Genomic DNA, 57671 nt, shown 5'->3' on the forward strand with positions numbered 1-57671 from the left:
TACATTTTCGACAGCCGCATCCGGGTATTTGCCAGCCCAACGCCGTTACCGCTAATCGCTGAGCCGTTCAATCCCACGCCCGTATCGGCCACCTCGACCGCCAGGTGTCCATTTTGTCGGTCTATTTTTATCAGCACGTCGCCACCATCGATGAGCGGAGCAATGCCGTGCCGAACCGAGTTTTCAATGAGTGGTTGCAACAGCATAGGCGGCATGGGCTGGTTCAGAACGTCGTCGGATACGTCGAAGTAAACGCGCAGCCGGTCGCCGAAGCGGGCTTTTTCGAGGTCTAAGTATTTACGGACGAAGGCTATTTCGTCGGCTACAGTTACCAGATCTGTGCGCGATGCCTGAAGCTGATAGCGGAACAGGTCGGCGAGGTCGGCCAGCAGTTCGCGGGTGTGTTCCTGAGCGGGCGGCACCGTCGCGCTGATCGTGTTGAACACGTTGTACAGGAAGTGCGGATTTAACTGTGCTTTCAGTGCCGAGAGTTCACTTTTTACGGCCAGTTCGCGGAGTTCGACTTCGCGGATACGCTGTTGCTGATAGTCGCGGTAGTAAGCATAGGCATGAAAAACACCAAACTGAACGAGGTAAAACAACGCGCCAATGTAGGTGTCCCAAATTTGGGCACTGTCGCGCAGCCGGCCAAGTTTAAACGCATCGGCAATGGCATAATAGGTACTTTGCCAAACCATTATAAAGAGCGGCAACAAGACAACGTGCAGCAGTACACGGTGGAACAAAGGCCAGTATCGCAACCGCACAAACAGCAAATACCAGACGGGAGCCGTCAGCAAAAGTTTCAGTCCGTATTCAAACGTGTTACGGGGCAAGTACGCCAGAAAATCGGCCCCAAATGATTGTTTCGACCATGTTTGCTGGCTGATCGTCAGTGACACGGTGTACAGCAGTATGGCAGCCGCGTACATACCCAGCACCAGCGCGAGTTGGCGGTACGTAATTCCCCAGAAAGCCGTGCGGTTCCAGTTCATGATCTTCTATAATTGTTACACAGAGATGCACAGAGTTTAAGGAGATGCACAGAGACGTATATGTGGAAAGGGCCTCTGTGAAACTCCATGTCTACTCTGTGCATCTCTGTGTAACAAAGTAAATCTGTGCATCTCTGTGTAACAAAATAAATCTGTGCATCTCTGTGTAACAAAGTAAACTAATTGCGTTCGTCAAACTCCGGCTTTTCCGACGAGTGAACAAATACGTCGCCGAATGAATGCGGCTGTCATTCAACGGCCATTTCGGCCACTCGCCGATTGCGGCTGGCTCCCCACCCGACCCGCCTATAGCTTTGACCCATCAATTCGCCAAAGTCATGAAAAAGCTATTCGCTCTTTTGCTTCTCCTTACCAACGTTGCCTTCGCCCAAACCATCACGCTGAGCGGCACGGTCGTTACGGCTTCAGGGCAACCCGTTCCATTTGCTACGGCTACGCTCCACCATGCCGCCGATTCGTCGCTGGCGAAAGCCGCCGTAGCTGATGCCAACGGCCAGTATTTGTTTGCGGGTGTTCGGCCCGGCAATTACCGGGTCGTTCTGACGGCAGTTGGTTACGCCCCCTGGCGGTCGCAGGTGCTGGCTCTGACCAACGAAGCAGCCACTAAACTGCCACCCGCCATCCTGCGTGAGACCACAAATTCTCTCAGCGAAGTGAGCGTAAAAGCACGAAAACCGCTGGTAGAGGTGCAGTCCGACAAAGTAGTGCTAAATATAGAAAGTAGCATTACAGCCGCAGGTAACTCGGCCATTGAACTGCTACAGAAAGCTCCGGGCGTGCAGATCGACCAGAATGACAACATCATTCTGCAAGGTAAAAATGGCGTTCGGGTGTTTATCGACGGTAAGCCTTCGCCCCTCGGCCCGGCTGACCTGGCGGCCTATCTGCGCACCCTGCAAGCCACCGACATCGACGCTATCGAGATTATCACACAGCCTTCAGCCCGCTTCGACGCGCAGGGAAATGCGGGTATCATCAACATTCGACTCAAACGAAACCGAAACTACGGCACCAACGGCAGCGCAACACTGGGCATGGCGCACGGAGCTTTTTTCCCGAAATACAACGGCTCTGTATCGCTCAACAATCGTACAAAAAAAGTCAATCTATTTGCTACGTACAGCCACCGCAACGCCCGAGACTGGTTATTTATCAACCTGTATCGGGAGCAATCAGGAAGCTTTTTCGATCAGAAAAGCGAGACCCGGTCGCGGTCAGTGAGCCATAATGCCCGGCTCGGTGCCGACTGGTTCGTAGGCCGAAACAGTACATTGGGCGTATTGCTCGACGGCTCTCTGCGCAACGCTGCCAACAATACGCTGGGCAAAACCCCCATTGGCTTGCTGGGCGAAGGCGCAACTACCCTGCTCATAGCCGATAACCGCAACCTGAGCGACCGTGCCAACGGCAACGCGAACCTAAACTATCGGTATGCAGATACGTTGGGCCACGAACTGACGATTGATGCCGACCTGGGGCGGTTTCGGTCGGCGGGTAATAATTACCAGCCCAATCGCTACCTGAACCCTGTTACCAACGAACTCTTGTCGGAGCGCAATTTTCAGATGAATACATTGACCAACATTACGTTACGAACGCTGAAGGCCGATTATGGGCAGCGGCTGTGGGGCGGTAAACTCAGCGCAGGTTTTAAAGTATCGTCGGTGCAGACTGACAACGGGTTCGATTTCTTCGACGTGCTGAACGGTCAGCCCGTGCTGAATCCTGACCGCACCAACCGTTTTATGTATACGGAAAACATCAGCGCAGGTTACGCATCGTTCGAGAAAACGCGGGGCAAATGGCAGTATCAGGCTGGCTTGCGGCTCGAACAAACGTACTCGCTTGGCGAACTGAGCAGTGCCGTTGAGCAGACCGACCGGTACGCCGGAACGAGTCGGGTAGAACGCCGATACCTGAACGCCTTTCCGAGCGCGGGCCTGACCTGGAACCGCACCCAGCACAGCACGCTCTCGCTGACGTTCAGCCGCCGAATCGACCGGCCTACGTATCAGAGCCTCAACCCGTTTGAGTCGAAACTCGATGAGTTGACCTACCAGAAAGGGAACGCCTTTCTGCGCCCGCAGTACACCAACACCGTTCAACTCGCGCACACCTACAAATACAAACTGACCACTTCGCTAAGCTACAGCGACACGCAGGATTTCTTCACTGAAATTACGGACACGACCGAGCGCGACGGCCAACCGCGCAATTACATCACCACGCTCAACCTGGCCCGGCAACGGGTGGTGTCGGTCAATGCCAGTTACCCGTTCAGCCTGGCAACGTGGTGGAATGTGTTCATGAACGTGAGCGCGTACCGCTCAACCAACCGCGCCAACTTCGGCGAAGGCAGACAAATCGGCCTGACAGCCAATGTATTAAGCTTGTACATGCAACATACGATTACACTGCCGCGCCAGTGGAACCTGGAAGTTTCGGCCTTCTATACATCGCCATCTATCTGGGGCGGCACCTTTCGGAACCAGCGTTTCTGGGGCAGCAGCATCGGGCTGCAACGCAAGGTTCTGGCCGAGCGTGGCACGCTGGTGCTTACCGTATCGGACCCGTTCAATAGCCAGCAATGGCGGGGCATCAGCCGGTTCGGCGGGCTGTACATGGACGCCAGCGGGGGCTGGGAAAGCCGGCAGATGCGCGTGAATTTCACCTATACTTTTGGCAGCAAACAAATCAAAGCTGCCCGCCAGCGCAAAACCGGGCTGGAAGACGAGAAAGGGCGACTGTAGGTCAACTTCCGCACTTTCGGCAATGGTGCTACGTTTACCGGATTAACCGATACATTTGCAACGGCACAAACCAGCAAGGCAATGGAAGCGACGATTGATAAAGAACAACTCAGCAGGTCATTAAAGCAATTGGCAGTCAATGAGCCAGACTTTGTGAAAACACTCTTGCGCGAGATTACCGAGGAATTGAAACGCGCAAAACGGCAGCGACTTGAGCAAATTGTGAACGAAGATTTTGCTGAATACGAAGACGTATTCAGAGCGTTGGCATGACATATCTTGACAAAGAAGATATTACGTATATCAATCAGCGAACAGTAGCCGAACACGGCGGTAATTTCATGCCGCCCTATAATTTTCTACACGAGGAAAATTTAGATTATCTGCTTGAAGCCGTTCAGGCCGACATGTTTGATGAACCGCTTTACCCAACCATTACGGACAAAGCGGCTGTGTACTGCTACAACATCATCTGCAATCACATCTTCTCCGATGGCAACAAACGGACCGGACTGGAAGCTGCGCTTGCTTTTCTGAAGCTAAACGGCCACCGGATAAGCCGGGAATTGCCCAAAGACGATCTGTATGATTTCATTTTGATAGTGGCCTCTGGTCAGTCCAGCTTAGACGAGTGCCGCGAGTGGTTTGCGGCCAATGTAGTGCCGTTCGCGTAGAGCTTCTCACAAACAATCGACGTCGGCCACGATGCTAACCTGGCGCAGACCCTTGTCGGTCAGAGAAATAAAATTTGTTCGGGTTCCAGCAAGATTTTTAGTGACGCTATTTTCTTGCCCCTGCTCAACCCCTCGACGCTAATATGGACAATTTTGACAAGTGTCTCAGGAGGGAGTGTAAGCAATGTTGTTAGTTTTGGAATAAACTGTTGTTGGTGTGGCCAAAGCAGCGTTGGCGTATCGAGTAATATGATTGTAAAATTCGTTAGAGTCAGGTTCTGCTGAAAAGGTATGTTCTTGTCGGCGGTTATGAAAAAGCGGAAGCCTTCCTGGTTCAGACGCTCGCGCAGTACGCCGTTTTTGACCCCAAGCCAGCCTTTGTCCTGAACTGTACAGGCCGAAAATTCCTGCAATGCCAACTTCATACGCACGTCGATTTGCTCGTCAAGCAGTACGTTCATGGCGAGCGCGTCGGCGGGTTAACTGATTGGCAGCTACTGTGAGTACTTCGTTAACCATAGCGCGGTCGATATGCGGATAACCAATCAGAAACTCGTCAATTGTACTATATTGAAGGTAATCGAAAAGCACCTGTACCGGAACGCGCGTTCCCCGAAAAACCGGCTCTCCGTTCAAAATATCAGGGTCCCGATGAATGATAGATGAGCGCATACGCTGAAATTTACAGTAAAGATAATTGCTTTTACCCAACCACTCACAAACAATCAACGTCGGCAATGATGCTGACCTGCCGCAGACCCTTGTCGGTTAAAATGTCGTTAATGCGTTCCCGGATATAGGCTTTTACGGCTTTCACATTCACCTTGTCGCGTTCGAGTTTGATGAGAATATCGAACAGAAACTGGTTGCGAATGCGCTCTACCAGCGGTTGTTCGGGGCCAAGTACGCGGGTGGGGCCGAGGGTTTGGGTGAGGTCGGCGGCAAGGCGTTCGGCGGCTCGTTGGCTCGTGTGTTTGTCCATGTGCCGCACAGTCAGCTTGATAAGTCGCGAAAACGGCGGGTAGTTAAAATCCTGCCGTTCCTGAATTTCTTCGTTGTATAGCCCCCGGTAATCGTTCTGGATAACTTTCTGGAGAATACTCTGGTCTGGATTGGCCGTCTGAATCAGCACGGTTCCCTGCCGCCCAGCCCGCCGACCAGCCCGACCGCTCACCTGCGTCAACATCTGAAAAGCTCGCTCAGTCGCCCGAAAATCGGGAAAGCGAATCATCCGGTCGGCATCGAAAATACCGACGAGCGACACGTTATCGAAATCCAGCCCTTTGGTAATCATCTGCGTACCGACGAGAATATCGACGCCCCCACGCTCAAATTCACGAATAATCTGACCATAGGCGTCTTTAGCGCGGGTAGTATCGAGGTCCATGCGTAGCACCCGCGAGCCGGGAAAAAAAATCTGGAGCTGGTCTTCGAGTTTTTCGGTGCCGAAACCAATGGTTTTCACTTTCGTAGAGCCGCAGGTGGGGCAGGTGCGCGGCACTTCTTCTTTATGACCGCAGTAGTGGCAGCGCAGTTCGGCGTCGCGCTGATGGTACGTCAGACTAACGGCGCAGTTCAGACACTCTGCCGTCCAGTCGCAGTCTTCGCATTGCATGTAGGGCGAATAGCCGCGCCGGTTCTGAAACAGAATGCTTTGCTCTTTCCGCTCTATGTTCTCGGCCAACGCGTCGTGCAGAGCCGATGAAAATTCGCTTTTCATCGTCTTCTGTCGTTTTTCACGTTTTACGTCTACTAATAAAATTGTAGGTAACGTGGCATCACCAAAGCGGTGGTGTAGTTCAACTAACCCGTATCGGCGTTGTTTTGCCAGAAAATAGCTCTCAAGTGAAGGCGTGGCCGAACCCAGTAACACTTTGGCCTGTTGCCAGTGTCCAATCATCAGGGCCACGTCGCGGGCATGGTAGCGGGGAGCCGGGTCGTGTTGTTTGTAACTCGTTTCGTGCTCCTCATCAACAATGATTAACCCCAGATTATCGAACGGCAGAAACACCGCCGACCGCACACCCACCACAAATTGATACTGCCCCGACACCACCCCTTTCCAGACTTCTACCCGCTCGTTGTCGGAGAATTTGGAGTGGTAGATCCCCATCTTATCGCCGAATACACGCTGTAATCGCACTACAATTTGGGTTGTCAGGGCGATTTCGGGGAGCAGATACAGCACCTGCGAACCACTCGCCAGAGCCTGTTGAATCAGATGGATGTACACTTCCGTTTTGCCGCTGCCCGTCACGCCGTGCAATAACACCGTATTTTGCTCGGCAAACTGTGCCATGATCTCATCGGCAGCCCGTTGTTGATGTTCGGTGAGTTTTATCTCCGGCTGTGCGCCTGAATTGCTATCCGAAAAACGCGGCTGAATTACCTCGAACGACTCAAAGACAGCATTCTTTACCAGCGTTTGCAGCGACGATTGCGACAACGCGTCGTCCTGATTTAAAATGCTCTTATCCAGCCCTTTTTGATTAAGCGCAGGGTTCACCTGCACCGGTACGTGACGCAAATACCGCATCACGACCTCCTGCTGTTTCGGTAGCTTTTCGAGCCGTTTCAACAGCATCAGCAGTTGTTCGCGCTCTTCGTAGGTGCGATGCAGCCGAAGTTTACGAATCATCTTTGGTACGTACTTTTCGCGCACCTCCTCAAAGACAATAATTGCTTTCTTGCCCACCAGCGACTTAATGAGGGCGGCTATGTTTGTGGTCTCACCAGCCAGCCGGGCCAGTTCGTCATACGTTAGGGCAGATTGTTTTTTTAGTTCTGCCAGCAGCAAAACTTCCTGTTCGGTAAGCAATTCAGGATAATCGAAATCGGGGTTGTATTGTACTTTCGACTGACTCGAAATTTTCAGACCGGAGGGTAGCGCAACGTTCATCACGTCGCCGATGCAACACATGTAATAGTCGGCCATCCAACGGAAAAGCTCCAGTTGGCTATTATTAACTAATGGATACTCATCAAGCAATTCAGTAACGTACCTCGCCTGATAATTTACGGGTGGCGAGTTGTGTAAATTCGCTACAATAGCCGTCATAACCCGGCTATTTCGCTTCCCAAACGGAACAATCACTCTGGCACCAATTTTGACAATTTCGGCCATGCCACGCGGTATCCGGTAAGTAAACATTCTTGGCACCGGAATAGGCAAAATTAGGTCGGCAAATAATGTAACCTCTTCTTTGTCAAAAGAATGAAAAATAGGATCAGATGAGGGTTCTTTTATTTGAAAATTGTCCATCCAGTAAATATACAGAGAAATAGTCGCTTCGATGGCAAGGATTTTGTCAAGTAGGCTGGTGCATTTTCAACGCAAGCAGCCGCGCTCAACAGGATTTATCTACTTATTTAATCGACTACCGAGCCAACCATGAAAAATAAGTTAACGGCCCTTTTGAGCGTTTCTGAACCATTTTGTACCAAAAACAGCCTCTCTCATGCAACAATTTTATCCACTTCGAGCCTTCATTGGACGCTGGCTCGCGATTGTCCTGCTTATTGCTGCGGGTTCAATTACCACACGCGCTCAGGTTAGCGGAGTCGTTTTCCGAGACTTCGACAATAACGGCATTCGCTCCGATACATTACCTATTGAGATGGGCGTAAGCGGTGTGCTGGTCAGAGCTTTCGTCGATTTGAACACAACGCCCCTGTCGGCCACAACCGATGCCGAGGGGAAATATGCGTTCAGCAGTGCCGACATTCCGAGCGGCAAACCCGTGCGCGTTGAGTTCACCAGTTTTTTACCCGGCGACTACAACGGTCCCAACGGCATAAACAACGGAACGACGGTGCAGTTTGTTACGGCAGGCACATCGACCACCAACGTAAGTGCGGGCATCAATTACCCATCTGACTATTGCCAAAAGACAAATATATTGCTGGCTACGCCATGCTACGTAAACGGTAATGCGCTGATTACTACCGATAAAGACGGGAATCCAGTTCCGGAAAGCAAACAGGCTGCCAAAGGCGACGCATTAGTTGCATTTCCTTACAATGCAACGGGAGTAGCTGGTTCATCAGGCCCAATGCCTCAGCACTATGCCTATGCAGGTGAGGTTGGTGCGATATGGGGGTTGGCTTTCCAGCGACGGTCGAAAACGCTGTTTAGCTTCGCCACTGTCAAGCGACACGCGTCGTTTGGGCCGGGGGGCGTTGGCGGTATTTATGCCACCAACGTAGAATCTGGCGCAACAACGACCTTTATGACGACTGCCGATTTAGCCAGTATTGGCGTCAATGTGGGCGACGTTTCGCGCACCAACCCACTGGCGAATCTGTTTGGCGACAAAACCCAGGCCAGCACCGACCCTGATAGTTTCACAGCAGTAGGAAAAGTCAGTTACGGAGGAGTCGATATGGCGGAGGACGACAAAACGATGTACTTCGTCAACCTTTTCGACCGCAAGTTATACGCGCTCGCTGTTGGTTCACCGGCGCAGGTGCCGACCTTAGCCAGTGCCGTTACGACGTGGGACATTCCCAATCCGGGCTGCTCGAACGGTGATTTCCGGCCCTGGGCACTCAAAACGTACCGGGGCAAACTCTACATCGGCGTAGTGTGTTCGGCAGAAACCTCGCAGCAGCAGAGCGACCTGAGCGTTACCATCTATCGGCTTGATCCGAAAGCCGTTTCGCCCACGTTTGAAACGGTTTTGTCGTTCCCGCTCGATTTCCGGCGCGGCCCTGCCGATCTTACCGGCACCTGTATTCAGTATGACCGCTGGCTACCCTGGACCGACGCGTGGCCTGCTGCCTGCGGTGAGGGCAATGAACCCCGGTTTGTGATGTATCCACAGCCCATTGTTACCGATATTGAATTTGACGACGACGGTTCCATGCTCATCGGCTTTTTGGATCGCTTCGGAGCCATGTCGGGCAACGAGAACCACGACCCCAGCGGCAACGGCCTGTACGACGGCTTTACGGGGGGCGATCTGCTTCGGGCCAACAACAACAACGGCACCTTTGAACTGGAGAAAAACGGAACAGCAGGCAATCGTACCGGCAGTGGCGTAGACAACAACGAAGGACCGGTAAACGCCAACGGGCAGGGTGGCGAATTCTACGGCCAGGATAACTGGCTGTTTTTCAGCCGGGTGGCTCACGCCGAAGTCACTAACGGTGCTTTAACCCTTATTCCAGGGTATAACGAAGTTATTACATCTGCGTTTGATCCGATCACCGATATTTTTAAATCGGGTGGCGTTAAAGTGTTCGACAATCGTACCGGCAAAACAAACCGGAACTTCGTCCTGTACACCTACGAGAACCCTGGCACCTTCGGCAAGGCTGCGGGTCTGGGCGATAACAAAGCCCTCTGCGACCTGCCCACCATTGAGATCGGCAACCGTATCTGGTTCGACGACAACCGCGATGGCATTCAGGATGCCTACGAACCCGGTGTCGATGGTATTGTGCTGACGCTCCACGACATGGCAAATGGTGGCGTTCAGATTGCTACTACAACTACGCAAAACGGCGGGCTATACTACTTCAACAGCAGTAACGTGCCAGATGGATTGAAGTTTAACCACACCTATCAGGTGCGCATGCCGCTCGATCAGTTGCCCCTGTTAGACATCACACTGAATGGCACCCGGCCCCTCAATCAGGGCGGTGGCGGTGGCAACGCCCGATCAACTGCCAATGGGCGGGTGGCAGCAGCTTCGCAGGTGCAGCGGTCGTACTCGATTTCGCCCGCTTTCCGAACAGGCACTCTCGACACGCCCGAACTGCGTAACTCCAAAGGTATCATCGAAGGCTCATCGGCGGTAATCAATGTAGTGACGGGCGATGCCGGGCAGAACGAGTTTATTTTCGATTTATCGATGTATTCCTGCCCCATGCTGGCTCCGCAAAAAGAAGTTATCGATGTTTGCTCGGGAGCTGAAATTGATTCGATTGTAGTAGAAGGGTTGCACCTGAGCCGCACCGATCAGGTGCAGTTTGTGCTGTTCAGCAGCCCACAGTCGGGTACGGCGATGTACAGCGGGGGCACCGTTCTCGGCACAGTATCGGCCACCGCCATCTCCAGTTCAGCCGTTTCAACAACCGTGCTGTCTACGTCGGCCACTGCCGATTCTGTTAAACGGGCCGTACTGCGCAATCCGGTAATCAATACGCTCAACGCTACGGCCAATCCGCTAAAACAGTATGTATACGCCATTGTACTGCCCATTCCCGAAGACCCAAATTGCCGACAGTCGGCAGAAACCGAAATTGTGATTCAACCCGGCATCTCGGCCACGGCTACGGGCGGCACACTCACCTGCGCTCTTACATCTGTAACGATGACAGGCAAGGCTACTTACAAAGACGGCTCCGACGTGCCCGACCCTTCGGTTTATAGCTACGTCTGGACCGGTCCTGGCAATTTCAGTGCAACAGGCCAAACCGCAATAACCGACCAACCCGGTACCTACACCCTAACCGTAGACGATGTCAACTGTCCATCTTCGACCACAACGGCCACCGCGCTGGTTGAATCGCAAACGTCGGTCGCATCACTAACGCTGACAGCCACGCCGAGCGGCACGGTTGAGGTAGGCACGAGCGTGACATTGACGGCGGTCGGTTGTGAATCGGGCACGCTGGTACTATCGGAAGGCCCTATTGTTCAGCCCATTGTTGGCGAAAACGTGTATTCGGCCACCTGTACCAGCGGTCTGGGCTGTACGGCCACTACCACCGTAAGCGTAACGGCAACGCCGGTTCGAAGCCTTCGGGTTGATGTTCAGTCGATTTGCGTAAAAGACGTTCCCTACATTACCTACAGCGTTACACCGGTTAATTTCACCGCCACCACCACAAGTATTACGCTGAAAAAAGTAATTGATGACTCAGTCATTGAAACGCTGACCGATCAGCCACTGTCGGGAACGTTGCTCTATCCGGGTGCAGCCATCGACGCGCAGGGCAACCCAACCGACTGGCCGGGCTGGAAGTTTGAGAATGGCGAGTGGGTGAAAGAAGAGGATAACCTGCGCCCACGCGTGGCGTTCAGCGTAACGGTTAACCCCACCTCGGAGACAGCCGTCTTCTACCCCGATCCTACGCCTGCCTGCTTTACCGAACCTCGGCTGGGTCTGGGCGACCGCGTCTGGAAAGACCTCAACGGCAACGGTGTGCAGGACAGTGACGAACCCGGCGTACCGGATTTTACGGTCGAACTCTATACAGTTATCGGCGGTATTCGCTCCACTACCGTTGCCAGTACGACCACCACCGACGGAGCCGGATTCTACCTGTTCAGCGATCTGCCGCCGGGTACGTATCAGGTGCGTTTCCTGCCGAGTTCCGTACCAGCAAGTTGCTCGATTAGCCAGCCTTTTGCCACAAGCAGTACGACAGCCGACAGTAACGCTGACGTAACAACGGGCTATTCTGACGAAATTACGCTGGCCCTGACCGACGCCGTCCGGCCTAACCGAACGGTCGATTGTGGTCTTGTGCCACTACCGGGGCAGATCACTGTGGTTAGTACGGCGGTTTGCGACGGGCAAACGGCAAGTCTGTCGGCGGTAGGCTGCTCTGGCTCAGTAAGTTGGAACACGGGCGACACCGGGCCGGTGCTTACTGTAAGTGCCACAGCCTTGAGCGGTATCATCAGTTCGTCGGCACTCACTTATACGGCTACCTGCACCATTAGCGGAGTGGGCGGCACAACCATGAGCGAATCGGGGCAGGTGGCCGTACTACCAACGCCTACATCCGTCGGTATTTCGCTGACTGCCGTGGCACCCACCTGTTCGGGTATGGTCTCGCTAACCAACGGGCAGCTTAGTCTGCTGGCAAAACCAGGAGTCGATCTATCGCAGTTCAGCTATCAGTATGTAGTTGGCAGCGATTTCTCGTCGGGTCAGCCTACACCGGCTGAACCGGCTTTTGTACCGGCAGGTGGCATTCTGACTACCGAAGTGCCGCAGGGAACTTACGTGGTTCGGGTAAGCAATTCGCTGGGCTGTTCGGAAGACTATGTGGTGTCGTTAGAAACCGACTGCCAGTGTCCGAAGCCCGTTTGCCTGCCAACCACTGTTGCGCGAATTCGATAACGGCCTAACCCGTAGTTTAAAAACATAAATGGCCCCCACTGGCGCAACCTTTGGGGGCTTTTTCTGTGTTATTCCATCATGCAGATCTACGACGTTATTATTGTGGGTGGTGGCCCCTGCGGACTGGCAGCCGGTATTGAAGCCACCAAAGCCGGACTGAGTCATTTGATTCTGGAAATGGGGAGCCTGACCGAATCGATTCGGCAGTATCCGCGCCGGATGCGCTTTTTCAGCACCGCCGAAAACATCGAGATTGGTGGCCTGCCCTTTCCAATTTCGGGCGTGAAAGCCGGACGCGACGAAGCTCTGCAATACTACCGAAAAGCAGCCGCGTATTATCATCTGAATTTCAAGTTGTTTCAGCAGGTCCGGGACGTTACCAAAAACGACGACCTGTTTACGGTATCGACCACTGCGGGCGAACAGTATCAGGCCCGTAAAGTAATTATGGCAACGGGTTATTTTACCCTGCCGCGCTGGCTTGGCATTCCCGGCGAAGACCTGCCGCACGTGTCGCATTATTATGATGAACCGTTCAAGTATTCGTTCACCAATGTGGTCATCATCGGTGGCTCGAACTCAACAGTCGAAGCTGCGCTGGAACTCTACCGCCACGACGTCAACATCACAATTGTTCATCGGGGCGACGATTTCCGCAAAACCGTGAAATACTGGCTGGTTCCCGACGTAAAAAATCGCGTCAAAGAAGGCAAAATACACACTCGCTTCGACTCGGTAGTAACGCAGATTAGCGAGAAATCGGTAACGATCAATAACCTGAAAACGGGCGAAGAAGAGCAACTCCCAGCCGATTTTGTGCTGGTACTGACGGGATATATTCCCGATGCCGACCTGTTGCGCCGGTGCGGCATTGACCTCGACCCCAATACGCAGGTACCGGTGTATGACAAAGAAACGTTTGAAACGAACGTACCGGGCCTCTACGTCTGCGGCACTGTTATGGCGGGTATTTTCACGGAAAAGGTATTCATCGAAAACGGTCGCGAACATGCGCAGGCCATCCTCGACCATATTATGGGCCGTGAAGTGCATAAAGTGGCGGAATTGATCGAGCGTATTTGATTTCTATCTTCATTCCACAGTCCCGGTCTTCGTTAGGTTTGTTTCCACGCATTCAGGCTTATCTTCGCGGCAGATGCAGTTCTTTATGAACTGAAAATATATTTGTTCGCAAAATGCTACAGAACCCTACCATTAAACGACTCATAAACCAGCTTTGGGATAAGTTCTGGTCAGGCGGTATCTCAAACCCGCTCACCGCCATCGAGCAAATTACGTACCTGCTGTTTATGCGAATGCTCGACGCGCAAGACGCCAAGAAAGTGGCCGACGCCGAGTTTACTGGCGATACGTACCTATCCATCTTCGCTGGTTCGTATCTGCCCGCCGGTCAGAAAGACGAGCCTGAAAACTATGTCAGCAAACAAATGCTACGCTGGAGCTACTTCAAAAACCTGCCTGCCGCCGAAATGCTTAGTCAGGTTCAACTTAACGTCTTCCCATTTCTGAAAACGTTGAATGCCAGCGGTACGCCCTTTGCCCGGCATATGGATAATGCGGTGTTCATTATCCCGAAGCCCTCGCTGATGGTAGAAGCCGTGAAGCTCATTGACGATATTTTCAAGGAGGTTGAGCGCGACGCCACCGAGGGCGGTCATACGTTGCAGGACATACAGGGCGACGTGTACGAACACCTGCTCTCAGAAATAGCCACGGCGGGTAAAAACGGGCAGTTCCGCACTCCGCGCCACATCATTAACCTGATTGTCGAACTGCTGCGGCCCGAACTGGGCAAGCGCATCGCCGATCCGGCCTGCGGATCGGCAGGCTTCCTGCTGGCGGCTTACGTGTATATCCTGACGCAACACACCTCGGAAGCGCACAAGAAAACCGACGAAGACGGCTTTGTGCGGGGTACGATGGGCGATCTGCTCACCAATCGCGAACTTCGCGCCGACTGGGAACGCGACTGTTTCCACGGCTACGACATCGACCAGACGATGGTCCGTATGGGCCTGATGAACCTGATGATGCACGGGTTTCAGAACCCACAACTCGATTACCAGGACACGCTCTCGAAGGGCTACGACGAAGCCGGGCTGTACGACTACGTACTGGCAAACCCACCCTTCACGGGCAACATCGACAAGGGCGACGTGAACACGAGCCTGAAACTGCCCACCACCAAAACCGAACTGCTGTTTCTGGAGCGCATTTACCAAATGCTACGTATCGGCGGCACAGCCGCTGTGATTGTACCGCAGGGCGTGCTGTTTGGGGCTGGGCGGGCTTTTGTCGAAATCCGTAAGCAGTTAGTGGAGCAGGCCGAACTGAAGGCTGTGATTACGATGCCCTCCGGCGTATTTAAGCCCTACGCGGGCGTAAGCACGGCTATCTTGATTTTCACGAAAGGCGAACCTGCTGAGCAGATCTGGTTCTATGAAATGAAAAACGATGGCCGTACATTAGACGACAAACGCACCAAACTCAGCGGCTACGGCGATTTGCAGAACATTGTAACGCGCTACCACAGCCGCGACCCTAAACAGCCCAACGACCGCAAGAGTCAATGCTTTTTTGTCGAGAAACAGGAACTGGCCGACAACAACTACGACCTCAGCCTGAGCAAATACAAAGAAGAAGACTACGAAGCGACCACCTATGACGCACCCGCCGACATCCTGAAAAAACTGCGGACGCTCGAAGCTGATATTTTACAGGGTATTGACGAATTGGAGGGGTATTTGGTATGAAGAAAGTAGCATTTGGAACGTTGGTCAAGCTGTTAAAAGGGAAAAAGCACAACCCTTCTATTCAGCGTTCTACCACCTCAAAGCGATTTATCCAAATTGATGATTTACGTAATGACAAACTGGTAAAATTTACTGATGACAAATCGGGGGTTGAAGCGCATCAAAATGACCTGCTTATTGCCTGGGATGGGGCAAATGCCGGAACTGTTGGTTGGGGCTTGAATGGGTATGTGGGCAGTACTATTGTACTCATCCGTTTGAAGGAACCCGATCAGTGGCATACTCCCTTTTTAGGATTCTTTCTGCGTAGTCAGTTTAACACATTGCGTGCCAATACCACAGGGGCCACTATTCCTCATTTGAGCCGAATTTCGCTTGATAATCTACAAGTACCAGACATCAGTCTCGACGCCCAACGCCAGATTGCCCATATCCTCAGCCGAGCGGAGGAGTTGATTGCGGCCCGGCAACAGACCCTCGCCCTCTTGGACGACTTCTTAAAAAGCACCTTTTTCGATATGTTTGGCGACCCGGTGAATAATAAAAAGGGGTGGAAAGTGGAGAAGTTGGAGAAGTGTTTGACACGTATAGATAGTGGGTGGAGTCCGGTATGCCTGGATGAGGTCAAACAGAGTGATGAAGAATGGGCAATTCTGAAGTTAGGTGCTGTTACAAGTCGTTATTTTAAATCGAATGAGAATAAAAAACTTCCTGATAGTCTACGGCCACGTCCGAATATTGAAGTAAGAAAGAACGACCTTCTATTCTCACGGAAGAACACAAGAGAGTTAGTTGGGGCGTGTGCATACGTCTTTGATACTCCCCCTGGACTCATGCTATCTGATACTATTTTCCGGTTAGTACATGATCAAAATGTACGCGGACAATATTTATGGTATCTGCTAAACGGTTCTAAATTTAGGAAGAGTGTTCAAGCATTAGCTTCTGGGAGTGCTGGATCAATGCCCAATATATCGAAAGAAAGATTAGCAAATTTAAAAATCCCCCTCCCCTCCCTCGACCTGCAAAGCCAATTCGCTGAGATTGTCAACCGTGTGGAAGCGTTGAAAGCGCAGCAGCGCGAATCGCTCACGGAGTTGAAGCACCTGTATCAGAGCCTGATGCAGCGGGCGTTTGCGGGGCAGTTGGATGTCAGCCGCGTGGTGCTGCCGGCATTACCAACGGCAGAATCTCCCAAACCGAAGCGGACAGAACGCCCCAACACATCGCTGAAACCTGATTCCGACAACCTACCCGCTCAGTTACCGCTGGGCTGGGATTTCCCCAACGCCTGGCAACAACCGCCCATGCAACGGGAGCAAAGCCCGGCCTCTACCCTGGACAACCTAATTCTCAAACACGGGCAGGGACTGAGAATTCTGTACAGCCCCGTACCCGCCACCGACGGCATACGTGACTTAGTACTAATACCAGCACATGAACCGGAGCGGCCCGTACCAACGCTGGATACCCTGACAACAGTACTAAGCCAGGCTGGTCCGGTGCCGTTCGAGATGCTACGTCGGGAGCTTGGCACTGTAGCTTATACAAACCTGAAACGACTAATTTTCGAGGGACTCGAACAGGGCGAAATCTATCAGGAATTCGACGACGAAACGAATACCGCGGCCGACTCGCTGACGCAGGGCCGTATTCTGTTAACGGTAACGCCAACTCCCATCACCTGATGCGTCTGCTCAACCTGCATCTGCACACACCATTTCGGGGGTTGCCCGCCGATTTTCACATTGGCTTTCGGTCCGGCACTGTTCCTACTTACGAGCAATTGGAGCCCATCTGCTTCGTAGGGCTGAACGGCTCCGGCAAGTCGAACGTATTACAGGTGCTGGCCGAGATTTTCTATTGCGTAGAGTATCAGTGGCTGGTTGGCAAAAGCGGAGTTCGTCATAAGGATATCTGGATCGACAACGAGTTCATCAGGCATCTGGCGTTCAGCCTCCACTACGTACCCGATAAGCTATCGTGGCAGTTGGCTCAGCAAGACACCAAGCTGTCTGCGTTGCCGGGTTTTGTACCGCCGGACGTCGATTTTGTCCGGTTGTTTCCTGTTATACGCATCACCAAAGAGACTGGCAAACAAGCCGACTGGCAACTGCTCCAAACCGAAGATTTCAGGCAGCTAACCCCCGTTGCTGATTACCTGATAACCCCGCCCCTGCCCCGGCACGTAGTGGGCTACTCATCGGGCATGAACGAGTTGATATCCAACCCGTTTATTCGGTTAGACGTGTTCTATGCCGAGCGATTGTTTCAGCAGACAAGCCACGACGATACTTTTTCGGGCGACGACGCCGAATGGCAATCGCAGGGTTACCCCGAAGATGATTTCGACACCGAATCACTACCCGCCGACTGGACTCCCGATCAGGCAAGCCGCAACCGGTTGCTATATCTTGACTACGAGTCGAACAAGCTCATTACGCTGGCCAACTTCCTGATCCCAGACCGCAAACAACTGCCTTTGCTCTACGACATGGCCCGTATCGAAGACGTTCGGTCGTTCACCATCACCATCAACTACCCGTACACGCTCGACAGCGAAGGCGAACCTCTGCGGTCCATCCCGCTGCCCACGCTGCTCAACCAGACTATCGACAAACTGACTCGCTGCGCCACCACCTGGACCGGCGGTGCCCCCGAAGCCGAACAGCCGGTACGTTTACAACTCGACTTCTGGGTCAATCAGGCCACCAAAAAGGCTTTCAATCACCACTTTCGCACCGCCGATAACCTCCTGAACGAACTCTACGGCCTGCGACTACTGAACGTACTGAATTATTCTGAAACCCTCCGTCAACGCATTAAAACAGCCGACGCCGACGACAACCTGTCCATGCTACTGCCCCGTCCGGAGCCGCAAGACGCGTCATTTCATGTAGGCAATCTAAAGCTATTGAAAGCTGGCTCGGCGCAGTCTATTCCATACCGGAGCCTGTCGGACGGCGAGCATCAACTGCTGCATGTATTTGGGGCTATGATGCTCATGGAACAGCCCGGTACGCTGTTTCTGTTCGACGAACCCGAAACTCACTTCAATCCTGAATGGCGCAGCCGGTTCGTGAGCCTGCTGAACCAGATTGTCGCCGACCCCGAACCAGACCCGAACAGTCCGAAAAAAATACGCGAACAGGAGGTATTGCTGACCTCGCACTCGCCCTTTATTGTATCGGACTGCAAACCCGAAAACGTGTTTGTGTTTGAACGCCAGTCGGGCGGTACGGTAACGTATCGGCGGGCGGCTGATGAACACTTTAGCGAAACCGGGCCGTTCAACACCTTCGGTGCATCGGAGAGTTTAATTCTGGAGACTGTCTTTCGAAAACAGGACAGCGTATCGCACCTGGTGCTGGAGACTATCGAGCGAATCAAACGGGAGGCCGATACGCTTGATGCAGTTCGCACCGGCAAACGTGAACTGCTGCAACTGGGCGAATCCATCGAAAAATTCGACGCGCTCAATTTTCTGAACAAACGGGAGAAACAACTACTAAACTCAACGCTCTGATGCCGTGATCTATACATACCGCTATCTAAACCACTCCATCAATCAATTTCACGACAACATAGCCTATTTTTTTGAGCAGCTATTTGCCCTGAACCTGTTGGCGTTTGATGCTACCGTGCTGTTTCGTGACGACTTTCTGCTCCTAATCCAGTCATCGAAAGTACTGTTACGGCGCTTCGAGACAATTGTACCCACCTACCATCAGCTTACGAATGCGGAACAGGCTTTGGTGCAGGAAGCATTCCGGAATAACAATGACATTGAGACGATCTGCCAGTGCGGTTGCCACCCCTACAAATACAATGATCTGCCATCTGGCATTCGTGAGCCGCTGAAAGACCTCTTCATGTCGTTGTGGGAGGATTATTCTCAATTCAAGAAAGTGAATAGTGCCTACGGAACGGTCAAAAATCATTTTGATATGTTTGTCAGTCATAACCATCAGGACGCGCTGCTTTGTCCATTCTGCGGCATTAATATCCTGCAACCGTCAGAGGGGTTGTATCGTGATGCCTACGACCATTTTATACCCAAAGCGGTCTATCCATTCAACTCCGTCAATTTCAAAAACCTACTTCCCATCTGCTACGTCTGCAACAGCAACGCCAAGAGGGCCAAAGACGTACCGTTCGATGATACCGGTGCCCAACGAGCCATAACCTATCCCTACAAAAATCAACCGGATCGGTATGTAGAAGCGCACATACAGTACGAATCAGCCTATGACCAATCAGACCAAACTTTACTGAGTGATACAAAAACGCTTTGGCACGTAACGCTAACCGAGTCGGGTAGCTACACCCCCGAAATGGATAGCTGGAATGCTATTTATTGCATACGAAAGCGGTATCAGGATCACATTGGGCAGTTCGAGCGTCAATGGTGGAAAGAAATGACCAAACGATACAAACGTCGGCGTCATACTACGTTCGACGACTTCAAAGCCGATATCCTCGACGACTATAATGAGCTTTCTGCTATACCGATGGCAATACTCCGTAAGGCATACTATAGCCACCTGTTTCAAACCCCCGACATCGATAAACTAATCGAAGCCACTGTTGCCTGACAGGCAGTAGTAGGTCTTTAAAAGAATGGTCTTTTCGACTTGAAAGTCGCTGATTTTTACGTAATATCGCTAGTCATCCACATCTACAACAGCTCTACCTTTCCCTGAATGATTATAACCACTACCATTGCACCAATTGGCGATATAATCCCGAAGGTGCAGGCCCACGCCCGTAAAATCTTCCAATACGGTAGCATTCCGGTCAATCAGGTTGATGAGGCTGTAAAGGATGCACTTGCGTTATTCCAATATGGGCTTCGTGACGACTTGTTTGTCTGCATTGAATCACCTTATATGGATGAAGTGTACCGCGACAGTTATTCGCAGTACTACGCTGGTAAGCTGGAGAGTTACCCGAAAGATTGTATTCGCCTGTCGTTTTTTGAGGCTCCCATCAAAGTCAGTGATTTTCGTGACAGTAAACGACGTTCATATTTGCAGCAAAGCTTTATGGGCTTCTTGGTCTTACGTCCAACCCTACGAAACGTAATCGGCCGTAACGTCATGAGTCCTAAAGCCTACTGGGAACCCATCGGTGAAATTTGCCAGACTACCTTTACCACTACGGTAAACTGCGTTAAGCTTACCATAGATGGCTTTCCGCATTCGGCGCAGGACACCGAAACCATGACCTGTGCCCAAACCACGCTTTGGGCTATTATGGAGTATTTCAGTCGACGTTATCCGCATTATCAGCTTGCCTTTCCGTCGGGCATCACCCGCCTGCTCGAACCGATCATGTATGAGCGAATGATGCCGGCAGTGGGATTACACATTAGTCATGTTTCCTACGTGTTGCGAAGCTTTGGGTTTGGCCCACGCATCTACAGCAAAGTCGATTATCAGGAAGATTTCACCCGTTTATTTAGTTGCTACGTAGAGAGTGGCATTCCAATTGTGGTGTCTATTCTCAACAAAGACGAAAAAACCAGCCATGCTGTCATCTGTGTAGGAAGAAAAGCCGTTGATACAAAACAACTTGTCCAGTATTTACAGGAAAGCGATATTGAGCCTGAACAGCAGCAACCACCTGTCTATGATCTCGACCGGGCCGTTAAAGAATATGTATTCATCGATGACAATCTACCGCCTTACAGCCGGGCTGCATTCGGTAACGGAAATGCTACGCTTACCCGTAGCGATGGCAAAAAATTTGAGGTCACCGCCTTTGTGGTTCCGCTACACCGCAATGTGTATCTGGAAGCTTCCACTGCGAAGCGATACGTAGAAAACTTACTGGCGCAGGGCGTTATAGAATTGAGTGGCTATCACGACGTGATCCTGAAATTCTTTCTGACATCCAGTCGCTCTTATAAAGATCGGGTTGCCACTGATCCGTACATGCAGTCTGAGCTGAAGCAAGTGATCGTATCTGCCGTGCTGCCCCAGTTCATTTGGGTAGGCGAATTGTCAACGCCTAAGTTTTTCCAACAGAAACGAGCTTTGGGAGTTGTGCTACTGGATGCAACGGAGGCCTATACCGCAAAAGATAAACCGCTGATACTCGTAGCTTTCCACGACAAAATCCGTAACTTTGCGGCTGCTTTTCGCGATGAGGCTACACTACTCGTGCCAGTAAAGCCGTTTAGCCAGTACCAAAGCAATTTGACTTAGCTGCCTGAACCCCGTCTAACCGATATCATAAGCATTCTAACACCATGGCAGACATCATTAGCGATTACCAAAAAATGATTGACCGCTTGAAGAAACAAGGTAAAGTCGAGTCAATCGAACCGTTACTCAACTCAGACAAAATGCGCCGAGTCGATCAACAAATGGAAGAAGAACGTAAAAAGTTCTTACGTCGCGATGCAGAATCGCGGCAAACGGCGAATCAGATTTTACTGGGTCCATAAGCACCATGTTTATGCATTGAAAAAACGACCTTCACAAGTCGGTTCTTTCCTGCTTGTTTCTGGTAAACACCAACAATCCAATGAATAAGAAATTCTCTTACGAAGAACTGGTGAAACGAATCACGGGCGGGCAACGTACGTATTCGCTGGAAGAAGCTATGCCCTATGAAAAAATGCAGGAGTTTAACAAAGACATGGCTGCCGACCGACTGGAAGCCCGGCGGAAAGCCGCTTCATCACAACGCAACGCATCAAAAATCATTCTGAATGCGTAGACAAGTAAGCTGAACGCAGAGAGCCGCTCCATCTGGGCGGCTTTCTGCATTTATTACCTTTTATAAAAAACAAACCCACCATGCACGCGGGTAAACGCTACACCTTCACCGAATTTGTGTTCTGGACACGCCGGGACATTTATAAACTGCTGCTTTTGTCTGTTGTTCCTACGGCCCTGTACCACTTTTTCGGCTATACGTTTCTGGCTCTTACGTGGGTACCCATCGCGCTGATTGGGACGGCAGTAGCCTTTATCGTTGGCTTTAAAAACAACGCGACCTATTCGCGATTGTGGGAAGCCCGGCAGATTTATGGCAGCATTATCAATACCAGCCGGGCCTTCGGCGTAATGGTGCGCGACTATCTGCGCGGACAGGCCGACGCCGAGACGAAAGTGATTCTGTACCGGCACATAGCCTGGCTAACGGCCCTCCGCTACCAGCTCCGCGAACCACGCATCTGGGAAAGTACGCAGGAAGCAAACAACATTGAATACAGCCATTTGTATAAAATTCCCGAACGGGAAACAAAGCTCGACGACGAACTTCAGCCGTATTTGTCGGATGAGGAGCGCGTGTATGTGCTGACCAAGAAAAACCGGGCTACGCAGATAATGGCACTACAATCCAAGCACATCAACGAACTGCGGGGCCTGCTCAACGAGTTTCAGTTGATGCAGTTGCAAACGGGCATCACATCTTTCTACGACCATCAGGGCCGGGCCGAACGCATCAAAAACTTCCCGTATCCGCGCAATTTTTCGTCCATTGCTACCATCCTGCTGTATTTATTTGTCGTTCTGGTTCCGTTCGGGCTGCTCAAGGAATTTAACTCGATGGGGAAAGATACGTTTCTCGAAGGCTATAGCGTCTGGTTCAACGTGCCGTTTGCTACGCTGCTGACATGGGTATTCGTAGCCCTCGACCGCGTAGGCGAAAGCAGTGCCAATCCGTTTGAAGGAGGAGCCAACGACGTACCGATCAGCAACATATCGCGCACCATCGAAATCGACCTGCGCGATATGCTTGATGAAACTGACCTCCCCGCTCCTATTGCGCCCGTCAATAATATTCTAATGTGATTGAATAGCCTCTTAACCGATTTCACGAAAATGCCCCAAGCCCATCAATGTTAGAGCCGGTTTTGAGCGTCAGTTTTCTGACGTTACCCAGTGTTTTCATCGTTGGCGTTTTATACGCCTTCTTCGGAGTAGAAGTAGTTAGTAAAGCTTGTTTCGTTGATTTCATGCTTGTAGAAGGATTACAAAAAAGGTGCTATTGGTTTCAAACCTATTGAACGAGTACTTTTAACGCTATCGGCTGACTACCGCCCGCTTTACTAACTTTCAATAGGTAGATGCCTTTTGCTATTGACCCAACTGCCGAAACCGACACACTGTTCGGGTCGCCGGTTTTGGTAACCGTTACCGGAATTTCCAGGCCTGCCTCGCTATACAACTGTAGCGTAGCCGATTGAGCGTCGAGCATCGACAGCATAAAAGTACCACCTGCGTTGGCGTTTGGAAACACTTTGGCAGGCATCTCCTGACCCAACGCGTGCCGAACCGCAATAATACGCGAATAGGCAAACGCCCCGCCAACGTCTTTTTGCTTGAGCCGGTAGTAGTACGTCTCCCCATCCCGAACGGTAGCGTCCAGAAATTCGTAGGTAGATAGCTGAGTCGTGGTTTGCTGGCCTTTCACAAAGCCAACACGCTCGAACGAGTTGGCATTCAGACTTTTTTCTATGTCGAAGCCTTCGTTTTTGGTCTCCCACTGGGTTGCCCAATTCAGCAGAATGCCTTCGGGTTTTGAGATGCCATAAAACGAAAGCAACTCAACGGGCAGCGGGCCGTTAAAAAGCTGCGTGGGACCAGTGCAGGTACTATTTCCCGATGTGGCCGTGCTACCCCTGAGTGAAAGCGAACCACTACTACAAGGCAAGGTGATAGTAACCGCCGGAAAAAGCAGGTTGGCTCCGCTGGGCAAATCCTGATAACTACCCGAACAAGGCACCGAAGCCGCAGGAGTACCCGAGTAACATACCTGAACAACAGTAGCACCTATCGTGAAGGTGTACTCCGCGAGTTTAACCGAGCCACCTCTTTGATCTATGGTTACGGTTGGCTGAAACCGGAACGAGCAGTTGGTTCCCGTACCCGACAGATAACTCAGCGAATAGCTGTTTGTAACAACGCAGGGAGTCTGACTGGGCTGAGCAATCGCCTGATATAAACAACCCAGCCAGAAGAAAGTAAGTAATAATGTCTTCATGCGAAAATGATCATAAGTAAAAATACTCATTGCTTGAAATTTACATGTGAAAATGAATAGGCTTATTACCCATTTGGTAGCCCATCAATACAAATGCCAAATCAGTTTCTATTGACGTGTAGACCCTACCCAGAATTTTCATATGCACTAATAGACTACTTCAGAACACAAAACAAAGAAATAATTGGTATGTAAGATAAAGTTTTGATTAAAAAAATTTCACTTCTGTTAATTCATCCCTGTATTCTAACGTTTACGTACAAACACTCAAAGTGTCTCGATCATGTTTAGTAAGAATGAACATATACTAAAAGCTATAGGGCTGTAGTTGCCATGTAGCGTTAATAATGTCGCGTGTAAGCAAAAAATAGTTTACCGAAGCGGTATCACCAGCACCGGCATTGGCGCATGATTGACCACGTCTTCGGCCACGCTGCCATTAATCAGGTGCCACACGCCTTTGCGTTGGTGCGAAAACAAGACGATCAGGTCGGCTCGCCGGCTTTCGGCGTAGGCGATGATGCCATCGGGTACGTTGCCCGCCGTTACAATCGTGAAGTGGTAATCGATCAGATTCCGGGCTGCGGCCAGTTCAGCCATCCAGTCGCGAATACCTTCGTCTACTTTCGGGTCAGATGGCGTTTTCACGTAGATGTACTCCCGAATCGTTTCGCCCAACTGAAACGGAATTGGGTGCGGAGTTAGCAGGTGGTCATCGACATCGATGCCACAAACGGGGTGTTGGGGGTTGAAATTCTCCTGCTCGGTTTTTATGACCAGCACCGGGCAATGCACGCGTTTCATAATCTGCTCGGCATTGGACCCAAACAGCCACTCGGCCCAGCCCGACGACCCGTGCGAAGCAACGACAACCAGATCAGCAGCCAAATCGGCCAGCGTTTCGTATAAGCCCTGATTGCCACGGGCAATGGTGGGCCGTATCGTTACGTCCTGATAGCGCGGCTGCTGGCATAGTTGCTGAATAGACTTCTCGGCCTCCTGAGCCTGCTCGTCAAGGTATTGAGCAACAGATATGGGGGCTTCCGAAAAACTGGGTTCGATTAGGCTAAACGGCACAAAATGAACCAGATCGATAACAGCCCCGTGCTGCCGGGCCAGGCTGACAGCTACGGCTAATGCCCGATTCGCGAAATCACTCAGGTCAGTTGGAACAACAATAGTTTTCATAAAGAGGAAGGATTCAGTTTGATGCGTTAAATTAAGTTCAGGCCAACTAATCGGGTCAGCAGGGCGTAGCAGTTATCGCGCAGCCGCCCAAACTCAGCCGCCATTGCCGACACAGGCGCGTCAGTAGCAGCGATAGACACGAAGCGGGTGTCGGTACAGGTCAGCACGGGCGTTGGTACACTACAGCCGGTTCCATCGCAGACCATATCGGTTCGGAGTTGGCCGATACTGTTTTTGAGCCGGTTCAGAGCCTGAGCGTAGTCGGGTAGCGAACGCGTCAGGGTTCGATAGTCGGCCTCGGGCAGGGTCGTGAGCAAATCGAGCAGTTGGTCGATTTCCTGTTCGTTCCGGCTGAGTGTATCGGCCCAGGCCCGGTGCTGAGCGCGGCAGGTCAGCACCGGCAGTTCGGCTGAATGGGTAGCAGATGAGGTAGTCATACAAAATTATTTCTTCGGTAAAGTTGGGGCCTGGCAAACTGCCCCGCGCTGACGATTGTTAGGGTGCAGGCTGAGCTTTATCAGGTTGATTCGCGGGCTTTTACCTAATTTTCGTGCAGAAATACCCCCGCCCTGAAGGGTGCTTTGCTTATGAAAACGATTCTGTTGATTGAAGACAACGATGCCATCCGCGAAAACACCGCCGAAATCCTGGAACTGACCGGCTATGTCGTTCTAACTGCCGAAAATGGGAAGGTAGGCGTCGAAAAAGCCCTTGCCACCCGGCCCGATCTGGTCATCTGCGATATTATGATGCCCGTTCTCGATGGTTACGGCGTCCTGCATATTTTCAACAAAAATCCGCAGCTATCGGGCATTCCGTTTATTTTTCTGACTGCCAAAACCGAACGCAGCGATTTCCGGAAAGGCATGGAACTCGGTGCCGACGATTACCTGACCAAACCGTTTGAGGAATCGGAACTGCTGAGTGCCATTGAAGGGCGGCTGAACCGTTTTCAGCACGTGGCACCGGCCCAGCTAAAACCCGACTACGACCTGCATCAAAACGGTCTCGACCAGTTTCTGACCGATGCCCGCACAGTGGGCAACCTCGCCAGCCTATCGAACGACCGGAAGGTTCATGCCGTTCGCAAAAAGCAGTATATATATACGGAAGGCGACGAGCCGACACGGCTGTATTTTCTGAAATCGGGTAAGATAAAAACCGTGCGTACCAACGTCGATGGAAAAGAGTTGATTACAGGCTTGTATCAATCGGGTGAGTTCTTCGGCTACCTTGCCCTGCTCGAACAAACCGACTATACCGACTCGGCAATTACACTCGAAGACTGTGAACTGATTTATATTCCACAGGATGATTTCCGGCAATTGCTGCTGGCAAACGCGGAAGTGGGGCAACAGTTTATTAAACTCCTGGCGGGGCGCGTATCGGACCGCGAACAGCAACTGCTGGGCATGGCCTACGGCTCGCTGCGTCGGCGCGTAGCCGATACGCTACTACGGCTGTCGGAACAGCACAGCGGTCTCATTCAACTTTCGCGCGATGACCTGGCGGCTATGGTTGGTACGGCCACCGAGTCGCTCATCCGCACCCTCAGCGAATTCAAACAGGACGGCCTGATTGACATGGCCGGCACCAGCATCCGCATCGTACAGCCCGACAAACTGCGCCGGGCCAATTGGTGAATTTCTTTGGCTTACGCTCAGATTAACCACTTCCTCTCATGAAAAAAATCCTTGTCACTACTGACTTTTCGAGCCAATCGAAGGCAGCCATGCGTTTCGCCATGCAGGTAGCCTCGCAGTCTGGTGCTGCTCTCACCTTTTTGACTGTATGCCATGTTCCGCGACCAACCGTCTGGACCGACGCAACCTACACGGCTCACGAAAAAACCGAATTGAATAAAACACGAAAGACGGTCGGCAATTTTGTTGAATCGGTATACAAAAGCCGACAGATGTTTCCCACAAACTACACCTGCGTGGCTGTAAACTCGCCCTTTACCGACAGCACTATTATGGGATACGCGGCTGACCATGCTTTCGACTACATCTGTATCAGTACGCATGGAGCGGGCATGGTCGAAAAACTGTTTGGCAACACCACCTCGAACCTAATCAACCAGTCGCCGGTGCCGGTGATTGCCGTGCCCGCCACATACCGGGTATCAGAACTGACTACCGTGCTATATGCCAGCGATTTGAGCCAGCTCAACGAAATAAAACGAGTGGTCGATTTTGCCAGGCCGCTTTCCACTTCGGTCGAGTTGCTGCACTTCAGCGAACCCAACGAGCCAGTTGTTGACTCGGACATTATTGCTACGGCGGTGAAAAAACACACCGACTACCCCGTAACCGTACAGGTAAAACCCCGCCACATGGCGCATGCCCTGACCGCTAACATTGAAGCCTTCATCCAGGCCAAAAAGCCTTCGGTTCTGGTCATGTTTACCACCCAAAAAGACGGTTTTTTCAAGCGTTTGTTCCTGTCGGGCAATTCGGTCGACTACTCGTTTCTGACTACTACTCCCCTGCTTGTGTTTCGTAAAGCCTGAGCCACGTCTGTGTTCTGCAAGCTCCCGAATTAAGTTAGGGGCTTGCAGAACACATTCACGAAAACGTTGTAGTTCGCCATTTCAAACGTTGTAGCTGGTTCATAAGAAGGTTCTGTTTGGTACAGGATTGTTATTTTTTAATAAAATTCCAAGTTTTAAGGTAGAAATAGTGGTCAGCCGACTGCTTCCTATACCTAATATCCTGTTATGAACCTCCTCAACAATTCGGTTTCGCGCCGGTCGTTTCTCGATTTATCGGCTCGCACGGTGCTGGCATCGGGCGCGGTGGCGAGCGGTTTCCCAGCTATCGTTCCGTCGTCGGTTTTTGGAAAAAACGCACCAAGCAACCGTATCAACGTAGCGGCTATCGGTACGGGCCGCATCTCGCGCGATCATGATATGCCCGGCGTCTGGAAACACGACACGGCCCGAATCGTGGCCGTTTGCGACCTCGACGATCACCGGGCGCAGGAAGCTAAAACGCTGGTCAACAACTACTACACTAAGCAAACTGGCAAACCCTACGATGGGGTGCGGGTCTATAACGACTACCGCGAAGTACTGCTCAACAAAGACATCGACGCCGTAATCATCAGCACCCCCGACCACTGGCACGCACCCATTGCGGTTGCCGCCGTAGAAGCCGGAAAAGATGTGTACATGCAGAAACCGGCTTCGCTCACTATTTCGGAAGGGCGGGCAATGGCCGACGCCGTGAAACGCACGGGCCGCATTTTGCAGATTGGCAGTCAGCAGCGGTCGTCGGCCCAGTTTCGGTATGCTGCCGAACTCGTTCGCAACGGGCGTATCGGGCAACTCAAAAAGATTTACGTGGGCCTCCCCGGCGATCCATCGGGCAACGAGGAGCCTGAAATGCCGATTCCAAAAGGGTTCAATTATGACATGTGGCTCGGCACCACGCCGGAGGTGTATTATACTGAAAAGCGGGTGCATCCGCAGGTGGGCTACGACCGCCCCGGCTGGCTCCGCTGCGAACAGTTTGGCGCGGGTATGATTACCGGCTGGGGGTCGCACCACATCGACTGTTCGCACTGGGCCATGAACACCGAATATACCGGCCCGGTCGAGATTTGGGGTACAGCAGATTTTCCAAAATCGGGACTGTGGGACGTTCACGGCATTTTCCGCACCGAAGCCCGCTACGAAAACGGCGTTCACATGGTTGTGAGCAACGAACTGCCCAACGGTATCAAGTTTGAAGGCACCGACGGCTGGCTGTTCGTGACGCGGGGCAACTACTCCGTAACGGCCAGTGACCCGGTCAACAAAGCCGGCAATACGAAAGCCTTGGACGCCAGTAACCCCAAAATTCTGGAGTCGGTCATTGGCCCCAGCGAGGTGCATCTGCCCGTCAGTACCGACCATCATGGCAACTGGTTAGAGAGCGTAGCCAGCCGCAGGCAACCCATCGCACCTGCCGAAGTGGGTCATCGCTCGTGTTCGGCCTGCCTGCTGCATCACGCCACCATGAAGCTGAAACGTAAGCTGTACTGGGACCCAAAAACCGAGCAGTTCAAAAACGACGACGAAGCCAACCGGCTGCTTTCGCGCCCGCAGCGAGCCGCGTATGCCATCAAGCCCGTAGCCACGGCAAAGGCGCGGTAGTACACAACCATCATGCTAAAAACACTACTCATAGCCTGTAGCGTTATGATTCTCACCTCGCCCGCGCTGGCACAGGTGCGGTTGGTTACGCTCGACCCCGGCCATTTTCATGCGGCATTAGTGCAGAAAAACATGTATGCGGGCGTGAGTCCCGACGTGTATGTTTATGCCCCCGAAGGCCCTGATTTGCAGATGCATCTCGACCGCATCAAGGGCTACAACACCCGCGCCGACAACCCCACTCGCTGGCAGGAAATTGTATATAAAGGCCCTGATTATCTTACGAATATGCTGGCCGGCAAAAAAGGCAATGTGGTGGTGATGGCGGGTAACAACCGCATCAAAACCGACTATGTCCGACAGGCCGTTGGCGCGGGTTTCAATGTGCTGGCCGACAAACCGATGGTCATCAACGCGGCTGAATTCGGTAAGCTGAAAGAGTCGTTCGAGGTAGCGCGGCAGAAAAACGTATTGCTCTACGACATCATGACCGAACGCTACGAAATCACGTCGATGCTGCAACGGGCGTTCTCGATGCAGCCCGCCCTGTTCGGCACCCTCGAACGCGGCACACCCGACAACCCCGCCGTGACGAAAGAAAGCGTTCACCATTTCTACAAAAACGTGTCGGGCAGTATTCTGACACGCCCGGCCTGGTTTATGGACGTAGCCCAGCAGGGCGAAGGTATCGTTGACGTGACTACGCACTTGGTCGATCTGGTGCAGTGGGCCTGTTTCCCTGACCAATCGCTCGATTATCAGAAAGACATCCGGCTCACCTCAGCCCGCCGATGGACTACCGACATGACGCTGAGTCAGTTCAGGGCCGTGACCAAACTGCCTGCTTTTCCTGATTATCTGAAAAAAGACGTCGTGCGCGACAGCATGTTGCAGGTCTACAGCAACGGCGAAATCAATTACCAGTTGAAGGGCGTTCATGCGAAAGTTTCGGTTATCTGGGCTTACAAAGCACCCGAAGGCGGGGGCGACACGCACTACTCGATTATGCGCGGCACCAACGCCAATCTGGTGATTCGGCAGGGAGCCGACCAGAAATTCGTACCGACGCTTTACATTGAACCGAGCGACGCTTCGCCTGCTGGCAAAACTGACCTCAGTGTGGCCGTTACCAACGCTGTTCGGGCTTTGCAGACCGAGTTTCCCGGCATCAGCGTTCGGAAGAATGCCACTGGCTGGGAGGTTGTTACGCCCGAGTCGTACCGCGAAGGCCACGAAGCCCACTTTGGCCGGGTCATGCAGAAATACCTCGACTTCCTGAAAGCCGGAGCCATGCCCGCCTGGGAAGTACCGAACATGCTGGCGAAATATTACACCACTACGCAGGCCCTCGAACTGGCAAAAAAACATGACTAACCTACACGCAAACCGTCGCCGGTTTTTACAGCAGACCGTAGCAGCCGCAACGGGCGTAGCCGTGGGCACTACCTCGCTTAGCGATGCGTTCGGCGCACCAGCTATTATCAGCCGTTCAACAACCCAGCCGGGTGCCTCGCGAATCCGGTTTGCGGCCATTGGGCTGAACCACGGGCATATTTACGGGCAGGTAGAAGCCGTAATTCGGGGCGGGGGCGAACTGGTATCGTTCTACGCCAAAGAAGATGACCTGGCCGCTACCTTCGCCAAACGCTACCCGCAGGTCAAACGCGCCCGCACCGAAGAAGAAATTTTAGCCGATAAAAGCATTCAACTCGTGGTCAGCGCGGGAATTCCCGACGAGCGCGGGCCGCTGGGCGTTCGGGTGATGCGGGCGGGCAAAGATTATATGGCCGACAAACCCGGCCTGACAACCCTCGCTCAACTTGCCGAAGCGCGGAAAGTGCAGAAGGAAACCGGGCGCATTTACTCGATTATGTACAGCGAACGGTTAGAGAACAAAGCCACCGTGAAAGCGGGCGAATTGGTTAAAGCCGGGGCTATTGGGCAGGTGGTGCAGACCATTGGGCTGGGGCCGCACCGCATGAGCATCAAATCGAGACCTGAGTGGTTTTTCGACAAGAAACGCTACGGCGGTATCCTGTGCGACATCGGCTCGCACCAGTTCGACCAGTTTCTACATTTCACCGGTTCCACGCAGGCCGACGTGCTGGCCGCGCAGGTCCGCAATGTGCATTACCCGCAATATCCCAATTTTGAGGATTTCGGCGATGTGATGCTGCGTGGCAACGGCGGGTCGGGCTACGTGCGCGTGGACTGGTTCACGCCCGACGGCCTGAATACCTGGGGCGACGGTCGGCTAACGATTCTGGGTACAGATGGCTACATCGAACTCCGCAAATACACCGACATTGGCGGGCGCACGGGCGGCAATCACCTGTTTTTGGTCAATCAGAAAGAAACCCGCTATGTCGATTGCAGCGACGTGGCCCTCCCCTACGGCACCCAACTCATCGACGACATTCTGAACCGAACCGAAACGGCCATGACGCAGGCGCACTGCTTTCTGGCTACCGAACTGGCTCTGAAAGCCCAGCAATGGGCGGAGCGAAAGGCGTAGTGACGCTGGCCCCTCCCCTAAAACAAGGGGAGGGCATACAGCGGGGCTAATAGTGTCCTTTGTGGCTAACCCATTACGTTAAAAGACCCCCTCACCCCCGGCCCCTCTCCCAAAACGGGAGAGGGGTGAGCCATCCGGGAGCACTGCTCCCCTCTCCTGTTTTGGGAGAGGGGCCGGGGTGAGGGAAATTAAGTCTATGAAACATATCTACGCATTCCTACTCATCGCATTGTATGCTTCCGCCCACGCACAAGACCCCAACTGGAAACGGGTGCGCGTGCTGGTCTACACCAAAAACGGTAAAGGCTACGTGCATGATAATATTCCGTTTGCCGTACAGGCCGTTCTCAAACTGGGCCGCGAGCACGGTTTCAGCGTCGATACGTCGTCGCGGGCAGAGGTGTTCAGCGAGAGCAATCTGAAAAAATACAATACGCTGATCTTTACCAGCACCAACAACGACGTATTCGATAGTGATGCACAACGGCTGGCCTTTCGGCGGTACATCGAAGCAGGCGGTGGCTTTGTAGGCGTTCACTCGGTAACGGGCACCGAGCGCAACTGGGTCTGGTTCAAGCGGATGCTGGGCGGTACGTTTCTGTGGCACGCCAAATTTCAGCCGTTTAACGTACGTGTCATCGACAGCAACCACTCCTCCATGAAGGGCATACCGGCGGTCTGGACGCGCAACGATGAGTGTTATTTCGCCAAAGAACTGTCGCCGGGACCAACGGCGGTACTGGCCCACGACATCACCTCGCTCGACCGGAGCGACCCGCGTGAGGAGCAGAAAATCAAAGACGCTGCCGGACATTACAACACCCTTTACCCGGCAGCCTGGTATTACGACTTCGACGGGGGCCATACGTGGTGTACGGCTCTGGGCCATTCCAAGGAAGATTACAGCGAACCGACCTTCGTGAACCACCTTTTTCAGGGCATCCGCTACGTGGTAACACGAGTCAAACAGATTGATTTTTCGAGAGCTTACGCTACGAATCGCGACGAGCCGATTCGATGAAACAAGTTTTTACCCCTTTCTTACCAACCATAATTCCTAAACACTATGAATGCTTATTACCAGAAAATCAGGCTCCGGGGCCGTCCGTTGCAGCTACTGAGCCTGCTGCTGTTTCTTCTGCTGCCGGGGCTGCTGTTCGCTCAGGAACGCACCATTACCGGGCAGGTTCTCTCTACCGACGACAACACGCCCCAGCCGGGTATCAACGTGGCGGTGAAAGGCACCACACGCGGCACCACTACCGATGCGTCGGGAAATTACCGTATTGCCGTTCCAGACGGTAATGTTACGCTGGTATTCTCCTCGGTGGGATTTACTACGCAGGAAGTGGCCGTGGGCAATCAATCGAGTGTCAACTTAAGCTTAGTTAGCGACAACCGCGCCCTGAGCGAAGTGGTCGTTGTGGGTTACGGTACGCAGAAAAAGAGTCAGACTACGGGAGCCATTTCATCGGTAGGAGCCAAAGAAATTGCCGAACTGCCCCTCACCAATGCCCGGCAGGCATTGCAGGGCCGGGCGGCTGGCGTCGACGTAATTCAGACGGGGAGCCGTCCGGGTGGGGGCGTTACGGTGCGGGTTCGCGCCCGACGCTCGATCAACGCCAGCAACGACCCACTTTTTGTGCTTGACGGAATCCCGCTGGCCGGTAATATCGACGACCTCAACCCCAACGATATTGCCGGAATGGAAATTCTGAAAGATGCTTCAGCAACGGCTATTTATGGTTCTCGCGGTGCCAACGGCGTTATTATCGTGACCACCAAACGCGGCAAAACCGGCAAATCGCAGGTCAACGTCGACAGCTACTACGGCGTATCGTCTGAATTAGGCCGGATCGATGTGATGGACGGCCCGCAGTTTGCCGAATACAAACGCGAGTCGCGCCGGGCAGTGGGTATCTACAAAGATGCGAACGGTAATAATGTGCCATCGGGTGTGGCCGATCCGTTTGCCGACTCGAAGCTGTTTGAACCCATTGAATTAGACGGTATCGCCAAGGGCCGTACTACCGATTATCAGTCATTTCTGTTGCAGCAGGGCACCATCCAGAGCCACAACGTATCGGTGCTGGGCGGTAGCGAGAAAACGCAGTTTGCCGTATCGGGCGGTTATTTCCGGGAGGTGGGTATCGTTAAAAATCAGGACTTTACCCGCTACAACTTCCGCCTTGCCATCGACCACCAGTTAAACAATCGTATCCGCATCGGCATGACAACGCTGGGCGCGTACAGCCTACAAAATGGTAACGATTTCAATCCCTACGGCGGTGCCTTGCAGGAGAACCCGCTGGGCCGACCCTTCGACGACAACGGCAATCTGATCTTTCTGCCTACGTCCGACGGCCTGCGTACCAACCCCATTGCCGAGGTCATTCCGGGCGCACAGGTTGACCTGACCAAGCGGATGCGGATGTTTACGAGCCTCTACGGCGAGTGGACCATTCTCGATGGCTTGAAATACCGCGTTAACTTCGGCCCGGATTTTACCAATCGGCGCGTAGGGCGGTTTACGGGCAGCCAGACCAACGCCCGGCGCGGGGGCGATCCAACTGGTTTTACTACCTACGAATACCAGTTCAATTATACGCTCGAAAACATCCTGACGTATCAGAAAACAATTGGTAATCACAATTTTAACCTTACGGCCCTGCACTCGCTTCAGCGCGACGATTTCGAGACGGGTACGATGAACGTAACGGGTATTCCGGCTGAAACACAGCAATACTTCAACCTCGGTCAGGCAACGATCATCAACAGCATCGGCACGAATCTGGAGCAGTGGACCCTCAACTCGTACATGGGCAGATTAAACTACGACTACAACGACAAATACCTGCTTACGCTGACGGCCCGTGCCGACGGTAGCAGCCGATTCGGGGTAAACAACAAATACGGCTTTTTCCCCTCGGCGGCTGTGGGCTGGAATATCAGCAACGAACCATTCCTGAAAGGGTCATCATGGATCGACATGCTCAAATTCCGTGTCAGCTACGGGTCAACGGGTAACACGGCTATCAACCCATATCAGACGCAAACGCTGCTGACCCGCACCACCTACGCTTTTGGCACCCTGCCCGGCTACGGCTACCGGCCAAACACCATCGGCAACCCCGACCTGAAATGGGAAACCACCACCACAGGCAACGTTGGGCTTGATTTCAGCCTGTACCGGGGCCGTATCTCGGGTTCGCTCGAAGTGTACCGCGCCAACACCCGCGACCTGCTTCTGGCCGACCAATTGCCGTTTACCAGTGGCTACGGCAGTGTACTGCGGAACGTGGGCCGCACCCGCACCGAAGGCGTTGAGGTTACGGTATCGACCGTTAACGTGAATACGCCGTCGGGCTTCAAATGGAGCACTGATTTGCAGTGGGCGCGCAACCGCGAAGCCATTGTCGAGCTCTTTAATGGTAAGGTCGATGACATCGGCAACTCGCGCTTCATCGGTCAACCCATTACGGCCTATTTCGACTACAAGAAAATTGGTATCTGGCAGGCGAGTGAAGAAGCCGAAGCCGCCAAGTTTGGCCGCAGAGTGGGCGAAATAAAGATTCAGGACAACAACGGGCGTAGCCCCGACGGGCAGTTGACGGGCCAGCCCGATGGCCGTATCAACGCCGACGACCGCGTAATCATTGGTTCGCAGGTGCCGGAATTTACCGCCGGGATGACCAACCGGTTCAGCTACAAAGGCTTCGATCTGTCGTTCTTCCTGTTTGCGCGGGTAGGCAGCACCATCCGCAGCGGGTTCCATACGGCGTTTAGTTCGCTGGCAGGCCGCTACAATAACTTAGACGTAGATTACTGGACTCCCAACAACCCAACCAACGAGTTTCCTCGTCCCAACCAGAGTCAGGAGGCACCGGTATTTCAATCGACCCTGCAATATTTCAGCGGCACATTCCTGAAAGTGCGGAACATCAATATCGGATACAACCTGCCCGCTACTTTGACAAATCGGCTGCGCATGAGCGGTCTGCGCGTGTTTGCATCGGCACAGAACCCGTTCAACTTCTCGGAGTACCGCTCAAAATACAAGGGTATCGACAACGAATCGTTCGATATTGTCAACCAGAACCAGTCACCTGCTGTAAAGCAGTTCACCGTTGGCCTCAATGCCAAATTCTAACCACGATTTTTCGGATTAACCTGATTTCGTTGCTTATTCATTTCACTGATCATTCCGATGAAAACCATATATTCAATAAAATACATGCTGGTGGCTGCTCTGTTGTTGGGGAGTCAGTCGTGCAAAGACGTACTCGAAGAAGTACCCGTCTCGCAGGTAGGGGCGCAGTACATCAACACCCCGGCAGGCTTTGAAGCCGCTGGCCGGGCTGCTTACTCTACCCTGCGCGATTTCTACGGACGCGAGATTGGCATGAACCTCACCGTGTTTGGCACCGATACGTACACCATGGGGGCCGATGGCAGCTACAAATTCATGAACCAGTATTTGTCGCAGTTCGATGGGCGGGTCGATCTTATGCGCGACCTCTGGAACAACTTCTACGTGGGTATCAACACGATGAATATCGTGATCGATAACTCGACCTCGGTAACGGGTCTGGACCCCAATCTGGTGAAACGACGTGTGGCCGAAATGAAGTTTCTGCGGGCGCATCACTATTTTGTGTTAACCCAGACCTTTGGTGGCGTGGCCCTCGTAACAAAAGGCAACCTGCTGCCCACCAAGGAGTTTAAGCGGGCCACGGTGAAAGAGGTATACGCCCAGATTGTCGGTGATCTGGAAGCGGCCATTCCTGACCTCGGCACCCCTACGTCTGATTATGGCCGGGCTACCAAAGGAGCCGCCGAACACCTGCTGGCGCGGGTTTACCTGACCAAAGCTACTTCCGATGCCGCTGCCGCCGACGATTACGCCAAAGCCGCTACGCTGGCTACCAACGTCATCAAAAACTACAGCTACGCCCTCCTGCCCGACTTTGCCAGCGTGTTTGCACAGGGCGGGGGCGAAATCAACAGCGAAGTGATTTTTGCGACGCAATACACCTCCGACGCGCTGACCAATATTGGAGCCGCTGGCGGAAGCCCAATTCAGGGCAACGGCAATCCGAATCAGGTACAAGGCAACCAGACCCACCTCTATTTCGGGATGGAATATGACACGCAGGCGGGTATGCAGCGCGACGTACTCAATGGCCGCCCATTCAAACGGTATATGCCTACGAAGTACATGCTCGAAACGGTGTTTGCTATAAATAACCGGGTCAACGATTCGCGCTACAAGAAGACGTTTAAGGATACCTGGCTCAGCAACCGCCCCGGCACCTACACCAATATGTTCGACGACTCGAAAACGCGCCTGACCTTTGCCAGTGGCGACACCACCATTTTTATTCCCGGATTCGAGATGTCGAAGGCCGAGCGCGCCAGACGACCGTATCAGGTGCTGGTGCCGAGCAACTACCGGCCCAACCTCTTTCCGACGCTCCAGAAGTTTCTGGACCCTCTCCGCCCCGACCGGACCTACGAGGCCGGTAGCCGCGACTTTATCATGTTCCGGCTGGCCGAAACATACCTGATTCTGGGCGAAGCGCAGTTCCGGCTCGGCAAACTAACCGAAGCCGCCGATGCCATCAACATGGTACGTCGGCGGGCGGCATGGCCGGGCCGGGCCGCACAGATGGAAGTGACGCCCGCCCAGATCAACATCGACTTTATTCTGGACGAGCGCGACCGCGAACTGGCAGGCGAGATGTTCCGCTGGTTCGACCTGAAGCGGACGGGCAAGCTCATCGAACGGGTAAAAGCGCACAACCCTGACGGTGGCCCGAACATCAAGGATTTCCATGTACTACGCCCCATTCCGCAGGATCAGATCGACCGTACTACCAACGGTGCTACTGCCTTCCCGCAAAATCCGGGCTATTAAGCACGAATAAGGTTCCTTCTCGACCATGACCAAGCCCGTTACGCTTAAAGAACTGTCGCAGGAGTTGGGGGTGTCGGTGGCGACGGTGTCAAAAGCCCTCAACCACGACCCCACCATCGGGCATTACACGCGCGAACGGGTGTTGAAACTGGCGCAGGACAGAAACTACATCCCAAACGAAAATGCCCGCAACTTTCAGCAGCAGAAGAGTTTAACGATTGGTTTGCTGATTCCGAACGTGCTCGATCAGTTTTTTGTGCAGGCCATCAACGGTGTCGATGCCGTGGCTGTGGATACGCACTACAGTTTGGTGGTAGCGCAAACCCGCGACGACCCCAACCGGGCGGCTGCGGTGCTGAACATGATGCTGCGCGACCGGGTCGATGGGCTGATTGCAACAATTACGCCCAACACCACCGACCTCGCGCCCTACCAACGGCTCGAAGCGGCTGGGATTCCGGTTGTGTACATGGCCCGCAGTCCCAACGATCCGGCCTGCCACCGGGTAGTGTGTCAGAACGTGCAGGGTGCTACACAGGCCACGCGCTTTCTGCTCGAACGCGGCCACCGGCGGCTGGCGCATTTGAAAGGTCCCGACGCTATCTCGGCCAGCCATCAGCGACAAACGGGGTTTGCCAATGCCATAGCCGACTGGCCCGAACGGCCCAGATCTGTGCAGGTTGAAACGGTCGATTTATTGGCCGAGTCGGTTTATAAGGCCATGCAGCGGCTTATGGAACGACCCGACTACCCAACGGGCATTTTGACCTTTAAAACGTATATCACCCTCGATGCCATTGATTTTCTGCGCCAACATTATCCTGAACGGCTGGCCCGGATCGACTTTGTGGGTTTCGGCAACCTGCCGCTCATCCGCTACCTCGACCCCAAGCCAGCCGCATCGGTGGAAGAAAACGCCCACCTGATGGGTCAGGAAACCATGCGGCTGCTGTTGCGGCTAATGCAAAACGCCGAAACGGGCGTCGTGACCAACCCGCAGCACATAGAAGTACCCTGTAAGCTGATACCCCACGAACCCCAATCCTAATACACTGTCAGCAGGCAGGGCACCCTCACGTTTCGGTCGGTGAGGTCAAGGTCGGTATTGTGGGTGAGTTGATGGAGCAGCAGCCGGAACGCTTCGGCCCCCACCGTAAACGGGTCGGCTTCAACGGAAGCTAACGGGCGGTAATTAATGTATTTAAGCAATGGCAGCGTACCGAAACCAACGAACGAAATGGTGTTTACGCGCTCCGGGTAATGGGTTTTCAAAAACTCGATGGCGTCTAAGGTTACGTAACTTTTGAATGTCAGCATCGCCGTGGGCGGGTCGGGTAGCCGCATCAACGCCTGCATACAGTCGAAAGTCGACTCGGTGGTCAGGTCGGAGGTTTGTACTAAATAGGGGTCATACGGAATCTGATGATCGTGTAGTGCCTGCTGATAGCCATCATGGCGTATCTGACTGGTTGCCAGACTATACGGCCCGCGCAGATGCGCTACCCGCCGATGCCCCTGCGCAATCAGATAAGCAACGGCCTGCCGACTACCGGTAAATGAGTCGTTGGTCACGCTGTAGTGCGAACGGTCGCGGGCATTCCGCATCAGAAACACAACCGGAATACCGAAGGCATTGAGCCGACGAACGAAATCAGTTTTGTAGGTATGCGACGTGCTGGCAATGATAATACCATCGACCCGGTTGCGGAGCATTGTTTCGATGAGTTGCTGCTCTTTGTTGAGGTCTTCGTGGGTTTGCGTGATGAGTACGTTGTAGCGGTGCTGCACGGCTGATTCTTCGATACCGGGCAACGCCAGTGCATAAAACTGATCGAACAGGTCGGGAATGATGACACCGATGGTAAACGTTCGGCTCTGTTTAAGTCGGCGGGCGGCTTCGTTCGGTACGTAGTTCCAGGTTTGGGCCAGTTCCGTCACGCGTTGACTGGTAGCCGGGCTGATTTCGGGGTCGTTGCGCAATGCTTTAGACACTGCCGACACCGAGAGTCGCAGTTCGCGAGCCAGGTCTTTCAACGTAACGCCTTTTTTCATACTGTCGGGAAATGGGCGAAGTTACGAAAACGATACAGGGATTTGGAAAGGAATGTTTTGGCCTGATGCGAACGGAAAGCTGTTCGACACTTAAGTACCGAACGCGTTAACAACGGACATTCGCGCAGACTATCAATTGATTGCTAATGCGGACAAACGTCCGCACTTATCCGGTTCGGGATTCAAATCCCGAACAGCAACCAGGACTTAAATTCCGAACCGCAACCAACGAACAGAAATGACGATAGACAAACCACTAACTGAAACCGCTTCGCTGTTCGACCTGAGCCAGAAAGTTATTGTGGTCACAGGCGCAACGGGCATACTGGGCGAGTCATTTTGCCGGTCTATTGGCGAAGCCGGTGGCACGGTCGTGGCCGTAGGTCGCAACGAGGCCGTAGGCAGCAACCGTGTGGCTGAATTACGTCAGTCGGGTATCGAAGCCCTCTTTGCCCCCGCCGACGTGCTCCAGCAGGCCGACCTCGACCGCGTCTGCGAACAAACCCTCGATACCTACGGGCGCATCGACGGGCTGGTAAACGCGGCTGGCGGCAACGTCGCTGAAGCTGTAATTGGCCCCGACGCCGACCTGTTTTCGGTCAGTTTAGATGCCCTACGCCGGGCCTTCGACCTCAACCTGTACGGCACGATTTTGCCCACGCTAACCTTTGGCAGGCACTTGGTTAAACAGGGCGGCAGTGTCGTCAATATATCCTCCATGGCGGCTCAGTCGGCCATTACGCGGGTGTTGGGCTACTCGATGGCAAAAGCTGCGGTCGATAATTTTACGCGCTGGATGGCCGTGGAAAGTGCCCACCGGTACGGCGACAAACTACGCGTGAACGCCATTGCGCCCGGCTTTTTCGTTACTAACCAGAACCGCCACCTGCTCACCAACCCCGATGGTTCGTATACGGCGCGGGGCGAAGCCGTGATTCGTAGTACACCCTACCGCCGATTCGGCCAACCCGACGAACTGGCCGGTGCGCTCGTCTGGCTGCTATCTGATGCGTCGCGCTTCGTCAATGGCGAAGTTATCTGCGTGGATGGCGGTTTTCATGTCTTTTCAGGAGTTTAACTTTTAGTGAAAAGTGAAAAATGCACAGTGAAAAGTCAATCTGAACACACGCTACATTTTTCACTTTTCACTTTTCACTAAGCACTATGCGCTTACTTCAATCCTGGCGGTGGTTTGGGCCGAACGACCCCGTTACACTGACCGACATTCGGCAAACCGGGGCTACGGGCATCGTAACGGCCCTGCACCATATGCCATACGGCGAAATCTGGCCCGTTGAGCAGATTCGGGCGCGGCAAGACGAAATCCGGGCGGCTGGCCGAAACGGGTCAACGCTCGACTGGGCCGTAATCGAGAGTCTGACGGTTCACGAAAGCATCAAAACCCGCACGGGACCGTATCAGCAATATATCGACAAGTACAAGCAAAGCCTGCGCAACATTGCCGAATGCGGCCTGAAAATCGTGACGTACAATTTTATGCCCGTCAACGACTGGACTCGCACGAATCTTGATTATACGATGCCCGACGGCTCGAAAGCTCTGTATTTCAACTGGTTCGACTTAGCCGTTTTCGATATTCACATGCTCCGTCGGCCCAACGCGGCTGACAACTATCCGGCGTATGTAGTGGCTGAGGCCGAGCAGCGATATGCCCGCTATACCGAGGCCGAACGCGAACACCTTGCGGGGGTAGTGATGTTCGGCATTCCGGGCGAAGAACGGCAGACAATTCCAAAAATGCGCGACAAACTGGCCCTCTACAACGACATCGACCACGCGGCCCTCCGCAGTAATCTGATCGATTTCCTGCGCGAGATTACGCCCGTAGCCGACGAACTGGGCATTCGCATGGCGATTCATCCCGACGATCCGCCGTTCGATATTCTGGGGCTGCCGCGCATTGCCTGCCGTGCTGACGACTTCGCCCAACTGCTTTCGGCGGTGCCGAACGAGAGTAATGGCGTGTGTTTCTGTACCGGCTCGCTGGGGGCCAATCCGACCAATGATCTGGTTGAGATGGCAAAGCAGATTGGCACGAAGATTCATTTTGTACACCTGCGTAACGTAAAGAAAGACGAACACGGCAACTTTTTCGAGGACGATCACCTCGGTGGCGACGTAGACATGTACGGCGTGATGCGCGAGATTCTGCGGATTCAGCAGCAGGTGGCCGAGCCGATTCCGTTCCGGCCCGACCACGGCCATCAAATGCTCGACGATCTGCACAAAACTACCAACCCTGGCTACTCGTGCATTGGCCGGATGCGCGGCCTTGCCGAACTGCGTGGCCTGGAGTTAGGCATCTGCCGCGCCGAAGGATGGTAATTTAGTGATGAGTGATGAACGATGAGTGTTTGCGTCAGCCTACTCATCACTCATCGTTCATCACTCATCACTAAAAAATACTCATCACTAAAAAAGATTATGACAACGACGACGCAACCTTTTATTAGCGAAGATTTTGTGCTGGAGAACGACTATGCCCGGTCGCTGTATTTCGACTATGTACAGCACCTGCCAATTGTTGATTACCATAATCACCTCCCGCCCGACGAAGTAGCGAACAACAGACGATACGCCAACCTGACCGAAATCTGGCTAAAGGGCGACCACTATAAATGGCGGGCCATGCGCACCAACGGCGTACCCGAATCGCACATTACGGGCGAACAGGACGACTGGACCAAGTTCCGGGCGTGGGCGCAGACGGTGCCGTACACCATGCGTAATCCACTTTACCACTGGACGCACATGGAGTTGGCTAAACCATTTGGTATCAGCAAGTTGCTGAACGCAGACACGGCACGGTCCATTTACGATTCCTGCAATGAGCAGTTGCAGAACCGCTGGTCGGCGCGGGCGTTGCTCGCTACCTACGACGTGCGCATCGTTTGCACTACCGACGACCCTACCGACGACCTGCGTTACCACCAGCAGATGCGGGCTGAATCGGGGCCAACCGAAGGCGAGGCACTGACCATGCTGCCCACCTTCCGGCCCGATGCCCTGCTACCTACCGCCGACGTTACCGGCTGGCGCAAACGCATCGACGCGCTGACTGCGGCATCGGGCGTGGCTGTTACTGACCTCAACTCGTACCTGGAAGCGATGGCCCGGCGCATTGCCACCTTCGACGCGCTGGGATGCCGGGCTTCAGACCACGGCCTGGAGCAGATGCCGCCCGTTGCCGAACGCAGCACGGCACTCGAAACCGCCTTTAAGCAATTGGTGGCCGGGCAAACGCCCACCGATGCGGGGGTATTTGAGCAGTTACAGGGGTATTTATTGCTCGAACTTTGTCGCGAATACCACAGGCGCGGCTGGGTGCAGCAGTTTCACCTCGGTGCATTGCGCAATGCCAATACACGGCTATTCAGGCGCATGGGACCGAACGTGGGGGGCGACTCCATCAGCGACCTGCCACAAGTACACCGGCTCGCGCTTTTCTTAGATGCCCTCGACCAAACCGACCAGCTTACCAAAACGGTGCTGTATAACCTGAACCCGGCTGATAACGAAGCCTTTGCTACCATGATCGGTAATTTTCAGGGTGGCATGACGATGGCAGGCAGCATTCCGGGCAAACTGCAATGGGGTAGCGGCTGGTGGTTCCTCGATCAGAAAGACGGCATGGAAGCACAGATCAACGCCCTCTCGAACATGGGCCTGCTCAGTCAGTTCATCGGCATGGTGACCGATTCGCGCAGTTTCCTGTCGTTCTCCCGGCACGACTACTTCCGGCGAATTTTGTGTAATTTGCTGGGAAAAGACATCCACAAAGGACTGTTACCCAACGACCTACCCTGGCTGGGACAAATAGCCGCCAACATCTCATACCACAATACGATTCGTTATTTTAGCTGGGAGAAGTAGCGCAGACTGGCGAGAGCCGGTCATCACAACAATATACAACGATGAATCGCAACATACGGGCAACCTCCAATCATACCGCACCGGCGGATCGTTACGACGCTATTGTTGTTGGCTCCGGCATTAGCGGGGGTTGGGCGGCTAAAGAGCTGACACAAAAAGGATTGCGGGTGTTGCTGCTCGAACGCGGTCGGCCTGTAGAACACGTCACCGATTATTCAACGGCTATGCAGGCTCCGTGGGAGTTTCCGCACCGGGGCCGCAAAACCTTCGACGACACCGAAGCCTACCGCATTCAGTCGAAAAACTACGGCGTCGATGAAACGAATAAGCACTTCTACGTCAACGAGATCGAGAACCCCTACGTGCAAACCCAGCCCAACGAGTTTGTGTGGGCGCGGGGACATCAGGTGGGCGGGCGGTCGCTGACGTGGGGGCGGCAGTGTTATCGCTGGAGCGATCTGGATTTTGAAGCAAATCTGAAAGAGACTATTGGCGTCGACTGGCCCATTCGCTACGCCGACATCGCACCCTGGTACACCTACGTCGAAAAATTCGTTGGTATCAGCGGGAGTCGCGAAGGCATGGCGCATTTGCCCGACAGCGAATTTCTGCCGCCAATGCCCATGAACTGCGCCGAAAAACACCTCTCGGCAACGGTAGCCAAAACCTACGCCGACCGGCGCGTCATCATCGGGCGCGTAGCCAATCTGACGCAGCCCAAAATAGCCCGGGGCGTGTGCCAGTTCCGCAATCTCTGCGACCGGGGTTGCCCTTTCGGTGGTTATTTTAGTTCTAATGCAGCTACGTTACCCGTAGCCGCAGCAACAGGGCGGCTTACCCTGCGCCCGCACAGCATCGTAACGGAGGTATTGTATGACGACCGCACCAAACGGGCCAAAGGCGTGGCGGTGCTGGATGCCGAAACAGGCAAAACCTACGAGTACTTCTCACGAATTCTGTTCCTCAATGCCAGCACCATCAGTACGGCATTTCTGATGCTGCGTTCTACCTCAGCCCGCTTTCCAAACGGATTAGGCAACGACTCCGGGGAGTTGGGGCGCAACCTGATGACGCACTCAAAAATCAACGTGCGGGGCCATTATGAGGGGTTTTTAGATCAGTATACGTTTGGTCGGCGGGCCAATGGCATTTACGTACCGCGTTTCCGCAATGTCGCCAAAGCGCACCCCGATTTCCGGCGGGGTTATAACTACCAGGGCGGAGCCAGCCGACCGCGTACCTCGCCAGCCGATGTGCAGGCCGGTTTTGGAGCCGATCTGAAAGAGGCACTGACCAAGCCCGCACCTTACTGGAATGTGGGGCTAACCGGCTTCGGCGAACAACTCCCCGACCCGGCCAACGTAGTGCGCGTAAGTCAGACGGTGAAAGACAAGTGGGGTCTGCCCGTGCCTGAACTGACGTGGCGGTGGTTGCCCAACGACATTGCCATGATGACCGACGCGGCCCGCGAAGCCACGGCCATGCTCGACGCTGCCGGTTGCCGCAACATAGTGGCCGAACCCATCAGCCAACTACGCTCTACGGTCCACGAAATGGGTACTGCCCGCATGGGCCGCGATCCAAAAACGAGCGTACTGAATGCCCATAATCAGATTCATGCCTGCAAAAACGTGTTCGTTACCGATGGTGCCTGCATGACCTCCGCATCCTGCGTAAACCCTTCGCTGACCTACATGGCCCTGACCGCCCGCGCGGCTGACTTTGCCGTAAAAGAGCTGAAGCGACAGAATTTGTAAACTATCTCAAAGCAAACCCAAGTGTTCTATTAAGAATTCCAGTAGACGATGTTTCGTCATGCGCAATGAACGTTAAAAGTGAACGGTTGGGAAAATTTATTGGACGATCTGGGGTCAAATACCAGTATACACCAATCTCTTTACAGTTAATTTATTACCGCCCCACAAATAAGGCGGCTCGCCTGTTTTACCATTAAATATTTCTGTTGTCACCAAGTCATTTTTATCAAACTCGTAGGAATACCGCCCTACGTAGACATTGGGATATGTTCTAAATGGCCCATTTTGTTGGATGGTATAGCCTACAAGAAGGTTGCGTGATATTTTGCCAAAGAAAGTCTTGATTGGGACAAGTCCTGATTTAGTTAAATCGAACTCATTTTTAATTGTATGACTCGGACCTCCATCATGATCCTCCATGAGTATTTCTGTTTCATTTCCGTTGTTCACACTATATGTCAAATACTCACCTTTCCGACTAATCACATAGCCTTCGTCGTTGTAAGTGACCTTAGTATAGCCTTGCTCCTCTGCAAACCCCCGACTATCAAGGGCCAACCGTTGCGTCGTTACCCGCTTGGGTACTGTGTTCAGGGCCACCCGACGGATGTTCACCGCACTACCAACATACTCGTAGTAGATCGAATCAGTCCGCTCGGTCATGCTGGATGCCCCGAAATACTGGTTGTACTCGCTTAGAATCCGGCCCTGTTTGTCGTAGCTGTAGCTGCTCTGCTGCACCATACCCACCCGATACGACTGCCCCTCGACTACCACCGTTTCTTCCTCCAGCCGGGAAGGTTGGCTGGGGCTGATAAGTTCTTTGATGGTCTGGCGGGCCACCCGCACACTATCCGAGACTGCCGGGCCAGCCACCGGGTCGGTGGTTTTTTGGCAGCCCCCGCAGCCCATCAGCAGGGCCACCACAAACAGATTATACACACAAACAGATTTCATAGTCGTAAGGCAAGTTTTTCACTGTGGAAAAACGTAAGTGGAAAAATTATGAAGCGCGTGAAAATGCATGAAGCCGGCGTGTTTCCGGCTTCATGCATGAGGGAAAAATATGGCTTCGCTAAGGCTTTATCAGAATCAACTTACTGGCCCGTTTGCCATTGCTGTGTACCGTTACAACGGCTGAACCGACAAATTTGCCCTGTAAATCAACAGCTTTCGTTTCTTTGTAGCCCGTTCCAATACCATCGGACTGCCAGAGCACGTGTCCTAACAGATTAGTAATCTGCACGGCATACGCTGCATTCAGGGACGTTACAAACTCCAGTTCAAACTGCCCACTACTCGGATTAGGCCGCACCAATAGGTCGACTTCGCCAACTGTTGGCTCGACCGTTACGGTACTGGCTTTCCGACCGCCCGACATATTGCAACCGTTAGTGAACTGGATGTTAATCTGATTACCACCTTGCGAGGCTGTACCAGTCACAGTACGGCCCTGTCGGGCATCGCCAGGAAAAGTATGGGTTGCCGTTGTGTTCGGGTTCATTGTACCACCGAAGATGCCGGGCAGGGTCACGCTGACCGCTGAGTTGTTACTACTGTTGAAACGGTATTGCAACACACCCGAACCACAATCGTAGCTAACTACCTGAAAGGTCAGCGAACCACTGCCCGAAGGCGGAGTTTGGGGCGGCTCTGTAGTACCCCCCGACAAGTTGCAGCCATTCGTGAATTGAATATTGACTTGACTCCCGTCCTGCGAAGCAGTACCCGTTACGGTGCGGCCCTGCCGGGCATCAGCCGGGAAAGTGTGCGTTGCCACCGTATTCGGGTTCATCGTGCCACCGAAGATGCCGGGCAAAGTCACGTTGACGGGCGAGTTATTGCTACTGTTAAAACGGTATTGTAATACGCCCGTGTTGCAGTTATAGCTAACAATCTGAAAGGTTAGCGGGCCGCTGCCCGAAGGTGGGTTGGTGGTAGGTGGCGGGGTTTGCGTTTGTGAGCCACCTGTACAACCGCTCACCGTTTTAGGCGAACCGTTCATATCTCCGTTTACCCCGCAGATACGTACCGAGATGGTATGATTCTGCCCATTCTTCCAGGACGCATTGGCCGGAAACTGATACTGAAAACCATGATACCGGGCCGCCGGGTTGTTGCCAAAGTGGGGTACTAAATCCTGCCGGTCGCCAGTAGCGGTTAAGCCCGAATACGTTTTCACGCCGTCTACGTAAATATCGTAAGTAACGGGCTGACTCAAGTTGTTCTGATCCAACGCCCAACCACTTACACCATTGCAATCGGCAAAATCCAGTGCCGAATTGGGGTTACTTACCGAACAGGAACCTGAGCCTGTAGGCGGGTTAGGGGTGCCGGGGTCGGTTGTTCCGCCCTGCATGTTGCAACCGTTGGTGAACTGGATGTTGATTTGGCTACCGCCCTGCGATGCGGTGCCGGTTATGGTACGCCCCTGCCGCGCATCGCCCGGAAAGGTGTGAGTTGCTACGGTATTCGGGTTCATCGTGCCCCCAAAAATACCCGGCAAGGTCACGCTGACGGGCGAGTTGTCGTTGCTGTTGAAACGGTATTGCAATACGCCCGTGTTGCAGTCGTAGCTCACGATTTGGAAAGCCAAAGGCCCGCTGCCCGTGGGCGGGTTGGTGATAGGTGGTTCAGTAGTTGTATTGGCATCGGGCAGTACCAAACCGCCCAGCGCACAAGTGCCATTGCCGTAATCGATGCAAACCAGCGGGTCGGTAATGCCATCGGGCATGGTAGTGCCAAAACCTGCCGGGCTGTTTAAATCGACCCGCCCGCCATTGCCACTGAACCAGACATACTGTGCGCCCGGCGGCAGGGGTGTTGTAATATTACCGTTGGCATCGAGGTAAACGTCCTGCGGTTCTGTACCCAGCCGGGCAGGCCGAATCGGGTCGGTCAGCAACAGATTAGAAGTCTGAATGGCACTGAACCACGCATCGGCGGCTTTCACTAAGCCCTGCCCGGCTAAGTGGGTTGGTTCGCCCCCGCCCGATGCCCGTTCGGGGATGACATCAATATCAGGTCCCCGATAAATCCGCGACAGACCCGACGCGGTAATAACCTGCTCCTGCCCGGCCCGCACAAGTATAGTCGATTGGGTTTCCGCTTCTGTCTGCCGAGGGCTTACTCTATGATAAAAGAAAGATACACCTTCCAGCGTGGAGGTTTTGCCCACCATCCAGGCCAGTGGATCATCACCAACGCGGGGCGGCAAATGTTCACGGGATTTGCTAATCACTGCGACAAGTTTGTCTTTATACTCATTGGCAGAATTGATTCGTTGCTCTTCCCACGCACTCTCACGCAACGCTTTAGCATCAGTTTCTCCTTGCAGCCACAACACCGCTCTGACCCCGTAAGTAGAGCCATAAAACTGAAGTGTATTTTTAAAGACACCATAAGGGGCACCGGGGTCATAATTGTTAGTAGTACCGATAGGAGCCCCCAGTGGACCAATTGCTGGGTTGGTTGATTCTTGCCAGGCTTTTATAGTAATGCCACCCCAGGCCGCATTAAACAAAGCGACAGGAATCTTATACTGGTTTGCTATCTTTTCGCCAAAAGCCACCCAATACCACAAGGAATTGCCTAATGGAGCTATACCCGAATTTTGATTGCCGTAAGCCTCTTTGCCGGATGTTAAAGGAGAGAATACTGGTTTTCTAACATTAAACTGTGTTGCCAACTGGATAGAGTTAGGGTCAGTCGCTGTTAGGAAATCGGCACCTATGAATTTATCAGGCTGTACCCTGACCGCATCTAAAAGCGGCAGGTTAACCACATTTTCATTCGAAATTTTGTTGGGTAATCCCTGTGCATTTGATTGCCCTGCAATAATAAACACTTCTCCTACACCAACTTTCATCGTTTTAGTTGATACGAACGTCACAATCGCAGAAACAGATTTCAGGGTAAGTTGATACCAACCGGCACTGATTGTTTTTTCACCCGAAAAGCTTTTTGTTCCTCCCTGACCCGTCAGCATAGTTAATGGTATGGTCTGAGCGGGCAAACCCATATCATTTCCGTTTAAGTCTAATCTCTTGAGTTCTGCGGAAATCGTGGGGTTAACATAGAATATACCTCCAATAAAGGAGCCTCTGATTGACAGTTTTGCCGATCCATCTGTTCCTCTCTGATAAACCGCACCTACTACAGGTGACGTTATGTTCCAGGAGGACCTGAATAGATCTTGGAGGTTTCGAACAACCTGACCATGACCCGCTGTGTTCATGAAAATACAGCAAAGGAGTACCAGTAGACGATGTTTCGTCATGCGTAATGAACGTTAAAGTGACAATTAGAAAAAACGATTAACGGGGCGAGGAGACGTAGGAAAAATCAGTAGCTCTTATTGTATTATCACCAAATTCATACAGAGCAACACCTTCTATACTTCGTGCTATCTGGCGGACAATACGATTGTATTGATCATATTTATACCAATAAGTTGTTTTATATACATTCTTGTCAATACTATAGAAATTATCTCGGTCTATTGCAGTTTCTATAACCAGATTACGAGAAGGTTTTCCATAGATAGGCTGAATGCTTGGCAAACCTGCTTTCGTCAGGTCATAGGTGTTGCGAAAAATATAAGTCGGTGTCGATGGACTGGTCGATACTGACAACTCCAGCACATTCCCATTCTCAATCCTGGCAACAGTACGCCCGTACTCGTCCCGCAGAGCCAACAGATAGCCCTTCGCATCATAGGTCGCCACAAAGATCGTCGGCTGTTTTTCCGCAAACCCCCGACTATCAAGAGCCAACCGTTGCGTCGTTACCCGCTTGGGTACCGTGTTCAGGGCCACCCGACGGATGTTCACCGCACTACCAACATACTCGTAGTAGATCGAATCAGTCCGCTCGGTCATGCTGGATGCCCCAAAATACTGGTTGTACTCGGTTAGAATCCGGCCCTGTTTGTCGTAGCTGTAGCTGCTCTGCTGTACCGTACCCACCCGATACGACTGCCCCTCCACCACCACCGTTTCTTCCTCCAGCCGGGAGGGTTGGCTGGGGCTGATGAGTTCTTTGATGGTCTGGCGGGCCACCCGCACGCTATCCGAGACTGCCGGGCCAACCACCGGGTCGGTGGTTTTTTGGCAGCCCCCGCAGCCCATCAGCAGGGCCACCACAAACAGATTATACACACAAACAGATTTCATAGTCGTAAGGCAAGGTGCCTTTATCATGGCAAACGAATATAACATAAACCTGAACCGAATTGGCGTAGACGAAACAAAAGGAGGGGAATTGACACGAGCGGTCAATTATATCTTGAGAGGAAGAATCATTACATACATTAATGTATGTATTCAGTAAAGGTATATGAATGGTATCTTAGAATACAATTGTTTTGCCTAAAAAATTTATAAATTATTAGGACTTTCGCTTGTGGGTCAAAAATGAGAGTTTAGCTCCATGATTTCAAAACGGGATTACATTGAGTACTTGCTCAGCACACCCTTCAACTACACCTGCACCAACATGGCGGACCACAAACCTAACTTAAGCCATGATGTAGTCACGGATTTCCTGTCTCAGGAACGATTTACACCGGCTGACTTGTGGGCTATCGTTCAAGCACACATTGACGATTCAGACAGCGCAGCCGTGATCGTCGATGATAGTGTGCAGGACAAGCGATACTCCCGGTTTATTGACTTGGTTAAGAAGCAATATTCTGGTAATGAGCAGGGTACGGTGAAAGGGATTGGGCTGGTCAACCTGGTTCATACGGCGGGTAACGATGCTCCATGTTGGCCGATTGACTACCGCATTTTTCACCCAGAAACGGACGGCAAGACCAAGAACGATCTTTTTCAAGAGATGTTTACGCGGCTCATCACCCACAAACACCTCAAAGCCAGCCGTATACTCTTCGATTCATGGTACGCTTCGGTTGATAACCTCAAGCTAATTCATCGGGCTGGTTGGACCTTCTTCACCACACTGAAGAGCAACCGGCTGGTGAGTCTGCACCGAGATACGGGCTATCAACACCTGGACACCTTGCTATTTACAGAGCAAACGTTGGCTACCGGGCTGATTATCAAACTCAAAGAGGTTCCTTTTCAGGTAAAGTTGTTCAAGATGGTTGCCCCAAACGGCGACATTGACTGGGTCATTACCAATGACTTAGCTGCATCTGTAAATCGGTTTGTCGCTGAGTTAGCCAACGACACCCGCTGGCAGATCGAAACTTTCCATCGGAGCTTTAAGCAGTTGACAGGTTCAGAACGGTGTCAATGCCGCAAAGCCCGTTCTCAACGCAACCACTTAGCCTGTTGTTATCAGGCTTGGGTGGCACTACAAGTCAAGGCCAAACAAACTGGAAAGACCCTCTACCGCCTACGGACAGAATTGTTCTCTGACTATCTCCGAAATGAGTTAGCCAACCCCAGAATCAAAGCAATCACCATCTAAGCGAAAGTCCTAATTATATTTAACTCATTGACTTTCACTTATTATTTTCGCCACTTTATACTGCCATACCCCACAGTCCACTACGATCTGCATAAGAAGGATTTGCGCCTAACGGTTAAGTTGCCCATCAAAAATGCTTTCTACGGGTAGTCAACGTTTATCCCATTTTATGAAATCGATTTTACTCCTGCTTATCGGTTTGTCGATGGCGCAAGCTGCTCTGGCTCAGACAAAACCGCCTGTTCGCGTTGCTACGTACAACATCCGTTTCAATAACCCCACCGACGGCGTCAATGCCTGGCCCAACCGAAAAGAACGAGTAAAAGCCCTGATTCGCTACCACCGCTTCGACCTGTTTGGCGTGCAGGAGGCCCTGCGCGGTCAACTCAACGACCTGGCCGAAATGTCGGAATTTGCGTTTGTCGGTAAAGGCCGTGACGATGGCAAAGAAGCGGGCGAACACTCGGCCATTTTCTACCGGAAAGACCGCTTCAACCTGCTACAGACCGGCGATTTCTGGTTGAGCGAAACGCCCGATAAACCCGGCAAAGGCTGGGATGCCACCTGCTGCAACCGCATCTGCTCATGGGCCAAATTGCTGGATAAGCGCACCCGAAAATCAGTATATTTTTTTAGCGTACACTTTGATCATCAGGGTGTTGAAGCCCGTCGACAGTCGGGAAAACTGATGGTGCAGAAAATGCGCGAGATTGCTAAAAACGACCCTGTTATCTGCGTGGGCGATCTGAACTCAACGCCCGACACCGAGCAGGTGCAGACAATACAAACGCTGCTCAACGATGCGTACCGCGTTACCAAAATGCCACCCTACGGACCCGTTGGCACCTTCAACGGATTTAAGTTCGACGCCCCGCTTAAAGACCGCATCGACTACATATTCGTCAGCAAAAACGCGCAGGTACTCGACTATGCCGTGCTGACCGACGCGCAGGACCAACGCTACCCATCTGACCATCAGCCCGTTGCGAGTCAGGTAGTGTTACCTTGATAACCGTAAAGTAAAAGGGTTGGGCATTAAGCTTATATATATCAAATCCTTTCTCCCGATGAAAACACGTTTGTTTATCTTCTGCCTGTCTCTTTCGCTGCTTTTATCGTTTACCGACTCGCTGGCGCAAAAAGGAAAACCGCTCTACACCTTTCCACTTGGCGTTCAGGCGTATACGTACCGAAATAGCTTTCCCAAAGACGTGATTGCCACGCTCGATACCATCAAAGCATTAGGCATTACCGAAATGGAAGGCGGGGCACCCAAAGGTATGTCGCCCGACGAATTTCGTAAGCTCTGCAACGAACGCGGCATCCGTATTCCTTCTACGGGCGACGGCTACGAGTCGATTACCAAAGACCCGACAAAAGCAATTGCCAATGCCAAAGCTTTAGGCGCGTCGTATGTGATGGTAGCCTGGATTCCGCATCAGCGCGGCAATTTTACGCTGGCAAACGCCCAAAAAGCGGTTGACGACTTCAACCGGGTGGGTAAAATCCTGAAAGAAAATGGCCTGACGTTCTGCTACCACAACCACGGCTACGAGTTTCAGAAGCATGAAAACGGCACGTTGTTCGACTACATGGTGCAGAACACGAACCCCGACTATGTATCGTTTGAGATGGACATTCTCTGGACGCAGCACGGCGGAGCCGACCCGGTGGCGTTACTTAAGAAGTACGGCAACCGCTTCAAACTCATGCACCTGAAAGACCTTAAAAAGGGCGTAAAAGGCGACCTGACCGGTGGCACCCCCGCCGAAAACGACGTGCCACTGGGGCAGGGGCAGGTAAACATACCCGAGATTCTGCGGCTGGCAAAGCAGCTTGGCATTCAGCACTATTTTATTGAGGATGAGAGCAATAAAGAGTATGAGCAGATGCCCGTCAGCATTGCCTACCTGAAAAGTTTGCGGCAGTAAACCTACCCTGCGTATTCACGGCTATGCAACGCATCCGGGTTTCTGACAATCATCGCTTTCTGGTTCACAACGATGGTACGCCGTTTTTCTGGTTGGGCGATACGGCCTGGGAATTGTTCCATCGCCTGACCCGCGACGAAACCGACCTCTACCTGCAAAACCGCGCCCATAAAGGCTTCACCGTTATTCAGGCTGTTGTTTTGGCCGAACTCGACGGGCTGCGCGTTCCCAACGCCAACGGTGATGTACCGCTGATTGAGGTCGACCCCACGCAACCCAACGAAGCGTATTTTCAGCACGTCGATTGGGTAATTGACCGGGCTGCGTCGCTGGGGCTGTACGTTGGTCTGCTGCCAACGTGGGGCGACAAGGTGAACCAACGCTACGACTGGGCGAAAGGGCCGGAAGTTTTCAACGAATCGAATGCCGCCGAATACGGAACGTTTCTGGGCAATCGCTACCGCAACCGACTCAATATTATCTGGATACTCGGTGGCGACCGCGACCCCGACGAGCGCGCCGTTGCCATCTGGCGGGCTATGGCAACCGGCATTCTGAAGGGCGTGGGCAGGCGCGAAAACGCGCTGATGACGTTTCATCCGCAGCCGTTCGAGAGCGGCTCGTCGTCGCGCTGGTTTCACGACGACGAGTGGTTGAGCCTGAATATGCTGCAAACCGGCCACGACCGCCATAAAAACACATTCGAGCAGATCACCGCCGACTATAACCGGCTGCCTGCCAAGCCGGTACTCGATGGCGAACCGACGTATGAAGCCCACGGCCTGAGTTTCAAACCATTCGAGAATGGGTATTCGTCGGACGCGGAGGTGCGGAAATTTGCCTATTGGGCTTTGTTTTCGGGAGCTTGTGGTCATACCTACGGCTGTCATAGCATCTGGCAGTTTTATGCCCCCGGTCGCGAAGGAATCAATTTCCCGATTTATTACTGGACCGACGCGCTCGATCTGGCCGGAGCATCACAGATGCGGCACCTGAGCGCGTTGATGACCCGCCCTTCCATAACCGACCGTATTCCCGACCAATCGCTGCTGGCGGGGCATCAGCCCAAAGATGATGAGTACATCGTAGCCACGCGTACCACCGACGGGCGGTTCGTGCTGGTGTACACGCCCACGGGCCGAACGTTCGGCATCGACACGCGGGAGCTGGCGGGCGAGTCGGTGTGCTGGCATTGGTTCAACCCGCGCGACGGTAGCGAGACCGTGCCGCAAACGGTGCCGAAAACGGCTGTACTATCATTTCAGCCGCCCAATTCGGGGTATGGTCACGATTGGGTTTTACTCCTTAGCCCGCTTTGACCACCATGCTCACCCACCGCCGAGTCCTGTTGCTGGCTGTTTATGCCGTTTATTTCATCTGCGGACTGGCGCAGTGTTTTGAAGGTCTTTTTTTACCAGAGTTCAAAACGCACTTCGGTCTTACCTACACCGAGCAGATGTACACGATGTTTGCCAAAAACACACCATTCGTGTTTTTTTCGATTGCCATTGGCTTTCTAATCCGTAAAATCGGCTACAAAAACTGCCTGACTATCGCCCTGTTTTTGTTTGCCCTCGGTACGTGGCTATTAGTGCCTGGGTTACGGCAACAAAACTACGCGCTGGTGCTGGCGGCTTTTTTCATCATCGGTACGGGCTTCAACGTCGAGCTGGTAGCGGGCAACCCGATGTTGTCGGCTCTCGGCAATCGTGGCGGCAGCGCAAGCCGCCTGAACATCGGCAACGCGCTGGGTGCCATCGCACAGATTATCGCCCCACTGTTTATTGTGGTGCTCATTCCCGAAACCGTTGTATCAGTAGCCGATAAACTACCCTATATTGACGGTATTTTCATCGTTACGGCCATCGTTTTAGGGCTGACAGGCGTGATTACACTCTTCCTGAAAGGAGGAAACTCAACCGACATTACCGCTCCGATTTCGCTCAACCAACCGGCTGACAACGCTGCATCAGCGAGCTGGCTACAGCCGAAAGTAGTGCTGGGGTTTGTAGCTATTTTTCTGGTAATTGGCGTCGAAGCGGGGTTGTTTGGGCTGTACCGCAACTATCTGGAAGACCCCGGCGTGGCGGGGCTAAGTGCGCGGCAGTCGCAGCAGTGGTTCACGGTATATTTTGCTGCCTTTGCTGCGGGTCGGCTGGTGGGTTCTTATGTTCAGAAGAAATGGACACCCGCCAACGTATTGACAGTCTGGCTCTTAGTTGCGCTAACCCTGCTGGTGGTAGTAGTAGTGGCGCAGGGCTGGCTGGCGGTGGTTGCCATCACGGCACTGGGTTTCTTTGTGTCGATCTTCTTCCCCACGCTCTACGCACTGGCAATTGAAGGCTTAGGCGAAAACACCGCACAGGCATCTGGCCTGCTCACAATGGGCTTTCTGGGCGCGGCTCTGCTACCCGTGTTGCAGGGGCAGTTAGCCGACACAACGTCGTTGTCTACGTCGTTTGCTATCGGCTTTGTTCCGTATGTTTTTGCGTTGGTGTATGTTCTGCGAAGCAAACGAAGCTAAGTTATGAAACTCCTCATCATTGGCGGCACGGGCAATATCAGCCGCTGGTTTGTGCCGCACCTGCTCGATCAGGGCCACAACGTAACGCTTTATAACCGGGGCCAACGCACGGTGGCAGGTCTCGAATCGGTAAAAACCATTACCGGCGACCGCACCGATTACGCCACCTTCGAGCGGCAGATGGCCGACGCTGGCACGTTCGATTGTGTGATCGACATGGTGGGGTTTGAACCCGCCGATGCCGAAAGTGCCGTGCGGGCGTTTCGCGGGCGCGTGGGACAGTTTATTTTTTGCAGTACCGTTGATGTGTTTTCCAAACGCCCCCTCGCCTACCCCATCCGCGAAACCGATGCCTTCGGTGCATCGCCAACGTTTCCATACGCCCACAAAAAAGTGCAGATGGAACAAACGTTCTGGCGGGCCTACGAAGCGGGCGATTTTCCACTGACGGTGCTCCGCCCGGCAGCTACGTATTCGGAGGGCTGGAGTCCGCTGGTAACACCTTTCGGCGGGCAAAGCTATCACCTCGACCGGCTGCGCAAGGGGTTGCCCATCATTCTCCACGGCGACGGTTCGGCCATCTGGGTAGCCGCGCACTCCGACGACGTAGGCCGGGCTTTTGTCAACGCCGTGGGCAACACCCAAACGCTGGGTCAATCCTATAACATTACGGGTGATGAATTGATGACCTGGCACGCCATGCACCGGATTGTGGCCGAGGAGTTGGGCGCGCCCGAACCTACGTTCGTGACCATTCCGACGAGCGTACTGGCCCGGCTGGCCCCGGCAGAGTCGGCGTGGTGCGTTGAAAATTTTCAGTTCAACAACATAGTCGACAACCGGGCGGCCAAAGACGTGCTGGACTTTCGGTACACCATTTCGTACCGCGAAGGCGTTCGGCGGTGCCTGGCGCATCTGCTGGCAAACAACGCCATTGAGGATTGTTCGGCCTACCCATTTTATGACAACCTGCTGCGCCGGTGGCAGACAGTGGCAAAAGAGTTAGTGAACAACAGGGATGAAAACCA

43 protein-coding genes (2 of these 43 running past the window's edge) are annotated in these 57671 nt (G+C 53.0%); 32 read left to right on the forward strand and 11 right to left on the reverse strand.

All coding sequences use genetic code 11. From position 1 onward, the window contains the following. A protein-coding gene (locus AWR27_RS15550; protein ID WP_077132013.1) for a sensor histidine kinase crosses the window boundary here: on the reverse strand, nt 1-995 show its 5' portion. 70 nt of this gene lie to the left of the window's left edge; only the first 995 of its 1065 coding nucleotides appear in the window; it begins with the start codon at nt 993-995; the stop codon falls past the left edge of the window. Between the two features lie 239 nt (nt 996-1234). On the opposite strand from AWR27_RS15550, the gene AWR27_RS15555 reads away from it, so the two are divergent. The 3 genes from AWR27_RS15555 (at nt 1235) to AWR27_RS15565 (ending at nt 4440) form a co-directional block, all read left to right on the forward strand. Then, on the forward strand, nt 1235-3766 hold the full coding sequence (locus tag AWR27_RS15555; protein WP_232325847.1) for a TonB-dependent receptor: 2532 nt from the start codon (nt 1235-1237) through the stop codon (nt 3764-3766). Between the two features lie 81 nt (nt 3767-3847). Further along, nucleotides 3848-4039 carry a hypothetical protein gene (locus AWR27_RS15560; protein ID WP_077132014.1) on the forward strand — a complete coding sequence of 64 codons (192 nt, stop codon included), beginning with the start codon at nt 3848-3850 and terminating at the stop codon, nt 4037-4039. Then, on the forward strand, nt 4036-4440 hold the full coding sequence (locus AWR27_RS15565) for a type II toxin-antitoxin system death-on-curing family toxin (protein ID WP_077132015.1): 405 nt from the start codon (nt 4036-4038) through the stop codon (nt 4438-4440). The genes AWR27_RS15560 and AWR27_RS15565 overlap by 4 nt, the downstream gene beginning before the upstream one ends. A 59-nt stretch (nt 4441-4499) precedes the next feature. On the opposite strand, the gene AWR27_RS15570 is transcribed toward AWR27_RS15565, so the two are convergent. The 3 genes from AWR27_RS15570 to priA are packed head-to-tail and all read right to left on the reverse strand — an operon-like array spanning nt 4500 to nt 7702. Beyond that, nucleotides 4500-4901: a hypothetical protein gene (locus AWR27_RS15570; RefSeq protein ID WP_077132016.1), complete on the reverse strand. Its 402-nt coding sequence runs from the start codon at nt 4899-4901 to the stop codon at nt 4500-4502. After that, entirely contained in the window at nt 4885-5112 is a 228-nt protein-coding gene (locus tag AWR27_RS15575; RefSeq protein ID WP_077132017.1) for a DUF433 domain-containing protein, read from the reverse strand. Before AWR27_RS15575 ends, AWR27_RS15570 begins: the two co-directional genes overlap by 17 nt. Before the next feature lie 43 nt (nt 5113-5155). Next, a complete protein-coding gene (gene priA / locus AWR27_RS15580) occupies nt 5156-7702 on the reverse strand; it encodes a replication restart helicase PriA (protein ID WP_077132018.1) in 2547 nt (848 codons plus the stop codon). Nucleotides 7703-7898: 196 nt separating this feature from the next. On the opposite strand from priA, the gene AWR27_RS15585 reads away from it, so the two are divergent. From AWR27_RS15585 to AWR27_RS15630, 10 genes are all read left to right on the forward strand, one after another. Then, nucleotides 7899-12518 (forward strand): SdrD B-like domain-containing protein, encoded by a 4620-nt coding sequence (locus tag AWR27_RS15585; protein ID WP_077132019.1) that lies wholly within the window; start codon nt 7899-7901, stop codon nt 12516-12518. Nucleotides 12519-12596: 78 nt separating this feature from the next. Further along, a complete protein-coding gene (locus tag AWR27_RS15590) occupies nt 12597-13601 on the forward strand; it encodes a YpdA family putative bacillithiol disulfide reductase (protein ID WP_077132020.1) in 1005 nt (334 codons plus the stop codon). A 113-nt stretch (nt 13602-13714) separates the two neighbouring features. Beyond that, nucleotides 13715-15292 carry a type I restriction-modification system subunit M gene (locus tag AWR27_RS15595; protein ID WP_077132021.1) on the forward strand — a complete coding sequence of 526 codons (1578 nt, stop codon included), beginning with the start codon at nt 13715-13717 and terminating at the stop codon, nt 15290-15292. Further along, complete coding sequence (locus AWR27_RS15600; protein WP_077132022.1) at nt 15289-16980, forward strand: restriction endonuclease subunit S; 1692 nt, start codon at nt 15289-15291, stop codon at nt 16978-16980. The genes AWR27_RS15595 and AWR27_RS15600 overlap by 4 nt, the downstream gene beginning before the upstream one ends. Then, nucleotides 16980-18818 carry a restriction system-associated AAA family ATPase gene (locus AWR27_RS15605; protein ID WP_077132023.1) on the forward strand — a complete coding sequence of 613 codons (1839 nt, stop codon included), beginning with the start codon at nt 16980-16982 and terminating at the stop codon, nt 18816-18818. Before AWR27_RS15600 ends, AWR27_RS15605 begins: the two co-directional genes overlap by 1 nt. 4 nt (nt 18819-18822) lie before the next feature. Next, a complete protein-coding gene (locus AWR27_RS15610; RefSeq protein ID WP_077132024.1) occupies nt 18823-19887 on the forward strand; it encodes a hypothetical protein in 1065 nt (354 codons plus the stop codon). A gap of 108 nt (nt 19888-19995) precedes the next feature. Continuing rightward, nucleotides 19996-21501, forward strand: a complete 1506-nt coding sequence (locus tag AWR27_RS15615) for a hypothetical protein (protein WP_077132025.1) — start codon at nt 19996-19998, stop codon at nt 21499-21501. Between the two features lie 44 nt (nt 21502-21545). Then, entirely contained in the window at nt 21546-21743 is a 198-nt protein-coding gene (locus AWR27_RS15620) for a hypothetical protein (RefSeq protein ID WP_077132026.1), read from the forward strand. An 80-nt stretch (nt 21744-21823) separates the two neighbouring features. Further along, complete coding sequence (locus AWR27_RS15625) at nt 21824-22018, forward strand: hypothetical protein (protein WP_157579238.1); 195 nt, start codon at nt 21824-21826, stop codon at nt 22016-22018. An 80-nt stretch (nt 22019-22098) separates the two neighbouring features. After that, on the forward strand, nt 22099-23100 hold the full coding sequence (locus AWR27_RS15630) for a bestrophin family protein (protein WP_077132028.1): 1002 nt from the start codon (nt 22099-22101) through the stop codon (nt 23098-23100). Nucleotides 23101-23308: 208 nt separating this feature from the next. Here the strand turns inward: AWR27_RS15630 and AWR27_RS15635 are convergent, their stop codons facing one another. From AWR27_RS15635 to AWR27_RS15645, 3 genes are all read right to left on the reverse strand, one after another. Next, nucleotides 23309-24292, reverse strand: a complete 984-nt coding sequence (locus AWR27_RS15635) for a T9SS type A sorting domain-containing protein (RefSeq protein ID WP_198045013.1) — start codon at nt 24290-24292, stop codon at nt 23309-23311. Nucleotides 24293-24664: 372 nt separating this feature from the next. Next, complete coding sequence (locus AWR27_RS15640) at nt 24665-25480, reverse strand: universal stress protein (protein ID WP_077132030.1); 816 nt, start codon at nt 25478-25480, stop codon at nt 24665-24667. Nucleotides 25481-25506: 26 nt separating this feature from the next. Further along, nucleotides 25507-25917 carry a hypothetical protein gene (locus tag AWR27_RS15645; RefSeq protein ID WP_077132031.1) on the reverse strand — a complete coding sequence of 137 codons (411 nt, stop codon included), beginning with the start codon at nt 25915-25917 and terminating at the stop codon, nt 25507-25509. 150 nt (nt 25918-26067) lie between these two features. Here AWR27_RS15645 and AWR27_RS15650 point away from each other — a divergent pair, with 150 nt between their 5' ends. From AWR27_RS15650 to AWR27_RS15690, 9 genes are all read left to right on the forward strand, one after another. Continuing rightward, a complete protein-coding gene (locus tag AWR27_RS15650; protein ID WP_077132032.1) occupies nt 26068-27123 on the forward strand; it encodes a response regulator in 1056 nt (351 codons plus the stop codon). Between the two features lie 38 nt (nt 27124-27161). Continuing rightward, entirely contained in the window at nt 27162-27992 is an 831-nt protein-coding gene (locus AWR27_RS15655) for a universal stress protein (RefSeq protein ID WP_077132033.1), read from the forward strand. A gap of 207 nt (nt 27993-28199) precedes the next feature. Continuing rightward, complete coding sequence (locus AWR27_RS15660) at nt 28200-29618, forward strand: Gfo/Idh/MocA family protein (RefSeq protein ID WP_077132034.1); 1419 nt, start codon at nt 28200-28202, stop codon at nt 29616-29618. A 12-nt stretch (nt 29619-29630) separates the two neighbouring features. Beyond that, on the forward strand, nt 29631-30992 hold the full coding sequence (locus tag AWR27_RS15665; RefSeq protein WP_077132035.1) for a putative oxidoreductase C-terminal domain-containing protein: 1362 nt from the start codon (nt 29631-29633) through the stop codon (nt 30990-30992). Then, nucleotides 30985-32133, forward strand: a complete 1149-nt coding sequence (locus tag AWR27_RS15670; RefSeq protein ID WP_077132036.1) for a Gfo/Idh/MocA family protein — start codon at nt 30985-30987, stop codon at nt 32131-32133. The genes AWR27_RS15665 and AWR27_RS15670 overlap by 8 nt, the downstream gene beginning before the upstream one ends. A 196-nt stretch (nt 32134-32329) precedes the next feature. Further along, nucleotides 32330-33154 (forward strand): ThuA domain-containing protein, encoded by an 825-nt coding sequence (locus tag AWR27_RS15675; protein WP_077132037.1) that lies wholly within the window; start codon nt 32330-32332, stop codon nt 33152-33154. 45 nt (nt 33155-33199) lie between these two features. Then, a complete protein-coding gene (locus AWR27_RS15680; protein WP_077132038.1) occupies nt 33200-36283 on the forward strand; it encodes a SusC/RagA family TonB-linked outer membrane protein in 3084 nt (1027 codons plus the stop codon). Nucleotides 36284-36340: 57 nt separating this feature from the next. Further along, nucleotides 36341-38050 carry a RagB/SusD family nutrient uptake outer membrane protein gene (locus AWR27_RS15685; RefSeq protein WP_077132039.1) on the forward strand — a complete coding sequence of 570 codons (1710 nt, stop codon included), beginning with the start codon at nt 36341-36343 and terminating at the stop codon, nt 38048-38050. A 25-nt stretch (nt 38051-38075) separates the two neighbouring features. Then, the gene (locus AWR27_RS15690) at nt 38076-39098 is read left to right on the forward strand and encodes a LacI family DNA-binding transcriptional regulator (protein WP_077132040.1); all 1023 of its coding nucleotides are present in this window, start codon (nt 38076-38078) and stop codon (nt 39096-39098) included. Here the strand turns inward: AWR27_RS15690 and AWR27_RS15695 are convergent. Next, entirely contained in the window at nt 39095-40102 is a 1008-nt protein-coding gene (locus AWR27_RS15695; RefSeq protein WP_077132041.1) for a LacI family DNA-binding transcriptional regulator, read from the reverse strand. The genes AWR27_RS15690 and AWR27_RS15695 overlap by 4 nt on opposite strands. A 238-nt stretch (nt 40103-40340) precedes the next feature. On the opposite strand from AWR27_RS15695, the gene AWR27_RS15700 reads away from it, so the two are divergent. From AWR27_RS15700 to AWR27_RS15715, 4 genes are all read left to right on the forward strand, one after another. Continuing rightward, nucleotides 40341-41180 carry an SDR family oxidoreductase gene (locus AWR27_RS15700; RefSeq protein WP_077132042.1) on the forward strand — a complete coding sequence of 280 codons (840 nt, stop codon included), beginning with the start codon at nt 40341-40343 and terminating at the stop codon, nt 41178-41180. Nucleotides 41181-41266: 86 nt separating this feature from the next. Next, nucleotides 41267-42448 carry a mannonate dehydratase gene (uxuA, locus tag AWR27_RS15705; protein ID WP_077132043.1) on the forward strand — a complete coding sequence of 394 codons (1182 nt, stop codon included), beginning with the start codon at nt 41267-41269 and terminating at the stop codon, nt 42446-42448. Nucleotides 42449-42547: 99 nt separating this feature from the next. Further along, nucleotides 42548-43996: a glucuronate isomerase gene (gene uxaC / locus AWR27_RS15710; RefSeq protein WP_077132044.1), complete on the forward strand. Its 1449-nt coding sequence runs from the start codon at nt 42548-42550 to the stop codon at nt 43994-43996. A 41-nt stretch (nt 43997-44037) separates the two neighbouring features. Continuing rightward, nucleotides 44038-45753 (forward strand): FAD-dependent oxidoreductase, encoded by a 1716-nt coding sequence (locus AWR27_RS15715; RefSeq protein WP_077132045.1) that lies wholly within the window; start codon nt 44038-44040, stop codon nt 45751-45753. A 114-nt stretch (nt 45754-45867) separates the two neighbouring features. Here the strand turns inward: AWR27_RS15715 and AWR27_RS15720 are convergent, their stop codons facing one another. From AWR27_RS15720 to AWR27_RS15730, 3 genes are all read right to left on the reverse strand, one after another. Next, nucleotides 45868-46710 (reverse strand): hypothetical protein, encoded by an 843-nt coding sequence (locus tag AWR27_RS15720; RefSeq protein WP_077132046.1) that lies wholly within the window; start codon nt 46708-46710, stop codon nt 45868-45870. Between the two features lie 118 nt (nt 46711-46828). Beyond that, nucleotides 46829-50032, reverse strand: coding sequence for a sialate O-acetylesterase (locus tag AWR27_RS15725; protein ID WP_083732872.1), 3204 nt, complete (start codon nt 50030-50032; stop codon nt 46829-46831). A 37-nt stretch (nt 50033-50069) separates the two neighbouring features. After that, complete coding sequence (locus AWR27_RS15730; RefSeq protein ID WP_157579239.1) at nt 50070-50927, reverse strand: hypothetical protein; 858 nt, start codon at nt 50925-50927, stop codon at nt 50070-50072. A 256-nt stretch (nt 50928-51183) separates the two neighbouring features. Here AWR27_RS15730 and AWR27_RS15735 point away from each other — a divergent pair, with 256 nt between their 5' ends. From AWR27_RS15735 to AWR27_RS15760, 6 genes are all read left to right on the forward strand, one after another. Next, a complete protein-coding gene (locus AWR27_RS15735; protein ID WP_077132049.1) occupies nt 51184-52188 on the forward strand; it encodes an IS701 family transposase in 1005 nt (334 codons plus the stop codon). 169 nt (nt 52189-52357) lie between these two features. Further along, on the forward strand, nt 52358-53197 hold the full coding sequence (locus tag AWR27_RS15740) for an endonuclease/exonuclease/phosphatase family protein (protein WP_077132050.1): 840 nt from the start codon (nt 52358-52360) through the stop codon (nt 53195-53197). A gap of 58 nt (nt 53198-53255) precedes the next feature. Then, complete coding sequence (locus AWR27_RS15745; protein ID WP_077132051.1) at nt 53256-54119, forward strand: sugar phosphate isomerase/epimerase family protein; 864 nt, start codon at nt 53256-53258, stop codon at nt 54117-54119. 23 nt (nt 54120-54142) lie between these two features. Then, nucleotides 54143-55438: a glycoside hydrolase family 140 protein gene (locus AWR27_RS15750; protein ID WP_077132052.1), complete on the forward strand. Its 1296-nt coding sequence runs from the start codon at nt 54143-54145 to the stop codon at nt 55436-55438. A gap of 5 nt (nt 55439-55443) precedes the next feature. Then, nucleotides 55444-56643 (forward strand): MFS transporter, encoded by a 1200-nt coding sequence (locus tag AWR27_RS15755; protein ID WP_077132053.1) that lies wholly within the window; start codon nt 55444-55446, stop codon nt 56641-56643. A gap of 3 nt (nt 56644-56646) precedes the next feature. Then, on the forward strand, nt 56647-57671 hold the 5' portion of the coding sequence (locus AWR27_RS15760; RefSeq protein WP_077132054.1) for an NAD-dependent epimerase/dehydratase family protein. The gene runs 10 nt beyond the window's last position; only the first 1025 of its 1035 coding nucleotides appear in the window; it begins with the start codon at nt 56647-56649; its stop codon lies off the right edge, out of view.

Source organism: Spirosoma montaniterrae, from assembly GCF_001988955.1.
In the GTDB taxonomy this organism is placed as follows: domain Bacteria; phylum Bacteroidota; class Bacteroidia; order Cytophagales; family Spirosomataceae; genus Spirosoma; species Spirosoma montaniterrae.

Coding starts and splice junctions, on each gene's coding strand:
- AWR27_RS15555 (WP_232325847.1), top strand. CDS start 1,235: ATGCGGCTGTCATTCAACGGCCATTTCGGCCACTCGCCGATTGCGGCT.
- AWR27_RS15560 (WP_077132014.1), top strand. CDS start 3,848: ATGGAAGCGACGATTGATAAAGAACAACTCAGCAGGTCATTAAAGCAA.
- AWR27_RS15565 (WP_077132015.1), top strand. CDS start 4,036: ATGACATATCTTGACAAAGAAGATATTACGTATATCAATCAGCGAACA.
- AWR27_RS15570 (WP_077132016.1), bottom strand. CDS start 4,901: ATGAACGTACTGCTTGACGAGCAAATCGACGTGCGTATGAAGTTGGCA.
- AWR27_RS15575 (WP_077132017.1), bottom strand. CDS start 5,112: ATGCGCTCATCTATCATTCATCGGGACCCTGATATTTTGAACGGAGAG.
- priA (WP_077132018.1), bottom strand. CDS start 7,702: ATGGACAATTTTCAAATAAAAGAACCCTCATCTGATCCTATTTTTCAT.
- AWR27_RS15585 (WP_077132019.1), top strand. CDS start 7,899: ATGCAACAATTTTATCCACTTCGAGCCTTCATTGGACGCTGGCTCGCG.
- AWR27_RS15590 (WP_077132020.1), top strand. CDS start 12,597: ATGCAGATCTACGACGTTATTATTGTGGGTGGTGGCCCCTGCGGACTG.
- AWR27_RS15595 (WP_077132021.1), top strand. CDS start 13,715: ATGCTACAGAACCCTACCATTAAACGACTCATAAACCAGCTTTGGGAT.
- AWR27_RS15600 (WP_077132022.1), top strand. CDS start 15,289: ATGAAGAAAGTAGCATTTGGAACGTTGGTCAAGCTGTTAAAAGGGAAA.
- AWR27_RS15605 (WP_077132023.1), top strand. CDS start 16,980: ATGCGTCTGCTCAACCTGCATCTGCACACACCATTTCGGGGGTTGCCC.
- AWR27_RS15615 (WP_077132025.1), top strand. CDS start 19,996: ATGATTATAACCACTACCATTGCACCAATTGGCGATATAATCCCGAAG.
- AWR27_RS15620 (WP_077132026.1), top strand. CDS start 21,546: ATGGCAGACATCATTAGCGATTACCAAAAAATGATTGACCGCTTGAAG.
- AWR27_RS15625 (WP_157579238.1), top strand. CDS start 21,824: ATGAATAAGAAATTCTCTTACGAAGAACTGGTGAAACGAATCACGGGC.
- AWR27_RS15630 (WP_077132028.1), top strand. CDS start 22,099: ATGCACGCGGGTAAACGCTACACCTTCACCGAATTTGTGTTCTGGACA.
- AWR27_RS15635 (WP_198045013.1), bottom strand. CDS start 24,292: ATGAAGACATTATTACTTACTTTCTTCTGGCTGGGTTGTTTATATCAG.
- AWR27_RS15640 (WP_077132030.1), bottom strand. CDS start 25,480: ATGAAAACTATTGTTGTTCCAACTGACCTGAGTGATTTCGCGAATCGG.
- AWR27_RS15645 (WP_077132031.1), bottom strand. CDS start 25,917: ATGACTACCTCATCTGCTACCCATTCAGCCGAACTGCCGGTGCTGACC.
- AWR27_RS15650 (WP_077132032.1), top strand. CDS start 26,068: ATGAAAACGATTCTGTTGATTGAAGACAACGATGCCATCCGCGAAAAC.
- AWR27_RS15655 (WP_077132033.1), top strand. CDS start 27,162: ATGAAAAAAATCCTTGTCACTACTGACTTTTCGAGCCAATCGAAGGCA.
- AWR27_RS15660 (WP_077132034.1), top strand. CDS start 28,200: ATGAACCTCCTCAACAATTCGGTTTCGCGCCGGTCGTTTCTCGATTTA.
- AWR27_RS15665 (WP_077132035.1), top strand. CDS start 29,631: ATGCTAAAAACACTACTCATAGCCTGTAGCGTTATGATTCTCACCTCG.
- AWR27_RS15670 (WP_077132036.1), top strand. CDS start 30,985: ATGACTAACCTACACGCAAACCGTCGCCGGTTTTTACAGCAGACCGTA.
- AWR27_RS15675 (WP_077132037.1), top strand. CDS start 32,330: ATGAAACATATCTACGCATTCCTACTCATCGCATTGTATGCTTCCGCC.
- AWR27_RS15680 (WP_077132038.1), top strand. CDS start 33,200: ATGAATGCTTATTACCAGAAAATCAGGCTCCGGGGCCGTCCGTTGCAG.
- AWR27_RS15685 (WP_077132039.1), top strand. CDS start 36,341: ATGAAAACCATATATTCAATAAAATACATGCTGGTGGCTGCTCTGTTG.
- AWR27_RS15690 (WP_077132040.1), top strand. CDS start 38,076: ATGACCAAGCCCGTTACGCTTAAAGAACTGTCGCAGGAGTTGGGGGTG.
- AWR27_RS15695 (WP_077132041.1), bottom strand. CDS start 40,102: ATGAAAAAAGGCGTTACGTTGAAAGACCTGGCTCGCGAACTGCGACTC.
- AWR27_RS15700 (WP_077132042.1), top strand. CDS start 40,341: ATGACGATAGACAAACCACTAACTGAAACCGCTTCGCTGTTCGACCTG.
- uxuA (WP_077132043.1), top strand. CDS start 41,267: ATGCGCTTACTTCAATCCTGGCGGTGGTTTGGGCCGAACGACCCCGTT.
- uxaC (WP_077132044.1), top strand. CDS start 42,548: ATGACAACGACGACGCAACCTTTTATTAGCGAAGATTTTGTGCTGGAG.
- AWR27_RS15715 (WP_077132045.1), top strand. CDS start 44,038: ATGAATCGCAACATACGGGCAACCTCCAATCATACCGCACCGGCGGAT.
- AWR27_RS15720 (WP_077132046.1), bottom strand. CDS start 46,710: ATGAAATCTGTTTGTGTGTATAATCTGTTTGTGGTGGCCCTGCTGATG.
- AWR27_RS15725 (WP_083732872.1), bottom strand. CDS start 50,032: ATGACGAAACATCGTCTACTGGTACTCCTTTGCTGTATTTTCATGAAC.
- AWR27_RS15730 (WP_157579239.1), bottom strand. CDS start 50,927: ATGAAATCTGTTTGTGTGTATAATCTGTTTGTGGTGGCCCTGCTGATG.
- AWR27_RS15735 (WP_077132049.1), top strand. CDS start 51,184: ATGATTTCAAAACGGGATTACATTGAGTACTTGCTCAGCACACCCTTC.
- AWR27_RS15740 (WP_077132050.1), top strand. CDS start 52,358: ATGAAATCGATTTTACTCCTGCTTATCGGTTTGTCGATGGCGCAAGCT.
- AWR27_RS15745 (WP_077132051.1), top strand. CDS start 53,256: ATGAAAACACGTTTGTTTATCTTCTGCCTGTCTCTTTCGCTGCTTTTA.
- AWR27_RS15750 (WP_077132052.1), top strand. CDS start 54,143: ATGCAACGCATCCGGGTTTCTGACAATCATCGCTTTCTGGTTCACAAC.
- AWR27_RS15755 (WP_077132053.1), top strand. CDS start 55,444: ATGCTCACCCACCGCCGAGTCCTGTTGCTGGCTGTTTATGCCGTTTAT.